Below are 53,204 nucleotides of genomic sequence, written 5' to 3' on the forward strand. Positions count from 1 at the left end.
CCGCGCGCTCCACGATCTGACTTGCCATGTCGCGATGCATCACGTAGAGCTGCATCCATTGCACGCTCTCGGGAGCTGCAGCACGCACGTCTTCCAGACGCATGTTGGACGCAGTCGAGAGCGCGAAGGAAATTCCGGTGCGCGAAGCGGCGGTGGCCAGCAGACCGTCGCCCCCTGGCCGAACCAGGCCGTTCAAGCCGGTCGGGGCAATGCCGAATGGCAGCGCCCACTTGCGCCCAAACACCTCGATCGAAGTTTCGACCGTCGTGGTGTCGCGCAACACGCGCGGCGTGAGTTCCACGGCCGCGAGATCGCTCAGGTTGCGACGAAGGCAATGGCCGTCGTCGGCGGCTCCTTCGATGTAGTCGAAGACGAAGCGCGGAAGGTCCCTTCGCGCCCGGCTGCGGAAATCTTCTGTATTGAGGAGCATGTGCCTGGTAGAAGGTGTGGTCAGGCCGTTGCCCGCGCTTCGACCAGGCGCACGAGCGACAGCAGCGTTTCGGTTGTGGGCAGCTTCATGTTGAAGCGCTCGGCCGCGGTGACCGCTGCTCCATTGATCGCTTCGATCTCGGTGCGACGTCCGGCCTGAACATCCTGCAACATCGATGGCTTGTGCCCCTTGTGCCGGGCAATGGCGCCAGCGACATTGGCCTTGCACTTGGCCGGATCCACTTCGATGCCGAGCCTCTGCGCGACCGACAGTACTTCAACGACGACTTGCTCTGCGAGGCGGCTGCCTTCAGGCGAAAGACCGAGCGGATCGACCGTGCACCCGGATACGGCGCAGATGCTGTTGAGAGCGGCGTTGAACGCGACCTTCGCCCAGATCGCTGTCGAGGCGAACTCGCTGATCTTCTCGACGTTGCCCAAGCCGTTCTGCAGAGACAACACATGGACGTCTGGGCTCATCAGGTGCTTGACGCCCTGGAGCGCGGCGCCGGTGTGCAGGGTCTTGGTAAAGATCACGATCAATTCGGGTTGTTCCCGAGCTTCCTCAGGGCGGTAGATCTTCAGCGTCCCGACGTGCCGATCGCCGTCGTCCGTGACCAATCGCAAGCCATTCGACTGGACTGCGCCGATGTGCGCATCGTTGATGTCAATCAAAGTGACGTCATTGCCGCATTCAGCCAGCAGGCCGCCAAACATGGAGCCCATGGCGCCCGCGCCGACGATCGCAATTTTCATGATTCGCCTCAGGAGATCAGCTGGTGACCGCCGCCACCGAACTCGGCTTCAGCAGAACCTCGCGCTTCGGGATGTGGCGCCTGACGACAAGAAGCGCGATCATCGCGAAGACCATCGCGGTGCCAAGCAGGGCGAGATAAGCCATCGCACCACCGGCCGTGATGACCGCTGCCCCAGCGAAAGCACTGAGAATCGCACCCAGTCGTCCGAAGGCCAGCGCGGACGCGGTGCCGGTCGCTCTGACACTGGTGGGGTACATGAACGCGCACAGCGCGTACATGGTGGACTGCACCGCATTCACGAACATGCCGTGCACGCCGAAACCGAAGATCAACAGGTTCGTGTCGCGCCCGACGTTCAGGGTCTGCATCGCGAATGCACTTGCGGCCGCGCCGGCGCAGCACAGCACCAGGGGCCAGCGAGACCCGAACCGCGTAATTGCGACAGCACAGACCAAGGCCCCGATCACGCCTCCGAGGTTGTAGGCGGTCAGGCCCGAGCCAGCGACGGCCATCGACAATCCTTCGGATGCCAGCATCGTCGGCAGCCAGCTGAAGGCGCTGTAGACGGCGGTAAGACACATGAAGAAGGCCGCCCAGGTGGCCAGCGTATCGCGCGCCAGACCGTCCGAGAAGAGCGCGCCAAAGCCGGCCCGTTTCTCCACGACCTGTTCCGCCATGTCGGTGTAAGTCACGTTGGCAGCCATCGGACGGCCCATGCGCCCCATCAGCTTGCCCAGTTCATCCCAGCGTGCCGGATGGCGTGCGAGGAATCGAGGCGACTCCGGCAAGGTGAACAGGAGAATGGTGGCCAGCACGATGGGGAAGGTGCCACCGATGAAGAACAGTCCGCGCCAACCGAATGCCGGCAGGATTTCGCCCGCGAAGAGGCCCGCCAGCATGCCGCCGAGCGGAACGCAGACGATCGTCGCGGTCACTGCGAGCGTCCTGCGGCGCGCCGGCGTGAATTCGGCTGTGACCGTGGTCGAACTCGGCAGGGCGCCACCGATGCCGAGGCCGGCGACGAACCGCAGTGCGGCCACGGTCAGGATGTCGGGCGCCAAGCCGATTGCGCAGGTCGCCGTGCCGAAGACAAAGACGCTGGAGATGACCGCCATCCGGCGGCCGAAGCGGTCTGCGAACAGGCCTGCGCAGGCGCTGCCGATCCCCATGCCGATGAGGCCGGCGGCGACGGCCGGTGCGAAGGCGCTTCGCGTGATGTTCCACTCCTTGATCATCAACGGAATCGCGAAGCCGATGAGTTGGCCATCGAAGCCGTCCATCACGATGGACAAGGCTGCCAGGAGGACCACCACCTTCTGCATGGTCGTGTAGGCGCCTTCGTCGAGCAAACGGCCGATGTCGGCATTGCCCTTGAATGGAATCGCTTGGGGGTTCATGCGTGTACTCCGGGATTGCCTCAGAAGGGGTAGTGACGCGGGCTCGTTTGAACGGTCACCCATCGCAGGTCGGTGAAGGCATCGACACCGGCTTTTCCACCGAAGTGCCCGATGCCGCTGCCCTTGACCCCGCCAAATGGCATCTGCGCTTCGTCGTGCACCGTGGGCCCATTCACGTGACAGATGCCGGACTCGATACGTCGCGCTACCAGGATGGCACGCGCCACGTCCCGGCCGAAGACCGCGGCTGCCAGCCCGTACTCGTTGTCGTTGGCGCAAGCGACCGCCTCTTCGACGCCACTGACACGGACGATGCCCTTCACGGGGCCGAAGGCCTCCTCGCGGAAAATGCGCATGTCGGAAGTCACGTGGTCGAGCAGGGTCGCGGGCATCAGCGTGTCCTGGGCCTTGCCGCCGGTCACGAGCTTCGCGCCCTTGGCGAGCGCATCGTCGATCAGTTCGTTGCAGCGCCTTGCCGTGCTCATGCCCACGACGGAGCCGAGGACCACCGGGCCAAGGCGCGGATCCCCGAGCGGAAGACTCGCTGCACGTGCGCTCAATCTGGCAACGAATTCATCGGCGATGGCCGAATCGACGACGATCCGCTCTGTCGACATGCAGATCTGTCCCGAATTGGCGAAAGCACCGAACACGGCCGCATCGACGGCGGCATCGACATCGGCATCGTCGAGGACGACGAGCGGCGCCTTGCCGCCGAGTTCGAGAACCACCGGCTTCAGGTACTTCGCACAGGTAGCGGCAATGAGCTTGCCCACGTGGGTGGAGCCCGTGAAGTTCACGCGTCGAACAGCCGGGTGCGAAATCATCGCTTCGACCACGGCAGCCGCATCGGCAGGCGCGTTGGTGACGAAATTCACCACGCCCTTGGGCAGGCCGGCCTCCTGCAGCGCTTCGATGATCAGGCCGTGCGTCGCCGGGCAGATTTCGCTGCCCTTGAGCACCACCGTATTGCCGCATGCCAACGGCGTCGCGAGGGCTCGCACGGCCAGGATCACCGGCGCATTCCAGGGTGCAATGCCCAGAACCACGCCTGCAGGCTGCCGCACCCCCATGGCGATGTTGCCGGGCACATCGGAGGGGATGATTTCGCCGCTGATCTGCGTCGTCAACGACGCGGCCTCGAGCAGCATGCCCGCCGCGAGGTGAACGTTGAAACCCGCCCAGATCGCCGACGCACCCGTTTCTGACGCGACGGCAGCCGCGAATGCCTCGCCTTTTGCTTCGAGCGCCTGGGACGCCTTCATCAGCATCGTGCGGCGCTCGCTTGGGCCGGTGCGCGACCATGTCTTGAACGCTTCCGCGGCAGCCTCGACCGCCGCGACGGCGTCTTCCGCGGTTGCCGCGGGTGCGACAGTGGCCACGCTGCCGTCGAGCGGATTGCGCCGCTCGAAGGTGGCGCCGTTGCGAGCCTGGGTTCGCTCGCCATTGATCAACATCGAAATCTTCATCTGATTTGTCTCCTTGGGGTTTGAATGGAAGCGGGAGTGCGAAGCGCGCGCTGTGAATCAGGCGACCTGAACCTCCACGACGCTGGGCGCCGTGCCGGCAAGAGCACGATCGAGCACAGCCCTCAGGTCGCCGGAATGGCGCACGAGGGTGGCGTCGCACCCCATGCCCCTGGCCAGCGACAGGAAGTCGATGCCGGGCAGTTCGGTTCCCTGCACGACATCGGTCGCAGAGAACCCGAACACGGGCGCGAAATCCTGCAGCGCGGCGTAGCGGCGGTTGTTCAGGATCACGAAGGTGATCGGCAGCTTCAGTTGTGCGGCACTCCAGAGCGCCTGGATCGAATACATGCTGGAGCCGTCCCCCATCAGGCAGATGACGCGTGTGCCCGCTTTGCCGAGCGCGACACCGACTGCCGCGGGCATGCCGTAGCCGAGTCCGCCGCTGTCCATGGTGTAGAAGGTCTCGCTGCGGGTGATCGGCAGATAGGCCTGCATCACTGGGCGCGCGCTTGGGGCTTCCTCGACCACGATGTCCCCGGGCGCTTTCACTTCGGCCAGCGTCTGAAGGACATAGGCGACTGACATCAAGGGTGAAGGCTCTGCCCGTGGTGCCTGGGTCCTGGCCGGCGGAACGGCCCGGGCTTTCGGCGCCGGCCGGGCGAGGAGATCGAGAACTCCCAGTCGAATGCTGCCGACCGCCGATATTCCGACCGGCGTCCAGGCCGCGGTGTCCGGGTCATCGGTGAGCTGGCACAAGGTGGCACCGGCCGGGATGTGGGGTCCTGCGCCTTCGACGTGGTAGGCGAACGCGGGCGCGCCGATCGCCAGGATCAGGTCATGACCAGCGAGCAGTTCGACGATCCGCTCGCGCGTCGCAGGCAGGAAGCCGGCGAACAACCGGTGATCTTCAGGGAAGCTGCAACGGCCCGACATCGGCGCTGCCCACACGCGGGCGTTATGCGCCTCGGCCAGCGCAACGACCTCGTTCCACGCGTTGTCGCGATCGATCGCGGCACCTGCGACGATCGCCGGTCGGTCGCCTGCATCCAGCGCTTCGCCGATCTGGGCCAGAACCGCGGGCTGCGGGCGAAGTTCCGTACTGACAATCCTTGCCGGCACGTACTCTGCGGGTTGGTCCCAGTCGTCCACCGGCACCGACACGAGCACGGGGCCACGCGGCGGCATCATCGCGATGTAGTATGCGCGCGCGATGGCCTGGGGCACGTCCTGGGCGCGTGCCGGCTCGATGCTCCATTTCACATAGGGCTTGGGAAGCTCGGTGGCCTGGGCGGAAGACAGGAACGGGTCGAAAGGCAGGATCGAGCGCGCCTGCTGGCCCGCGGTGATGACCATCGGCGTGCGATTCTTGTGCGCGGTAAAGATGTTGCCCATCGCATTGCCCACGCCTGCTGCCGAATGCAGGTTCACGAATGAAGCGTTGCGTGTCGCCTGCGCGAATCCATCCGCCATGCCGACCACGGTGGCCTCCTGCAAACCAAGCACGTAGCGGAAGTCGCTTGGAAAGTCCCGGAACATCGGCAGCTCCGTCGAGCCCGGATTCGCGAACACGGAGGTCATGCCGAAGCGGCGCATGAGGTCGACGACGGCGTCGCGAACGGTGACGGTGGAGGGTTGCTTGGCCGTCTCGATGGCGGCGCGCGGCACAGGTCCGGTCATTTCGTGCATTTCCTTGTGGTGCGCCGACTGAGTCGCGGCGCTTGTCTCGATGGCGCAAGTGTGGAAGTTCCCCGCCTTCATGAAAATTGCTTTTTTGAGAGAAAGTCATTAGCGTTGGGCATGACTTTCGATCTCCGGTCTCTCGTCGCGTTCAACACCATCGTTTCGTCGGGGAGCCTCGGGCGAGCGGCCGAGGCCTTGAACGTGACGCAACCGGCGCTCAGTCGCACGATTCGCAAGCTGGAGGACGAGGTGGGTGCCCCCTTGTTCGAGCGTCACTCCAAGGGAATGCAGTTGACGGATGTCGGGAGGGCGTTGCAACCGCACGCGCTCCTCCTGCAACGCGAGTCAGAGCACGCGAACGAGGACATCAAGGCGATACTCGGCCTGGCCAAGGGCACCATACGTGTCGGGGCAGTCGGCAGCATCGCCTGCCTGGTGCTTCCATTGGCGATTGGCCGCACGTGCAAGAAGTGGCCGAATCTTCAGGTCCAGGTCATCGAGGGAGTCTGGGATCGCCTTGCCGATGCGCTCGTCTCGCGCGAGATCGATCTGGCGCTGGGGGTCGACATCGAGGACACGGACGAGATCGTCGCCGTGAAGGATTGCCGTTGGGAGGACACCAGCTATGTGGTCGCGGGACGGCGCCATCCGCTGCGCAAGAAGGCAAGGCTCAAGCTCGCCGATACGCTGCAAGAGCGTTGGGCCCTCCTTCCGAAGGGAACCGGGCCTTTCGAGCACATGAGGAAGGTTTTTGCGCGACACAACCTGGCACTGCCCAACGTCGTGGTCGAGACACGCTCCGTGACCGCACTCAAGAGCTTGATCGGCCACTCGGGATTCCTTGGCTGGATGCCCGAGCCCATGTATGACGCCGAGCGAAAGGCAGGCCTCATCGACACCCTGGAGATCCCTGGCGCGAGCGACAAGAGAACGCTGACGGCCTTCCGCCGAAGGGCCGGCATGCTGCCCGGTCCTTCGATAAAGCTTCTCGAGGAATTGCGCGCCATGACGGGGCAGCAGTCTTGACCGTTCAGAAAACCTGGAGCAGAAGCGTCCAACGGTGCCTCCTCAACAGGCCTGCTACTGGCATGTGACGCTCGTTCATGCATTGCGGTGCGAGGTTTGCGCTGCCATGGTGCGGCCGTGTGCCCAGATGCGGCTCGAGATGACATTGCCTATGTCGGATCACGCCCGGATTGCTATCTTTCGCGCCGATCTGTTTTCCGACCGCAGCCGGGAAACGCCGTGTGGGCGAAGACCGAGTGAGAGGGGAACACGCCAATACAAGATGAGTAGGTCCGCTTCAATCGAGCTTGATGCCCGCGGCCTTGATCACGGCACCCAGCTTCGTGGCGTCGTCCTTGATGGTCTGCGTGAACTGCTCGGGGCTTCCGGCGACCACGTCCATGCCCATCGCCCCGAGCTTCTCCGAGGTTTCAGGCAGCTTGAGGATGCGCGTGATCTCGCCGTTGAGCTTGGCAATGATCGCGCGGTCGGTACCCGCAGGCGCGACGAAACCGATCCAGGTGACCAGGTCCATGCCAGGCAGTCCCGACTCCGCCAAGGTCGGGACATCCGGCAGCGACGGCGAGCGCTTGGCACTGGTGACCGCCAGGGGCCTGACCTTGCCGGATTTCACGAAGGCGATCGCCGGACCGAGCGCATCGAAGATGACCGGCACCTGTCCGCCCACCACATCCGTCATCGCCGGGCCGCTGCCCTTGTACGGCACAGCCACCATGTCGACCTTGGCCGCGGCCTTGAAAGCCTCGCCCGCAACCTGCGCCGGCAGCGCCCCGTGGGCGTAGGCGAGCTTGCCGTCGCTCGACTTGGCCAGGCCGATCAGATCCTTCACACTGCGCGCCTTCACCGAGGGATGCACCGCCAGCACCATGGGCATGGTGACCGCCAGCGAAACCGGCGCAAAGCCGTTGATCGGGTCGTACGGCAGTTTCGCGTAGAGACTCTGGTTCATCGCGAGCGTGGAGTCGATGGGCAGGAAGAGCGTGTAGCCGTCCGGCGCTGCGCGCGCCGCCATTTCGGCGCCGATCAATGTGTTGCCGCCGGGGCGGTTGTCCACCGTGACGGGCACATTCCAGCGCTCCGACAGCTTTGCTGCGACGGTGCGTGCCACCGTGTCAGTGCCTCCGCCCGGCGGGAACGGCACGATGATGCGAACAGGACGCTCGGGAAATGTGTCCGCGACGGTGCCGGCAACCCCTGCCAAGGGAAGGGTGAACAGGCAGAGCAAGAGCTTCTGGAGCAGCTTCATGGACGATTCCTTGTCGCTCAGTCTGGATCCACGCAGTTGAAGCTGCCTGCGAAATTGATGTCGCCAGCTGCGTTCAGCAACTGCGAAGGAGAAGATGGCAAGACTCTGCCCTCTCGATTCATGAGCATTTCGATTTCTCCGACGTCTATGGCTCAGTGGAGGCAAGCACCGATCGCGAACCGGCGAAGGGTGAGGGGTGTCGCGCCGGTCGAGCCTGGACCCGACGAGATGGCAATACATTACTTTTCAACTATTCAGATGTCAACCTTAGGAATTACCCTCGGCCCTACCCCGTGGTCTTCGCGCTGGCAAACCCGAATCGGAGATCTCACCCGAGGATGCCCGATCGGTCAGGAACGACATCATCATGGCCACCGGGCGTGCAGGACGTGCTTTGCTTTTCGTACATCTTCCGCGGCGCGCTGGATGCGGGAGCAACCACGATCACCGGTGTTCCTGGTCGACACGCACGTCAACCATGACCCGACACCCGAGGAGTTGGCGGAGATCACCGCGCTGGCTGCCGAAGAGATGCTGCGGTTCGGCCCGAAGCCGAAAGTGGCTCTGCTGTCGCATTCCAACTTCGGCAGCAGCAACTCGCCCACGGCCTCCTGAAGACGGCAGCCGGTGGAAACATGCGATGCGGCGAACCAAGGCAACGTTGATCGCGACCGGAGACGCGGACGCCATGCTGCGCGCTCCGCCGCCGCCAGTCCGTATCGACGACGCGTCAATCCAGCGCCATCTGGCGCGACTCTCTCGGTGCAAGCTCGGCCTGAGCTACAACTTGTCGCCAGCGAGCAAGATCGGCCTGCATCCTCTGCCCAAGCGCGTCGGCGCTTCCTGGCTCGGCGCGTGCACCATGCCTCTCGAAACGTTCGACAATCTCTGGATCGGCCAGGACCTCGTTAAGCGCCCGATTGAGGCGATCGATGGTCGCCGCGGGCGTACCGGACGGCGCAAACAGGCCGTACCACTGCACGACATCCACCCCCGGAACGCCCAACTCGGCCAGCGTCGGCACGCCGGGAAGGCCTTCCAGGCGGCTCGGTCCTGCCACCGCCAAGGCGCGCAACTGTCCCGCACGTATGAAAGGGCAGGCCGTGAACAAGCTGGGAAACATGATCTGCGATCGTCCGTTGACCGTGTCGCCAATCGCAGGTGCGGCGCCCTCATACGTCGCGCTGGCCATCGACGTTCCGCTGCTGAGCTGAAACAGCTCGGCCGCGAAGTGCGGCGGCGTCCCGTCGCCGGCGGATGCGTAGCTGAAAGACCGAGGCGCGCCCTTCAGCCGGGCGATGAGCGTGTGCAGGTCGGGGGCGCCCGTGTCCGGATGAGTGACCATCAACGTCGGCGAAGAGCCCACAAGTCCGACCGGCGCGAAGTCGTGAACCGGGTCATACCCCAGCTTTTGCAGCGCCGGATTCATCGCGTGCGTACCGACGTACCCGAACATCAGGGTGTGTCCGTCCGGCGCGGACCCCGCCACGTACTCGCTGGCAACGGCGCCGTTCGCGCCGGCGCGGTTGTCGACCAGCACTTCCTGGCCGAGCAGCGGGCCTAGCTTGGCGGCGATGATGCGAGCCATCGTGTCGTTGCCGCCACCGGCCCGCGTCGGCACGATGATGGTCAAGGCTCGTTGCAGGTCAGACGACCCGGCGTCCTGTGCTTCTGGACGCGAGAACACGTAGTCGGGCAGATGCAGGTCGCCCTGCATCATCTTTCGCGCAGTGCGAACGAGGGCAGCGCGTTCGACGGTCGCGGCGTCTGCACTGCCCTTCAGTTCAACTTCGACATCGATTTGCCCGGCGGGATGCAGCACCACCAGGCTATGACGTCCGGGTTCGCGCGCCAAGCCACTCGCTACCGTTCCCGGCAAGGCGAACGCGCTGGCGACGCCGATAGCTCCCGTCACGGCATGTGAAGCATGGCATTTGCGCGGCGTGAAGTAGCGCGAGGTGATGCTGCCACTCGCCTCTCCCTTGCTGACCAGCACAGGCTTTGGAATGACACTGTTCGATACGTCGCCGAGGCCCATCCTGCGTCCGGCCTCCAGGCGAAGGATTTCCAGCCGTTCAAGGAGCGCAGTGTTCGCATCGAGGGCTGCCGGCTTCTCCCGTCCCGTCACGCCGAGATCGCTTGCACGGACGATCATCAGCGGCATGGCGGCATCGATGCAGGTCACCTCGGTACCGTCGATCGTGTCGATGCGCTTGCCCGTCGGGAAGATATGACCGGTGACCGCACCCCACGCATCGAGGAAGTTGAGCAGGATGGGCGCCGCGGTGCCGGCCACGCCATCGATGCGCGCATCGCCTTCATAGGTCACGCGCCCGCCGGGCGTGCGCACCGTCACGTCGATTCGCGACCCGGTATTGACGTTGTAGACGCGAACGCTCGTGGTGCCGTCCTTTGCGGCGATCAAGCCCTGTTCGATCGCGAAGGGCGCAACCCCCGAGAGCATGTTCCCGCAGTTCGGCCGCGTGTCCACCGACCGATGGCCGACGCCGACCTGCGCGAAGAGATAGTCGATGTCACAGCCCGGCTGCGACGAGCGCGACACGATGGCGACCTTGCTGTTCAGCGTGCTGCCGCCGCCCACACCGTCGAGTTGGAGCGGGTCGGAGGCGCCGATGGCGCCGATCAGCGCCTGGTCACGGGCCTCGTCGCCGTCGGGCAGCCACTCGCGCAGGAAGAAAGGGCCGCGCGACGTGCCGGCGCGCATGAGCACACAGGGGATGGAACGGTTCATCTCAATCCGCGGTGATCTTGGCGGCCTGCACCACCCTCTTCCACTTAACCTGCTCCTGCGCTACATAGGTGCGCATCTGGTCGGTCGTCATCGTCGAGACTTCGGCGCCGTGGTCCTCGAGGCGCTTGACCACGCTCTTGTCGGCGAGCACCTCATTGAGCACCTTGTTGAGTTGCTCGATCACCGGCTTGGGCGTTTTCGCAGGTGCGAAGATCCCGTACCACTGCGAGACGTCGACGTCGGCGATGCCCTGCTCCTGGAGCGTGGGTACGTCGGGCATGAGCGCCGAGCGCTTGGGACCCGCAACGCCCACCGCTCTCAGCTTGCCGGCCTTGACATACGGCATGGCCGTGAAGAGGCTGGGAAACATCACTTGCGTCTGGCCGCCGAGGGTATCGGTGATGGCCGGCGCGGAACCCTTGTAGGGCACGTGCAGCATGCTGGTGCCCGTCGAAAGCTTGAACATCTCGGCCGCGAAGTGCGGCGCGGTGCCATTGCCGGCCGAGGCGTAGCTGGTCTTGTCCGGTGCGGCCTTGAGCATCGCCACGACCTCCTTGGCGCTGCTGGCTTTGACGGCCGGATTCACCACCATCAGCGTCGCCGACGATCCGACCATGCCGACCGGCTCGAAGTCCTTGACCGGGTCGTAGCGAAGCTTCTGCAATGCCGGGTTCATCGCATGAGTGGCGATGTAGCCCAGCATGAGCGTGTAGCCATCTGGCGCTGCGCGCATCACATACTCGCTGGCGATCGCGCCGTTGGCGCCGGCCTTGTTGTCGACGATGACGGGCTGCTTGACGATGGCCGACATGGCCTGGCCGATGACGCGCGCCATGGCGTCGTTGGCGCCCCCCGCCGCCGTCGGGACCACGAGGGTGATCGACTTTTCAGGAAAGGCGGCGACTGCGCTGCCGCAAGCCAAGGATGCCGCCAGCGCCACGGCGCCGAGGAGGCGAAATTTCTGGGTCTTCAATTTGTCTACTCCGGTGGATTGTCGAGAACTGGGAACCTGGAGGCTCTTGCTTGGCCTTGATCGAATGTTCCACTTTTGGAAGCCTTCTGTGAATTGCATGTTTATGATCTATTGATGCACACTGTGGATCAGTGACACTGCCTCAGGAGCCCATGCGCCATGGCCATCAACTTCAATCTGAACGATCTGCAGGCCTTCCGGGCGGTGGCCGAGCTCAACAGTTTTCGCAAGGCAGCCGAGGCGCTGCATGTGTCGCAGCCGGCCTTCAGCCGACGCATCGAGAAGCTCGAAGAGGCGCTGGGCGTGCGGCTGCTCGACCGCACCACCCGCCGTGTGAGCCTGACTTCGGTCGGCCGAGACTTCGATCGCAAGGTGCAGCAGCTCCTGGACGACCTCGATCACACGTTGCTGGGCATCCGCGGTGTGGCGGCAACGCGCATGGGCGAGGTGACGATCGCCTGCGTGCCGTCGACCGTCTACTACTTCCTGTCGCAGGTGATCTCGCGCTACCACGAGCGCTACCCGAAGATCCGGGTGAGGGTGTTCGACGCCAGCGCCAACGAGGTCCTGTCGGCTGTGTCACGCGGTGAGGCCGACTTCGGGCTCAACTTCGTCGGCGGGAAGGAGCCGGACATCGAATTCAAGCCCCTGCTGGAGGAGCGCTTCGTCGCGGCTTGCAGGCGTGACCATCCGCTCGCCAGGAAGCGGCGGGTGAGCTGGACCGAACTGGCGCAGTACGACTACATCTCGGTCAGCAAGGCCTCGGGCAACCGGCTGCTGCTGGACCAGGCGCTTTCGGGCCTGGCCGGGCGTCCGCAGAGCATCTACGAGACCCAGCACGTCACGACGATGCTCGGACTGGTGGAGGCGGGCCTGGGCGTGGCGGCGGTGCCGTCGATCGCGATGCCGGATGCGGACCATCCGCTGCTGGTGAGTGTTCCGCTCTACGACCCGGTGATCACCCGCAAGATTGGGCTTATCCGTCGCAAGGGGCGGACACTTTCGCCGGCCGCGCAGCAGCTCTACGCGTTTTTCTCCGAAATGAAAGCAAAGCGCGGCAAGCCGGATGGCCGCCGCGCGGTGGATTGAAAGCCTGAAGCGGGCGCAGCCCGAAGTCCGACGCCTCGGCTTCAGTGCGCCGGGCCGGTGTGGCCGAGCGGCAGCTGCAGGTCTCCGGACCCCTCCTCGAGCTCGTGCTCGGTGTTCGCATAGTTCGCCGCCAGTTCGCGCTTCAGGACGTCCCGGTCGCAAGCGTTTTCCCAGATGGAGACCACGATACAGGCCACGGCGTTGCTGATGGTGCTGGTGAGCGCCCGAGCCTCGGACATGAAGCGATCGATTCCGACAATCAGCGCCACGCCGGCCACTGGAAGATCAGGCATGACCGTGAGCGTGGCCACCAAGGCGACGAAGCCGCTGCCCGTCACCCCCGCAGCGCCCTTGGAAGTGAGCAGCATGATGCCCAGCATCGAGCCTATCTGGAGCCACGACAGATGGATGTCGCAGGCCTGAGCGATGAACATCGACGCCAGCGTGAGGTAGATGGCCGTGCCGTCGAGGTTGAACGAATAGCCTGTCGGAAGCACCAGCCCGACCACGCCCTTCTTGCAGCCCAGCCGTTCGAGCTTGAGCAGGAGACGGGGGAGGACGGGTTCGCTGGATGAGGTGCCGAGCACGACCAGCAACTCTTCCTTGATGTATCGCATCAGCTGCCACAGCTTGAAACCGTGAAGACGCGACAGCACCCCGAGCACCACGGCGACAAAGAAGATGCAGGCAATATAGAAAGTACCGATGAGCAGCCCGAGAGATCCGATCGACTTGATGCCGTAGCGCCCGACGGTGAACGCCATCGCGCCGAATGCACCGATCGGCGCCAGCCGCATGATGATGCCGAAGGCCGCGAAGAACATGTGCGAGAAGCCTTCGATGCCCTCGAGCACCGGCTTGGCGGCTGTCCCGATCTTGGTCAGGCCGAACCCGCAAAGCACCGCGAGCAGCAGCACCGGCAACACCTCGCCTTCAGCGAAGGCGCCCACGAACGCATTCGGGATGATGTGCATCACGAAGTCGGTGAAGCCGTGGATATGCACCTGATTCGCGAAGCGGGTCGCCACGGAGGCGTCGAGGTTCTTCGGATCGATGTGCATGCCGGCGCCCGGCTGAATCAGCAAGACGGTGACCAGGCCGGTGATGAGAGCCAGAATCGTCAGGGCATAGAAAAGTCCCATCGCCTTGAGCAGGGTCTTGCCGATCTCCTTGGAGTCGCCCAGGGAGGTGATGCCGCTCACGATGGTGCAGAACACCACCGGCGCGATCATCATCTTGACCAGCTTGACGAAACCGTCGCCGAGCGGCTTGAGGGCGGCGCCGAACTCGGGCCAGTAGTGGCCCACGGTGATGCCGAGGATCAGGCCGATCAGGACCTGCACGTAGAGCAGCTTCAATAGTCTTCGGATGTTCACGATGTTGTCTCCAGATTCAGGTCGCACAGATGCGTACCGGTCTGTGCCGGTTTGGTCGGTGGTGAATGGCGGGGTATGACTCAGCGGCGCGCCGCGAGCACGCGATCGACCATGACGCCGGCTTGGCCCAGGTTGTTGGCCGGGTCGCACATCGCATCGAGTTGGGCCCGCGTGACATGCTTGTTGACCTCCGGGTGGTCGACCAGGATCTCGACCAGCGGCCGGTTGTCGGCGAGCGCCTGGCGACACAGGTCATACACCAGGTCGTGGGCATATTCACGGCCGATGTACGGGCCCAGGCCCATCATGACCGCCTCGGACATCACCAGCCCGTTGGTGATGTCGATGTTGGCCCGCATGCGGGTGGCATCGACCTCCAGGCCCTTGAGGATGAACTTGGTCTGCTTCAGCGCACCCGACATCAGGCAGAAGATCTCGGGAAGCGACACCCACTCGATTTCCCAGGGCCCGGTCGAGCGCTCGTGGTCGGCCACCATCGCATCCATCAGCGCAGCGGCATGCTGGCGCGCCACGGAGATGTTGGCGTGGATGTAGAGGCAGGAGATCGGATTGCGCTTTTGCGGCATGGTCGACGACGAACCCCGGCCCGGCGCGAACGGCTCGAAGACCTCGGCGACTTCGGTCTGCATCATCAGCTTGACGTCCATTGCGATCTTGCCGAGCGAGCCCCCGACCAGCCCGAGGAAGGCACCGACCTCGGCGATGGTGTCGCGCACCGTGTGCCACGAGATCAGCGGCTGGACCAGGCCCAGTTCCTTCATCAGTCCGGCCTGGGTTTCCATCGCGCCCTTCTCCAACGAGGACAAGGTGCCCGAAGCGCCGCCGAACTCGCCCATCAGGACGCGCGGCTTGAGCTGCTGGAGGCGCTCACGGTGTCGGTCGATGCCGGCCAGGATGCTCGCCATCTTGTAGCCGAAGGTGATCGGCGTGGCCTGCTGCAGGTTGGAGCGGCCGATGACGGGCGTGTCTCGGTACTTCTTCGCCAGCGCGGCGAGCGCATCGCCGATCTCGTTCAGATCCTGCTCGACCAAGGCAAGACCTTCGCGCATCTGCAGCACGGCGGCCGTATCGGTAATGTCCTGTGTCGTCGCGCCCCAGTGGCAGTATTCGCCGAGCTTGTCCCGGCAGTTCGCATTGATCTGGTTGACCACGGCAATGATGGGATAGCCGATCTGCTCGGTCTTGGCCTTCAGCTTGGCCCAGTCGATCTGCGACAGATTGCAGTTGCGCACGATCTCGTCCGCCGCTTCCTTCGGGATGATGCCGAGTTCGCCCTGGACCTTCGCGAGGGCGCGCTCGATGTCCAGGTACTTGGCGGTGCGGTTCTCGTCAGACCAGACGTCGCGCATGCGCGCGTCGCTGAACATGTCGCCGAAGATGCGTGAATCGATGATGGTGGAGGCCATGATAGGTTGTCTCTTTCTGCGGTGGGAGTTGGTGAACGGGGTCAGTCAGTCGCGGGCCAGGGCCAGCGTGCGTTGCGCCTGCAGCACCACGGGCCGGTCGACCATGCGGCCGTCGAGCCGGGCGGCGCCAGGCGATGACGCATCGGCAACCAGGACACGCTGGGCCCAGTCCAGTGCCTCTGCGCTTGGACGCAGCGCGGCGTGGATCGGCTGTACCTGGCGTGGGTGGATACACAGCTTGGCGCCAAAGCCAAGCCTGCGCGCATCGGCAAGATCCGACAGCAGACGTGCTTCGTCGTCGAGTTGGGGCGTGACGCCTGCGACGGGTGCCGGCAGGCCCGCCAGGCGCGAAGCGATCGCGATGCGGCTGGCGGCATAGCCAAGGCCGGAGGCGTCCGTCGTGATGTCCATGTCGAGGTCGAGTGCGAAATCGAGCGTGCCGAACACCAGGCGTTGCGCACCGGCGGCCGCGATGCGGTTCGCTTCCGACACACCACGTGCGCTTTCAATGAGAGCGAGGATGCTGGCGCCGGGCAATGCGGCTTGCGTCTCGGCGATCTGCTCAGCGGACTCGGCCTTGGGCAAGAGCACGCCGATCCCATGCGCGTCGCCGAAGGCCGCAAGGTCTGCGGCAAACCAGGACGAGTTGGCATCATTGATGCGCACGACGATGCGCGATCGGCCTGCGGGCGTTGCGCTTTGCAGCCATCCCGTGACAACGCTGCGTGCAGTGGCCTTGTCGTCGGCAGCCACGGCGTCCTCGAGGTCGAGAACGACCTTGTCGGCGCCGCTGGCCAGCGCCTTGTCGAAACGTTCCGGGCGCGTTCCCGGCACGAACAGGTAGGTGCGTGCAGGCGGCAGCAGTTCGGCGGGCATGACGGCGACCTCAGACGGCTTTGGATGTGTGAAGCCCGGCGATCTCGGCCGCGCTGTAGCCGAGTTCGGCCAGGATCGCGTCCGTGTGTTCGCCGAGCGCAGGCACCGGGTCCATCCGGGGGCCGGTATCCCAGGTGCCGGGCGGCAGCATGGCGGGCACCGGCCCCACGGCGGTCCCGACTTCGGTCCAGCGCCCTCGCGCCTTGAGCTGCGGATGTGCCCAGACCTCCTTCATCGTGTTGACCTGGGCATTGGCGATCTGAGCGCGCTCGAGTCGCTCCACCACCTGCGTGCCAGTCAGCGGCTTAAAGGCATCCAAGATGATCTTGCGCAATGCTGTGCGCTCCGCCACGCGCTTGAAGTTGGCGGTGAAACGCGGATCCTTCGCGAGATCGGGCTGCTCCAGTACGTTGTCACAGAAGCTGACCCATTCGCGCTCGTTCTGCAGGCCCAGCATCACGGTGGTGCCGTCGCCGGCCGGGAACGGGCCGTAGGGATAGATCGTCGCGTGGCTGGCGCCGGTTCGCGGCGGCGGCTCGGCTCCCTCGAACGCGTAGTAGAGCGGGTAGCTGGTCCATTCGGCCAGCGACTCCAGCATCGAGATGTCGATGCGTTGCCCCTTGCCGGACTGGCCGCGCTGCAGCAGCGCCGCAAGGATGCTGCTGTACGCGTACATCCCGGCGGCGATGTCCGCGATCGAGGGGCCCGCCTTGCAGGGCTCTTCGGGCGTGCCTGTGACGGAGACAAAGCCGGCCTCGCTCTGGATCAGGAGGTCGTAGGCTTTCTTGTCGCGGTACGGACCCGGATGGTGCGGGTCGTCCCCGTAGCCAGAAATATCGCAGACGATCAAGCCTGGCTTGGCGCCGGACAGCTTGTCGTAGCCCAGGCCGAGGCGCGTTGCAGCGCCGGGTGCCAGATTCTGCACGACGACGTCGGCCTTCTCCATGACCAGGCGCTCGAGAATCGCCGCTGCCTCGGGGTGCTTCACGTCGAGCGTGAGGCTTTCCTTGGAACGGTTGGTCCAGACGAAGTGCGACGCCAGTCCGCGTACGCGTTCGTCGTAGCCGCGGGCGAAGTCGCCCGAGCCGGGGCGCTCGATCTTGATGACGCGGGCGCCCAGGTCGGCCAATTGGCGGGTGGCGAAGGGCGCGGCAATCGCGTGCTCCAGCGTGACGACGGTGATGCCCTTGAGTGGCTGCATGAGTTGTCTCTCTCGATGGTGTGGGTGGGGGTCAGCGCAATACTGCGGTCGCGTCCATCGTCAGCCAACCCTCGTGGTCCGAGGCCCAGAGACGGATCGTCTTGCCGTCGGCCTCAGGTCGGCCGTTGACATGGAAGGCGTTCAGGTCGAAGGTCGGGCGGACCGCCTTGAAGCGAAAGCTCGCCACCTCGGCTTCGGGCAACTGGCGCCGCAGGAGGTCCATCAGCAGTGTCGCGATCAGCGGACCGTGCACGACCAGCCCCGGATAGCCCTCGACCTGCGTCACGTACTGGCGGTCGTAGTGGATGCGGTGGCCATTGAAAGTGAGCGCCGAGTAGCGAAACAGCAGCACGTCGTCCGGCACGATCTCGCGGCGCCAGGCGGCGTCGGATGGTGCGGATTGAGGTGGTGGCACGACATCGTCCGGGCCCTGTGCTTCGCGATAGACGATGTCGTGGAACTCGACCAGTGCCGGCTCAGCCGCCTCGTTGCAGCGCACCTCGTGACGCACCTTCACGAATACGAGCTTGCCGGTGCGGCCTTCCTTCGTCGTGACGTCATCGATGGTCGAGGTGCGCACAACACGGTCCCCCACGCGGATCGGGGAGCGGAACTCGAACTGGCTGCCGGCCCACATGCGCCGAGGCAGGGGTACCGGCGGAAGGAAGCCGCCACGCTTGGCATGGCCGTCGGCGCCGATTTCGCTCTGCCGATGCATCGGCAGGAAGTACAACCAATGCCAAAGTGGGGGAAGCGTGGTGCCCGCAACCACCGGCGCCGCGGGATGGTCCAGGGTCGCGGTCAGTGCGACCACCGGGGTGGGGTTGATGGTGTCTTCGATTCTCTCGCTGCGCCCTACCCACGATTGCAGCTGATCTTTCTGTGCGTCCAATCTTGTCTCCTTTGCTGACTGCACCAAGCGGCAGCAGTTCTGGGGAGCAAGTGTGCGACGCAGGCTACGTTAGCGGAATTGCAATGTTTGTTCCTATTGATGCACGCGGCGCAATAAACGGCTCGCCCCCGATGAACCAGCAGGCAAGACGAACTTATCCAACGCGAACTTCAGGACCGAAAGCAGAGTCCTCGACGGGGTTGCTTGCACCCAACGAGGAGGTCGACTCGAAGGCGGCGCCGGAACCCGATCGATCTCGCCCTTGATCGAGGGGTCGAACACCTTGATCGAGTGCGTATCGTCCCTGTCCGCGAGCAAGGTGCTTTCCGCGTCCAGTACGAAGCCGGCCGCCTCCACCTCCTCGCGAACGGATACCGGCTCAATCCGATGCAGCGACTGAGCGTCGCTCGTGCCTGCGCCGACGGCGGCGGCGTGGTCTACGATCACGTAGAACCCCCCGGGCTTCAGCCGCTCAAAGCAGGGCGTATGGCGCTGCTCGCGGCCTCGTGACTGCTCGACAGTGGAATGTTAGGTAGCGGGCGCTCAATCTCGAGATGTCTACTACCGCTTCGGGCCGAAGAGCCGCAACCAGTCTGAAGCACGCGTTCGGGTTTGGACCTCGAACTGGAGTTGCCGGCCAGAAGCCGTCCTCCGCTAGTGACCGCTTTCAGCGCACGAACAGGTTCACCCGCAAATCCGGGCGGCGCCGGATGGCGCACGGAGCGTTTGGCCAAAAAGGCGCGCAACTTTTGCTCGTCGAGCCCTCAACCTTCGAAGGGTTCGTTGGTTTCAACACCATTTTGACTGGTAACGGCTCCGGTATGCGCCGGGACTGAGGCCCATGCGCGCACGAAACAATCGTGAAAAGGAGCTCCCATCGTTGTACCCCACCTGCAGGGCGATCTGATCGACCCCCTGATCACTGGCTTCCAGGAGCGCGCGTGCCGCCTCGATCCTCAGATGCTGCAGATAGGTCAGGGGCGATTGATCGAGCACCGCGTTGAAGCGCCGTATCAACGTCCTTTCGCTCACAGCCAACTCGGCAGCGAGTTCGGACATGCGGACGGACCCGGACATGTTCCTTTGCAACCAGTGCTGTGCTCGGTGAACCACTGCGTCGGTGTGGGCGATGTCCGCCAGCAACGGCACGTACGGCGTCTGGGTCGTCTGGCTAACGTCGATCAGCATGCTCTTGGCGCATTGCGACGCAATCGGCGGTCCGCAGAATCTCTCGACGACCCGAATCGCCTGTAGAAGATAGGACGCCGAAGCGCCCGCGCAGAGCAAACGGTCGACTTCCGTCAGCACCGGCTGCATCTGCAACTCAACGCGTGGGAAGCGTGTGCGGAACTGCCGCTCGAGCCACCAGGTCGTGGTGGCGATGCGGTCGTCCAGGAGACCGGTCTGGGCGAGGATGAACGTACCGGTGCAGTTGGCGGCCAGCCACGCGCCGCGACTCCACTGCGACGTGAGCCATGCACAGGTGGCGGGCTGGGCCTTCAACAACAGATCAAACTTCCGGTGGCCCGCGTAATGCAGGCTCGGGATGAAGACGAGGTCGTAGTGTTCGCGCGCGCCGATCTTGTGGGTCTGCAGTTGCAGGCCGTTGCTCGCCGCGATGGGCTCGCCTCTGAGCGACACGAAACGCCATTCGAACAGAGCGGCAGAGGCACCCTGCTGTCTGCGCAGATGCGAGTTCGCCACTTGCAGGATGTCGGCGAAGCCGCCCAGGCTGGAGGCGTAGCAGCCATCGAAAGCAAGGATTGCGGCGCGCGGCATGGTCTGTCGTATTTCGCACAGAAAGCGTCAGTTTCGCCAATGTACCCCGAATGCACCGAAACCTAGACTGGGACTCGCATCAACGGGGCAAGCACGCTCCACCAGCCAAAGGAAATACGAGACATGAACGCCAGAGACAACACCATTGCAACGAGCCCCCAGGCGCCCGAGCGCCACCAGCCGAAGCTGTATCACGACCTGCTCACGCCCGAGGAGACCAAGGCCGTTCGCGACGAGGTCCGCCGTTTCGCCGACGAACACGTGGCACCGGCGGCTTGGGAGATCGGGCATCGCGAAGAGTCGGTGGAGAATTTTCCGCGCGCCCTTTTCCGCAAAATGGCCGATGCCGGACTCTTTCGCATCCCCTTCGGCGCCGAAGTCGGCGGACGCGGACTGAAGTACCCGGCCTGCGCGACCGCGGCGCTCATCGAAGAGCTGGCCTACCACTCGAACTCTGTCGCGGCCATCGTAGACGTACATTGCATCCTGGCCGGGCACGCGTTGGAGCATGCGTCGCCGGCTCTGCAGCAGCGCTACCTTGCCCCACTTCTGGCTGGCGAGAAGATCGGAAGCTTTGCAACCACCGAGCCGGACGCCAGCACGGATCTCAGCATCAAGACGATGCAGACCTTCGCGAAGCGCGAGGGCAGGGACTACGTGGTCAACGGCCGCAAGCGTTTCATCACGAATGCGCCGGTCGCCGACTTCGTCGTCCTGTTGTGCGCCGAGGAAGGACGCATGACAGAGATCATCATCGACCTGGACGCACCGGGCGTGCACGTAGGCAAGCCGGACCGGAAGATGGGCAACCACGGCCAGCTCACCGCGGACATCTTTTTCGACAATGTCCATGTTCCCGCGGAAAACGTCGTCGGCGCAGTGGGCGGCGGCCTGAAGATCGCACTGCAGACATTGACCTACGGCCGCATCGGCATCGCGGCCAGCGGCGTCGGCATGGCGCAGGCAACCTTCGATCACTGCGTCGAGCGGCTGAAAACGCGTCGGGCATTCGGCAAGGCGATCGCACAGTTCCAGCACTGGCAATTCAAGCTGGCCGAGCGCGCCACGGAGATCGAGAACGCGCGCAACCTCTACTTGAAGGCGGCGCTGCGCATGGATGCCGGCGAGGCCTTTCCGGAACCCGAGGCGGCCATGGCGAAGTGGTACGCCACCAACCTCGCGGCCGAATTCGCTCGCGACGGAGTCCAGATTTTCGGCGGCTACGGATTCATGTCGGAGCTGGCCGCCGATGGCTCGCACTATCGGGTGGAGGAAATCTACCGCGATTGCAAGATCGCCGAGATCTATGAAGGCACCAACGAAATACAGAAGCTGGTGATCGCGCGCGCCATCTTCGGCAAGGACATCACGGGCTAGACATGAAGGCGCTCATCATTCATGCCCATCCCGAGCCTCGGTCCTTCAGCGCAGCTCTGAAGTCGGCGGCCATCCGGGCCTGGGTGTGCTGGAGCCCTTCGTAGGCTGGCATATCCCCTACGTCTCCGATGATCAACGAAGGTTGGTACTGGAGTCTCGGCGCACCCGCTTGCAGTCCCCGAGACGCCCTTTTTGCATCCGCGAGCTGCCGCTCTGATCACGCCTGACCAACACAAGCAGCCTCATGGCCAGCACCAGCTGTCCTCATCGGTTAAATGCGTGTCATCTTCGGTCAATCGACGAATCCTCGACTCGGAACAATGAGGCCTCGACCAGGTGCAGAGGTGAACGTAGCTTCTCCGCCTCACACATCTGAGCGACTCACCCCCACATCAACCTCCGGAGACACACAATGAAGCAACCAATCAACCCCCTGCGTCGTGCGCTGCTCGGCGCTCTCGCAAGCGCTTCCCTGCTGGCCGCAATGCCTGCGGCGCTTGCCCAGGCCTGGCCCAGCAAGCCGGTCCGACTGGTCGTCGGAGCGCCAGCGGGCGGCACTGCCGACATGGTCGCGCGCACATTGGCAGAAGGTCTGACGCCGCTACTGGGGCAGCCCGTGATCGTCGACAACAAGGCCGGGGCCATGGGCGCCATCGGCACCCAAGACCTGCTGCAATCACCGCACGACGGCCACACCTTCATGGTCGGCGTCAATGGCTTGGTCAGCGAAATTCCGCATGTCGCGAAATCTCGCGTCGACATGTTCAAAGAAGTCAAACCCTTGGCTCAGCTTTCGCGGACGGGCCTAGTGCTTGTCGGCAGCCCGGCGCTCGCGGCATCGAACCTGAAGGAACTCATCGCCTACGTGAAGGCCAATCCGGGCAAGGTGAGCTATGCCTCTTACAGTTCTGGCTCTATGTCCCACACCATGGGGCAGGAGCTGAACAAGCTGGCCGGCCTGGACATGACCCATGTCGGCTACAAGGGCTCACCGCCTGCGCTCCAGGATGTGATGGGCGGCCATGTGGCGTTGATGTTCGACGGTCCTGCGACCTCGATCCCGCTGATCAAGGCGGGCAAGCTGAAGGCCTTCGCTGTCGGTGCGCCCAAGCGTTTGGCTGCGCTGCCTGACGTGCCTACGTTCGCGGAACTCGGCTACCCGAAGATTGGCGACATCGCCTGGATGGGCCTGTGGACCACGCCAGACGTGCCGGCCGAAGTGCAAGTCAAGGTCCGCGAGGCCACGCTGAAGGTCCTGCAGCAACCGAAGGTGATCGAGCGCTTCAACGAACTCGGCCAGGAGATGGGTCAGCCGCTCAGCACGGACGAGTTGTCGAAGTCGCTTCGCGTGGCCTCCGACAAGCACGCGGCCAATCTCAAGGACATCGGCTTCCAGCCTGAATGAGCACGGATCAAGGAACACACATCATGAACGGACTGATGATGCAGCAAACGCTGCTGATCTCGACCCTGCTGACGCATGCCGAACGCCATCACGGCGAACAGGAGATCGTCTCGCGCCGTGTCGAAGGCGACATCCATCGCACCACTTACCGTGAACTGGCGGGGCGCGCGCGCCGCGTGGCCAATGCACTGGCGCAGCGCGGCGTCGAGTTCGGAGACCGCGTCGCTACGATGGCATGGAACGGCTACCGCCACATGGAACTCTACTACGGCGTCTCAGGCTCCGGTGCGGTTCTGCACACGCTCAATCCGCGCCTGCACCCCGACCAGGTGGTCTGGATCGCCGACCATGCCGAAGACCAGGTGCTGTTCTTCGACCTCACCTTTCTGCCAATCGTCGAGGCGATCGCCTCGCGCGTGAAGACGATCAAGGCCTTTGTTGCCTTGACTGACCGCGCGCATATGCCGTCGTCCACCAAAGTGCCCAACCTGCTGTGCTACGAGGAACTGCTGGCCGACGCGAGCGACCGCTTCGAGTGGCCGGTCTTCGACGAGAACAGCGCCAGTTCGCTGTGCTACACCTCGGGCACCACCGGCAATCCCAAGGGCGTGCTCTACAGCCATCGCTCGACATTGCTGCATACCTACGCGGCGGCGCTGCCCGATGCGCTGAACTGCTCGGCGCGCGACTCCATCCTGCCCGTGGTGCCGATGTTCCACGTCAACGCCTGGGGCTTGCCGTATGTCGGTTGCGCGGTCGGCGCCAAGCTCGTTTACCCGGGACCGTATCTCGACGGCAAGAGTCTGTATGAACTGTTCGAGGCGGAGAAAGTGACGATGTCTGCCGGCGTACCCACCGTCTGGCAGGGCCTGCTCGCGCACGTCGAGTCCAACGACCTGGCGTTCAGCACCATGCGCCGCACCGTGATCGGCGGCTCGGCCTGCCCCCCGGCGATGATGCGCGCCTTCCAGGAACGCTACGACGTGCAGGTGTTGCACGCCTGGGGCATGACCGAGGTGAGTCCGCTGGGCACTGTCTGCACGCTCAAGCCGGCGCAACAGGCGCTGGGCAGTGAGGAACGGCTCGCCGTCCAGTCCAAGCAAGGTCGCGCGGTGTTTGGCGTGGACCTCAAGATCGTCGATGCCGACGTCAACGAGCTGCCCTGGGACGGCAAGACCTCGGGCGAGCTGCTGGTGCGCGGCCCTTGGATCATCGCCAGCTATTTCAAGGGTGCCGGCGGCAATCCGTTGGTGGACGGCTGGTTCCCGACTGGCGATGTAGCGGTCATTGATGCCGACGGCTTCATGCAGATCACGGACCGCGCCAAGGACGTCATCAAGTCGGGCGGCGAATGGATCGGTTCGATCGACCTGGAGAACATCGCGATGGCGCATCCTGCCGTGGGCATGGCCGCGTGCATTGCTGCATTCCATCCGAAGTGGGACGAGCGGCCGTTGCTGGTGGTGGTGAAGAAGCCCGGTGTCGAAGTCACGCGCGAGGAACTGATCGCCTTCTATGACGGCAAGATCGCCAAGTGGTGGACCCCCGACGACGTGGTCTTCAGCGACACGATTCCGCTCGGCGCGACCGGAAAGATGCTCAAGCACCGCCTTCGCGAGCAGTTCAAAGATCACAAGCTGCCGACCGCCTGAACGCCATGACCACACTCACCATCGGGGCGGTTCCCGGACAGGTGCGCCTCCTGTTTCCCGGCGTGCTGGCCTGCGGCGTAGTGGCTGCGGCCTCCACCTTTCTTTCGGAGCACTATGGTGCCCCGGTGATGCTGTTCGCGCTGCTCCTGGGCATTGCGATGAACTTCCTCTCCGGCGAGGGCGCATGCAGGCCGGGGATTGAATTCGCGGGTCGGATGCTGCTGCGAATCGGCGTCGCGCTGCTCGGGCTGCGAATTACGGTCGGCCAGGTCGCCGAGCTCGGATGGCAGCCGGTGGCGATCGTCGTGGTTTGTGTCGGGGCGACGATCCTGTTGTCAATGCTGGCGGCGCGCCTGATGGGTTTTCAGACCCTGTTTGGCCTACTCAGCGGTGGCGCCACCGCGATCTGCGGCGCTTCTGCGGCGATGGCGCTGGCGGCAGCGCTGCCGAACCACCCACTGAAGGAGCGCGCGACGCTGTTTACCGTGGTCGGTGTGTCGGCGTTGTCGACGCTGGCGATGATCGTCTATCCGATGATCGCGCAGGCGGCGGGGCTGGACCCGCGTGCGGCCGGGGTGTTTCTCGGCGCGACGATCCACGACGTGGCACAGGTCGTTGGGGCCGGCTACAGCATGTCGCAGCAGACGGGCGACGTGGCCACCCTGGTCAAGCTGATGCGCGTTGCGATGTTGTTGCCGGTGATCGTGTTCGCTGTCATGCTCTCACGCCGCCAAGCCGGTGAGGCCGGTGGCCCGCGCCCTCCGCTGCTCCCAGGCTTCGTTATCGCCTTCGCGCTCCTGGTGGCAATCAACAGCACCGGGTGGTTGCCCAGCTTCGTCCCCAAAAGCGGCAGCGACCTGTCGCGCTGGTGCCTGGTGGCGGCCATTGCGGGCATCGGCATGAAGACGCAGTTGAAGGACCTGGTCACCGTAGGCCTCAAGCCGGTGATGCTGATGATTGGCGAGACGGTCTTCCTGGTCCTGCTGGCGCTTGCGTTGATGCATTGGCTGGCCTGAGCCCGACACGCTGTCGCTCGAGGAGCCATGGCCGCCAAGGAAGCCGCCGACGCCGGATGCGCTCAAGGTTCTACCGGCAGTAGCGACGCCAAGGACGAAGGGATCACTGGGCGCGACCACGGTTTGGCTGACCAGGACTGCCACAGGTATCGTGCATCAATGATGCATGACGCTTTCACTGCCGACGGCGTCCTGAGCAAGGGGACAAAACCCAGGTCGTGACGTCGACACAGAAGCTGCGTGCGCGCCCGCCCCTCTCAGCTATTCGAGCGTGACGTGAGCCGTCGTGGCAATTTCCTTCCACTGCTCGAGGTCTTCGCGTATCGTCTGCGCGAATTCGGCGGGTGTCTTGATCGGAAATCTGCTCAAGTTCCAGGCCTCGAGAACGGGTCGCATGTCCGGCGCCGCCAGAATCCGATTGACTTCCGAGTTGAGACGCTGAACCACCGCCTGCGGCGTTCCGACGGGCGCGAACAGGCCATACCAGCCATCGGCGCCGAGGCGATAGCCTTGTTCCTGCATGGTCGGCACGCCGGCAAGCGCGGGGAGGCGCTGGGAGCCTGTGACCCCTAGCGGCACCAGCTTTCCGGCCTTGATCAGCGCCAATGGCGAGGACGCATCGACGAAGGCGATTTGCAGCGTGCCGCCTTGCAAATCAGTCAGGACCTGCCCCATGGTCTTGTAAGGGACATGGGAAATATTCAAGCCTTCCTTCGCCTTCAACGCTTCCATCGACAGATGTCCCGTGGAGCCCATGCCCCATGTCCCATAGCCGAGTTTTCCGGGGTTCGATTTCAGGTACCTGACAAGTCCCTTCATGTCGCCGACGCCGACGTCCGGTGTCGTGACGAGCAGAACGCCACCTGCGCCAATCTGAGCGATCGGAACCAGGTCCTTGAGCGTTTGGTATGGCAGCTTCGGCTGAATGGCCGGGTTCACGGCGACCGCCGATGCATTGCTGAACAAGAGCGTGTAGCCGTCCGCCGCCGCCTTGGCGACGCTGTCATTGCCGATGATGCCATTGGCACCGGGCTTGTTGTCGTAGACGATGGTCTGCTTGAGAGCCTGTCCCAGACGTGTTCCGATCAGGCGGGCGAAGATGTCGGTGCCGGCGCCGGCACCTGCGGGTATCACCATGCGAATCGGGTGGGCGGCGGGCCAGCTCTCCTCGGCCGCGGTGGCGTGAGTGAACTGCAGGAGCGCGGCGGCTGAGAACAACCAGCCCGCAATGCCAAGTTTCGAGTTTCTGATCATTTTGTTTCCTTCGCACCCGCGCAATGCGGGGCCATGGCAAGTGCTTTCAATGAACAATCTGGCGGCGCACTCAGTCCGGAACCAGATTGGCCTTGAGTTCCACCCCGGGCAGGTGGATTCCATCCGGGCGACCGCTGGCGGTGCGACCTTGGAACTCCGTCGTCATGTAGTCGGGCAACGGCGGGCCATCCGGGCATGCCAGCCATAGGCGCAGCAGATGGCGCCGCTTGTCGGGTTCGGGAAAGTCTTCGTACGCAGTCCGTGCATGGAGGATCCCATGGTTGAGCAGGAATTGCATGTCGCCCGGCCGGAACTCCATGTCCAGACGGATCTCGTCGTCGCAGGCCAACTCATTGACAAGCGCGATGGCTTCGCGCTGCTGCCGCGTCAGCAGAGCGACGCCGGGTAGCGCTTGCGCTTTCTCGATCGCGCCCGCGATGAAGACCGCAATCATTCGCTCGCCATGTTGGCGAAACAGCGGGATCTGAAAGTATGGGCTCTGCCCAGGCCGCTCCTCGCCCCACCGGGTGAAGCAATAGGCCTTGGTCAGCTCTGCCGCCAAGTCGGGACGGCGCCGGACCGCCTCATTCCAGACGGTGGTGGAGCTCGCAATGCGTGACAGTCCGCCCGAGCGGGCCCGCTGTATGCACATCAGGCCCACGATGTCTGCTGCATCGGTATGGAAACGCAGTTCCGCCGGTGTCTGGTAGCCGCGCGTGGTGGGGTCGGAATAATCAAGTCCGAGATTGGCCACATGGCCGAGCACATGACCCTTGGCATTCTGCGAGACAGCCTCCCCGAAGTGCGCGCCGATCCCGCGAAATGCATAGGCTTGCTCCTGCAACGTCAAGCCCAGGGTATTCAGCCCCCGGATGAGCGCAAAGCCTCGTCCGTGCTTTATCTCACGCCCGATTTCCACCAGTCTCACACCGAACGAGCCCAGGGCGAAATCCGCGGCTGTCATTGACACCAGATCGACGTTGCCCGCGATCGCCTTCGCCACGGCGTCCCGGACTTCCAGCTGTTCCCGGCCCGATAGCTCGTAAACCCACTCCGGGTTGCTCTGATCCCTTCCGTACCAGGATTGCTCGTTCTGGAAGACGGGCAGGTCCGTCTCTTGGTCGCATGCGAATTCTGTGCTCATGGTCGGTCCTTTTGATGGCGGCATTCACTCAGTGAGCCAGTTCGGCCTGTACGGCCGAGGGCTCGAAAATGGGGGGGCGGGGGTGGCGCTGCCACTCCCGCATATCCGAGTAGCGCTCCTCGTACGACGGCGGAAGCTTCGCGAGCACGCCGCTGTCCAGCCATAGACGAAGCAGGTATCGCCGAGAAGCGGCGTCGGGTCCGTCCTCATATTCCGTTCTGGAATGCAGCGTCGTGTAGTTGCAGATGAACTGAAGATCCCCGCGTTTCAATTCCATCGACAGATGCAGTTCGGGGTCATTGCAAAGGGAGTCGATCAGATCCATGAGTTCGATCTGCGCGGCAGTCAGGCGAGGCACTTCGGAGAAACGCTGAGCCGATTCGATGTATTCGCGGTTGTATCGACCAAACAATCGCCCGTCGATGCGACTGAACAAGGGCCCGCTGTAGTAGCCTCGCTTGCCCTCGGGAGCCTCGCCCCGACGATCGATGTCGAAATCGGCCCAGGCCACGGGCATCAAGTCGGGGCGAAGGCGCAGCACTTCGTTATATATGGTGACCGAACTGACGATACGCGACAGACCGCCCCTCCGGGCCGGATGGACGCACATCAGACCCACGATGTCCATTGCGTCGTTGTGAAACGGGAGGTTCAGTCGAGTCTGGTAGCCGCGAGCCCTCGCGTCGGACCGGTAGTCGACGCCGAGATTTGTAACGTGCCCAAGCAGATCGCCTTGCGCGTTTTGCGCCGCGCCGCAACCCAGATGCATGCCAATGCCCCAGTACGCGAGGGCGGCATCCTCCAGCGCATAGCGGTCGATGTCGAAGCCCTCGACCAGAACAAATCCGCGCCCGATCATCACTTCTGACTGGATGCGCTTGAGTTTCTCGCCAAGCGAACCGAGCGCGAGATCCGGCGCCCGCATGTGAGGAATTCCGAGCCCCTGCAGACGTGCGCGTATCACCGCCTGATGCAGGATCTCGTTGTCCTCGTCGTCCAGCTTGACGATCCATTCAGTCGTGCCGCTCATGGCCCCGCCCTTCCAGGCGCTGGGGTGCTGATAGGGAAGGTAGTCATCGATCATCGCCTGCATGCTCCATTGGCCAACGTGTGGAGAGAGCATAGATTTGCAGCGTCTTCCGAGTTGACTATTTCGGACATTCGCTTAGCATTAACGGACACCGAGGGTAAACAATGACTCCTCTTGTTCGCAGCGCTTGTCTGACCAACTATGCATCGGTCGCGCGCGAAGCCGGCCTTGATCCCATTGGCATGCTGAAAAGCGTCGGTCTGGAACCGGCCTGTCTGGAGAATCCGGATCTCAAGATTTCCTTGATTGCGACGGGACAGCTTCTCGAGGAATCTGCGAAGCGCTCAGGATGGGAGGATTTCGGCTTGCGACTGGCTGCGACTCGCCAGTTCTCTATTCTGGGACCGCTCGCATTGGTCGTGCGCGAGCAGGCTACCCTGCGCCCGGCGGTGGACATGCTGATGCGCTATATGCGCGTGCACAACGAGGCCCTGCATCTCTGGCTCGAAGAGGATGACGAGACGGCCTCCATTCAGTTCGAATTCCTCGGGCGCGGCTCTTCGGTGCGTCAGCCGATGGAGCTGTCGGTGGGCATGGTCTATCGTTTTTTTCGGCATGCTTTGCCAGAGACCTGGCGTGCCCAGAACGTCTGCTTCGTGCACGCGGCACCCAAAGATACGCGCACGGCAACCCGCTTCTTTGCTCGCAGGGTTGAATATGGCGCCTCCTTCAATGGCATCACGTGTTTGGCTGGTGACTTGGAGATGCCGCTTTCCACGTACTCACGGCTGGATCGGTACGCGCAGCAGTACGTGGAGTCGGTTGCTGCTGGACAAAATCAATCAGCAGCAGAGAGGGTGCGCCAGTTGGCACTGACGCTGCTGCCCTCCGGGAAATGTACGCTTGGGCATATTGCGCGGTATCTATGTGTGGACGAACGCACCGTACGACGTCACCTCTTGCGCGAAGGCTTGTCGTACAACGAACTGCTGAACCAGGTGCGACGCGAGCTTGTCCAGCGATATTTGAGCGGACCCCCGCGCAAGCATGTGGAAATTGCTCTGCTGCTTGGATTCAATGGCCCCAGCGCGTTTTCTCGTTGGTTCCGCCAGCAGTTTGGCTGCAGTGCCTCGGCGTGGTCATCCGTACCCTCCGCAACTTGAAGGAGCTGGACGCTCAAGGCAATGGACTCGCAGGTTGCACAGGGTCTCCTGGCGCTTCGCGTCGCCGCAGGAGACCGCGATGAACTCGGTGGCCGCGCCCTTCTCCTTCAGGCGCACCGCCTCTTCGACGGCGATCTCGTCGAAGGAGTTCATGCTCATCTTCACATTGGCAATGCCGACACCGGTGCCGTCGCTCGGCGGAAATCGACGACGCGCTTCACCGCCGCGACCAGAATTCTCAAGATTGCATGTCCTTTTTTGAACTAGGCCGGGACCACGTGCGCGGCCATGAAACGCTCTACGCGCCGTGCCGTCTCGGCCGGCTTCGTCAGCACGAACAGGTGGCCGCAGTCGACCGTCTGCAGCGTCGCGTGGGGCACGCGGGACGCGATGATCCTTCCATTGACCAACGGCACGATTGGGTCGTCGGCGCCCATCAGCACCAGCGTCGGCAGCCTGACGCGGTGCAGCCGGTGCCAGCTGGTCCATCCCCACACCGCGAGCAACTGGTATAGATAGCCGCGATGGCTGGGGCCGCGCATTGCGGCCGCGTGCACCTGCAGCAGGTCGTGGTCCAGCCGCAGAACGCCTCCGTAGAGCCTCCCACCGATCTGCATCAGATAGCCCGGGTCGAGGTAGCGCCGCGGACTGAGCAGTTTCAGCAGCACACCCGGTTGGCCGGGCACCATCACGAAGCCTGCCGTCGTGGCCGCGAGCGTCAGCGTCCTGCAGCGCTTCGAGTGCCGCAGCGCGAACTCCTGCGCCGCCGCGCCACCCCACGAGACGCCAAACACATCGACAGAACTCAGCCCGAGGTGGTCCAGCAGTGCCACCGCGAGATCGGCCACCCTGCGCAGCCGGTACGGCAACAGGGGTGCAGGCGACGCGCCGACGCCCGGGACGTCGAACGCGATGACGCGCGTGTTCTCAAACGCATCGGCAAATTCCGCGGCAGTCTCGACGCTAGCGCCGATGCCGTTGAACAACAACAGCACGCGCGAAGCCCCAAGTGAGCCACCCTCGCTGTAGCGGATGACCTGCCCGTCCAGGGTGACGCAGTGGGTGCGCTCAGGAGTGACAGCGTTGTCTGTGGCCACGCGATCAGCCCTCCTGCATCACATAGGTGCCGGGCGCGTCGCACAGGGCCGGATGGCGCTTCGATCCAGGCTGGCGCGCAGCGCGCTTCTCGGCCTCCGATCGCGCTGCCAGCCACGCAGACAAGTGCGGCCACCAGGTGCCTTCATGGGTCGTCCCGCCCTGTTCGAAGGACGCCGGTGTGTCATGCGAGCCACCATTCGTGACGAAAGACGACTTCTTGTTGCGCTGCGGATTGACGATCGACTGCACGTGGCCGCTCGAGCTGAGCACGAAGTCGCTCTTACCGCCGAGCATTTCGCGCGTGCGGTAACAGCCCTGCCAGGGCGTGATGTGATCGGTGCTGCCGCCGACGATATAGGCATCACAGGTCACGTCGCGAAGGTCCAGCTTCTGCCCGGCGATCGTCAGGGCACCGGGTCGCGCGAGCGCGTTGGATTCGAGCAGCGCCAGAAAATCGGCATGCAGCCGCGCCGGCAGGCCCGTGGTGTCCGAGTTCCAGTAGAGCACATCGAACGCCGGAGCCTTCTCGCCGAGCAGGTAGTTGTTGACCCAGTAGTTGAAGATCAGTTCGTTGGGCCGCAGCCACGCGAACACCTTGGCCAAGTCCTTGCCCTTGAGCACGCCGCGCGCACCGCTCAGGGTACGCGCAATGTTCAGCGTCTCCAGGTTTACGAACAGGCCCATCGAGCTGTCGGAGATGGTGTCGATGTCCAGGACCGACATCAGCAGCGTCAGGCTGCGCGCCCAGTCGCTGCCTTTGGTGGCCAGGTAGGCCAGCAGTGCGGCCGAAGTGATGCCGCCCGAGCAGGCGCCGAGCAAGTGCACCTGTGGCGACCGCGCGATGTCGCGCGTCACCCGCATCGCATCCTCGAGCGAAAGCACATAGGACTGCAGCCCCCAGTCGGCCTGCTCGGCGGTCGGGTTGCGCCAACTGACCATGAAGACCTGGAAACCCTGCTGCACGAGGAACTCGACCAGACTGCGTCCGGGTGCGAGGTCCCAGACGTAGTACTTGTTGATCTGCGGAGGCACGATGAAGAGCGGCGTGCCGCGCACATTTCGCGTCTGCGGCCGGTACTGGATGAGTTCGAGCTGTTCGCTGCGGAACACGACGTCGCCGGGCGTTGTCGCCAGGTTCTCGCCAACCTTGAACTTCGAGACATCCACCGACGCCGGCAGCCCGCCGTTGTGGCGCCAATCCTCGAGCAGCTGCGCCGCTCCGCGCATCAAGCTGGCGCCCCCGGTATCGAGCGTACGCCTGAGCGCGGCTGGATTGCCGAGCAGCGTGTTGGTCGGCGCCAGCGTGTCTGCCACCATGCCAAGCACCATCCTCGCCCGCGCCTCGTCGGATGCGGAAAGGCCGAGCTCGCCGACCAGGCGTTGCGTCTCGCGGCAGAGCGCGAGATGCCCCTGCATCAGGTGCCTGTAGTAGCCGTTGTCGCGCCAGGCTGGATCGTCGAAGCGGCGGTCGCGCGCCGAAGGTTCGACCGACGAGCGGCCGAACGCCACCTGCGCCAGTTCGCTGGCCGCGCGGCCGACGGCACCAACGGTCTTGGCGGGCTGCATGATCGCCGCAGTGACCATCGCCCGCAGCGATTCGCTCAGCCGCGCGGGCGTGCGCCCGAGTTCGACGTTGACCAACGGCGCTTGGGCGTCCGTTGTCTTGGAGGCGAAGGCGATGTTGTTCATGCCATCACCATGCCCATCGACTCGGCCAGCAGCACCGGTCGCCCGGGTGTGCCCTCGACGAAGGCGGTATTGCGGCAACGCACCAGTGTGCGGCCCCTGCCCTTCGACTCGACTTCGACCAGCGCGACTTGCACGACAACGCGCGAGCCCGCCGGCACGGGCGCCAGGAATCGAACCTTGTCGAAGCCGTAGTTCAGCACGTTGGCGGCGTCATGGGGGTATACGCCGAGCTCGAACTGGGCGGCGGGGATAAGCGACAGCAACAGCATTCCATGTGCGATCGTGCCGCCGAATGGTGCTTGCGCCCGAGCGCGCTCCACATCGACGTGGATCCACTGGTCGTCGCCCGTGCATAGGGCGAAGTGGTCGATGCGATGCTGGTTGAGCAGCGCAGGGGTCGAACAGCCGAAGTCATGACCGACATGGTCATGCAAGGTGTCGACACGATGATTGGAAGGAATAGCCATCCGAGGCTCCAGGTAGATGAGGTTGAGAGAGGTGTCAGCAAGCAGTTACGCCAAGGTCGACCTCGACGCGGCCGTCGTGCACGCGGACCGGGTAGATGCGCATGGCGAAGCCTCCGCCGCGGGCGTAGCCGGTAGCGAGGTCGAAACGCAAGCCGTGCGCCGGACACCTGATCGTGGCGCCTTCGAGCTCCCCGCTCGCGAGCGATGCGCCAGCATGCGGGCAGCTGTCGGCGATTGCGTACACGGCGCCCTGGATACGGAACAGGGCAATCTCATGCCCGCCGTGGCGTGCGAAGCAGCGGCCGCCAGCGGCCAGGTCACTGTCGCCAAGCACATCGGTCCACCGTGGGCGACCGTCAGCGGAGGGCGATGGGTCTGCGGCGCTGCGATGATCTGAAATCAGCATGCAGGTGTCCTCGTTGCGCTATTGCGCGCCACATCCCGCTCATAGCTGCGCGAGGCCAAAACGAAGAGAACAGCCGATGCCAGCGCCAGCATGGGCGTCAGCGTCAGCGCAATCTTCAGGCCGAAGAGATCGGAAAGCACCCCGACGATGATCGGGCCCGGTGCCAGGCCGAGCAGGTTGTTGGCCAGGGTCACCGTCGCCGTGACCGTCGCACGCACGCCAGGATGGGTGACATCGCAGGCAAGGGCGACGGAGCAGCCGCCCTGCGCGGCCGCGAACAAGGCGCCCAGGAAGATCAAGCCCAGACTCAGAGGACCGGTCGGGAGCGCAAACGCGGCGATAAGGACCACAGCCGTGAGCACTGAATAGAGCGCCGGCACAAGGGCCCGACGCCGCGGTTGAAGGGCGCACAACCGGTCCGCCATGCCACCGCCGAGGATCATGCCGAGGCCTGACACCAGCACTGCGATCCCAGTCATCAGGGCGGCCTTCTTCACGTCCATCCCATGGAAGCGAACGAAGTAGGTCGGCAGCCAAGCAATCAGCATCGCGGGCATCGCCATCTGCAGGCCGCTCGCGAGGTAGGCGAAGTTTCCGGAGCGAGCAGCGAACACTTCGCGCGCGATGCGTGCGATCTGGAGTCGGCCGGGGGCGGCGTCACCCCGGCCCTCAGGCGGCAGTGCAACTGTCTTGTAGTCGCGTACGACGAAGGGGTAGATCAGGGCGAGCAGCAAGCCCGGCGCACCCACGACGAAGAAGGCTGTGCGCCACCCCGATTGGGCGACGACAGCGCCCCCGAGGACCACGCCGAGCACCGAACCGAACAAGCCCGCGGACAGGAAGGCGCCCATCACTGCGGCACGCTGCCTGGCGGGAAACACATGCGCCAGCAGAGCGGCCCCTGCGGCCCCGTACGCCGCCTCGCCAAGACCCACGAAGGCCCGCGCCCAGAGCAACTGACCGTAGCTTTGCGCCAGGCCACAGGCGAGGGTCGCCAGGCACCAGACGAACGCCATCAGCGTGATGCTGTTGACGCGACCCCAGCGATCGGCGGCTAGGGAAATCGGCACTGCCAACAGGCCGACCACCAGCGAGACCACGCTCACGAGCATGCCGAGCTGCGAGTCCAGCAGACCCCACTCGGCCTTGAGGGCCGGCATCACTGCGCCGATGACCTGCCGCGACAGGTAGTCGGACAACATCAGGCCGAAAGTGAGCGCGAAGACCGACCACGCATGGATGCGCGATGCATTCGCGGGGTCTTTCGATGGCGCGGGGGCTGCGCCCACCGACAGGGAAGGATTCATGGCGTTTGTCTCTTGTCTCTTTTTGGTGTGCAACCGCTGCCGGCTGCAGCTTTTGCTTGCCGCGCAAAGCGAGTGTCCAGATGTGAGGTCACGGGCCCAACTGGTGCTTGCCGATGCCGCCGGCGCGGAAATAGCTGGCGCGCCGATCAGATCGACGCGCCGCAGGTCGGCTGCGCGTCGCCAGCGGACGGCAGCCGGAGCGCAGCTTCAGGCCGCGACGCGCAACGGCACGCCGCGCTGACCATGCGCGCGGTTTGGCGGCAGACCGAGCTTCGCCAGCGTTTCGTCAGTGTTGCGGTAGGTCTCGCCGAGCTTGTAGATGCGTCGTGCCTCGTCCCCGCTAGCGACATCGCGGTTCAGCTCGCGCGCGACTCGCACCATCATCTCGATCTGCTGCACGGAGGTCATGCGTTCTCCGCGCGGGCCGAACAACGTGTCCTCGATGCCGACGCGCACATGCATGCCGAGTGCAATGGCCATCGTGTTCATCGGATAGATGTGACGGTTCAGGGTCTCGAGCGTGAGCACCGCGCCGTCGGGCGTGCGGCGCACGAACTCGATCATGTCCGCCGGATTCAGCCCGGCGAAGCCACCGCCGATTGCCACGTAGTTGAGGATCAGCGGCCCGTTGTACGCGCCGCGGCGAATGAGTCGCTCCACCGTCTCGAGTTGGGTCACGTTGCCGAGCATGAAATGCGGCTGGATTCCGCTGGCGGCAAGACGCTTCAGGTGCTCGACATGCCACGACGGATTCGATGGCACGATCATGTCGGTGTACGCTGCCTGCACGGCCGGGTTGCTGAGCGAGGTGCCGGCGACGTCGGCCTCGGTCATCAGCTCCATCACGTTCATCTGGTTGGTGTTGATCGCGATCGTGACCTGGTCGGGGCGCGGGTTCAGTTCGGCGAGCATGTGGCGCGTGTCGTCCGTCATCCACTTGGCGGCTTGGCCGTCATCCTCGGGGGCGAAGGAAATGGAGCCGCCGACCTGCAGGATCATCTTCGGCACTGCTTCCCGCAGGCGCGCCAGCATCTCGTTGAACTTGGACAGGCGCTTGCTGCCCTTGCCGTCTTCTTCACGCACGTGCACGTGCAGCACGGTGGCGCCGGCGTTCCAGCAGTCAACTGCCTTTTGGATCTGATCGTCCATCGTGATGGCGATGTCGTCGGAATCGCCTGCGGCCCATTGGGGCCCATAGGGTGCGACCTGGATGACCAGGGGTTGCTGGTTTTCGGGGAGCAGAGAGTCGTCGAGGAATTGCATGGTGTGTCCTTGAGGTTCGGAAAATGGAGGGCTGGAGGGTGGCTCAGCGCGCCGAGGCTGACGCCAGTTCATCGAGCAGGATGGGGGCACCAATGCTCATGGAATGGATGCCGAGCACACTCACGCACTGCAGCACGGCGGTAATCTCTTCCTTGGTGGCGCCGAGTTCCAGGGCCTTGCGGACGTGGCGGCGTACGCCCGGCCCATACATATGGGTGCACGAGGCGTCGACGGCGATGGCAAGGAATTCGACTGTCTTCGGGTCGAGCACGCCCGACAGCATCGGCGCCATGGCCATCGACATGAATTTCTCGGTCCATGCAGGGTCAAGTTCGGCGAAGGGTTCCCAGTTGGGATTCCAGTTACCGGTGCTGCGCAAGCGGTCGCAGACCGGAGTCGATGAAGAGGATCGGGCGTTGTCGTGTTCCATGGTCGTGTCTCCTGAGGTGGTGCTGCAGAGGGCTTGCAAGCTGCGGCTGGTTCGAGGAGTGATTGTTCCGACTGGGGGATTTGCCGATTGACCAGCGGTGCCACGCATTTAACCTACGAGGACACTCAGGGCGAACCCTATGTCGAACCTCATTCGCAGCGCCAGCCTCACCAACTACCCCGAAGTGGCGCGAGCGGCCGGGCTTGATCCGCTGGTCCTGCTGGCCGGGGCGGGACTGAGTCCTGCCTGCCTGCATGATCCGGACCTGCGGATCCCGAGTGATGCAGTAAGGGCCCTGTTCGAGGCCTCGGCCACCGCCAGCGGACTGGACAATTTCGGCCTGCGTATGGCCGAAACGCGTCAGCTGTCGAATCTGGGCGCCGTGGCGCTGATGGCGCGCGAGGAGCCCACGGTTCGGCGATTCGTGCGGGCGATGACGCGCTACAGCCATGTACTCAACGAGTCACTGTTCCTGAAGCTCGAGGAGAGCAATGGCATTGCTGTGCTTCGCGAAGAGTTTCTCGTTCGCCATCACGGATCTTCACGGCAAGCGACGGAACTGCTGGTCGGCGTGACGTTTCGCAGCCTGAAGTTCTTCCTCGGGCCAACTTGGAACCCACTGCGGGTCTGCTTCGTGCACGCACCACCGCGCGATCCGAGTGTGCACCACCGTATCTTCGGCTATGCCGTCGAGTTCGGACAGGATTTCAACGGGCTTGTCTGCACCACACGGGACATGGACGCTCCAAATCCGATGGCCGACCCTGTGATGGCGCGCTATGCGCGATTGACGCTCGAGGCCGCTGCTGACTCGGGTCGCGTGAACGCGGTCGACAACGTGCGTCACATCCTGCTCGTGCTGCTGCCTTCGGGCCAGGGCTCGATCGAGCAAGTTGCCCAACACCTCGGCGTCCACAAGCGCACCGTTCATCGACTTTTGTTGCGCGAGGGCACAACTTTTTCCGACGTGGTGAACACCATCCGGCGCGAGCTCGCTGCGCAGTACGTCGACGACGGAACGCGGCCGCTGTCGCAGGTGGCCGAACTCCTGGGTTTCTCGGCGCTGAGCGCTTTCTCCCGTTGGTACAAGCAACAGTTTGGCGAGGTCGCGGGGCAGCGTCGGCGCGTAGCCCGCGGTACAGAACGACCGGCACGAGGTCGATGGAACAGTATCTGACCGCTGGCTTGCTTCGCGTCGTGTAAAGGGATCGTCCCGCCCCCTATCAGCGAGCGTCAGCTTTCGGGCCACCAGACCAGGCGAATTTCGAAGCCCGATCGAACGACCGCTGTTCACGTCGCCGAAGTGGTCGTCCGGGCCCAAACTAATGGGATGGACGCCCCCGCCCGAACCGGCATCGATGTGCCAAAGTGGAAGTGTCACCGACCACTTGAACCGAGAGGGGCGTCCACCATGAAGATTACGACTGTTGGCATCGACCTGGCAAAGAACGTGTTCCAGGTTCACGCAGTGGATGAGCATGGCAAGGTCGCGCTGCGCAAGCAGCTGCGACGCGACCAGATGACCGTGTTCTTCGTGAACCTCCCGCCGTGCCTCATCGGCATGGAGGCCTGCGGCAGCGCCCACCACTGGGCGCGCACCCTGCAGGGCTTCGGCCACACGGTTCGCTTGATGTCACCCCAGTTCGTCAAGCCCTACGTGAAGAGCAACAAGAACGATGTGGCCGATGCCGAGGCCATCTGCGAGGCCGTCACCAGACCCAACATGCGATTCGTGCCGGCGAAGAGCGTCGAGCAGCAGGCTGTGCTGTCGTTGCATCGAGCGCGCCAGGGCTTCGTCATCGCCCGGACGGCGCAGGCCAACCAGATTCGCAGCCTGCTCGGCGAGTTCGGCCTGGTCATCCCGAGGGGCATATGCCACATCGCCAAGCAAGTTCCCCGTTTGCTCGAAGACGCGAGCAACGAACTACCCGGCGCTTTTCGCCGCCTCATTGCGCGCCTGACCGAGCACCTCAAGGAACTGGACAAGCTAGTCGACGAATTCGAGGACCAAATCAAAGCCTGGCACCGCAGCTGCGAGCTCAGCATCAGGCTGGAGAAGATTCCAGGCATCGGGCCACTGGGCGCCACCGCTCTTGTCGCCTCCATCGCCGATGCGAACAGCTTCGACAACGGGCGGCAGCTCTCGGCGTGGCTCGGCCTCGTGCCACGGCAGCATTCGAGCGGCGGCAAGCCCACGCTGTTGGGCATCAGCAAGCGCGGAGATGTGTATCTGCGCACGTTGCTGATTCATGGCGCGCGCTCCGCTATCGTGGCCGCCCAGAATAAAGCGGTGAACACCAACGTATGGCTGGCGAGCCTGCTGAACCGACGACATCCGAACGTGGCCGCAGTCGCGCTGGCCAACAAGAACGTGCGAACCGTCTGGGCATTGCTAGCCCACGGGCAAGAGTTCCGACCCAGCTACGTACCGCCTAAGCTCGCTGCGTAGCAGCCACGGCCCAGCAACACAGACTACAGGAGTACCGAACCACCGATTGCTCAGGCAATCACGCAGTGATGGCAAGACAGGTTAGACCGTGGTTGGCGAAGCCCAGTACAGCCGGAGCACTCCGAGTGCGACAAACCGATTGAGGAGCCGACCAGCAGACCCCATCAGGGACAGCGGCAAGTCGCCGCAGCGAAAGTCCGAATGTACGGGTGCAATCGAACCTTCAAGACATCATCAACTGAAAGCTTGGCAAACCGGGGGCGTCCATGTACGGCTGTACGCCGCGCTCCAAAGCCGCCGTTCGCGTGTGCTATCTTGCTGCGCATCTTCGAGGAGTGGCATTCGGATGACCGACACGTTGAAGGCGCTTACAGAAGCGCAGATTGACGACGCAATGGGGCCTGTCCGAATGGCCTTCCCAAGGGCATCGTTCGCTCTTGACGACGTGCCCGCGCCCCTCCATCAACTCGCCCCCTATGCCGCACGCTGGGGCGTCGCCGATGATTCGGTCAGGGACAGCGTCATCAGAGGGACGCCCTTGAAGCTCAAGCGGAACTTGAAGTGGATGGTCACCGTCCTCGACTACGCTTTGACGGAATGGCTGGCCGGTCCCGAATCTTGGAGCACCGAGCCAACGGACGCCTACGTTGCCTACTCGGCGATGCGGATGGCGGCCGACGGCATCAGCAGCAAGGACCTTCACGACTGACCGGTTCTGGCCGCAGTCCTGCCCGTCAAGCTCGCTTCGCAGTGAGCTCTTCGCCCGGACGGCAGAGCTTAAAAGTTCGCCGTCGTGGTGGTGTGGTACCCGGTGAGCCTGCCGCCTTGCGTCGCCTCATCGCCGCGAGCCTTCCTGGTTGACAAGAGCAGTGTCGCGGCCGCCGTTCCGAAGAGCGCCAACAGGCTCCATGCGCCGAACGCGTAGACCAAGCCAATCGGCATAAGGACAGCAAGAATGAGAAAAAGTACCCTGAGCATGGGTCTCAGTTTGCCTGCCTAAGGCCGTCTTGCGTCGTGAAGAAGTGGACGCGCGGCACAGAAAGTGGCCGAACGGATGGAGGAGCGGGCCGGAGGTCCGCTTGTGGCCGACTAAAGCCTGCTGCCGCATTCGCGGCCTCGGCGGCGTACCGGCATACGGGCCGTGCAGTGTTCCGATTGATGGAGTAAGCCACCGCGGTGGCCGGGGAAGCAAGTTGTCGAGTCATCATTGCTTGATGAAGTTCTGAAGAATCAGCGGCCCGCCCATGCCAATCAGCGCGCCGCCTTCGTTGATTTTCCCGAGCGACACGGGGGCGAAGCCCAACTCGCCGACCAGTTCGGCAATCGACGCCTCGGCGCCCTGGTCATTGCTCGACACGAACATGACGCGCCGACCGCCGCTCTCAGCGGGGTCCTTCGCAAGTAACTTCGCCGGCAATTGGTTGAGCGTCTTGACCAACTTCGCACCAGGGAACGCAGACGCGACGACGTCTGTGGAGGCTTGCCCCTTCAGCTCCTCCGGCGAGACGCCGTAGGTGTTCATCGCGTCGACCACGACTTTGCCGGACCAGTTCGTCAGGCCACCGGCGACGGCAGTGTGCGCACGGAACGGGACTGCCAGGATGACCACGTCGGCCTTGAGCGCGTCTTGCAGCGTGACAGGAAAGACCTTGCTGCCGAGCTCCTCGGCCAGCGCCGTGATGGATTCGGGGCCACGCGTGTTGGCAATGTTGACGGCGATGCCACTGCGGGCAAATTGCTTGGCGAGAGAGGCACCGACATTGCCCGAACCGATGATGGAGTAAGTCATGAGAAATCCTTGAAAAAGATGAATCTTTGAGAGATGGGATAGATGACTCAGGCCACCATGCCGGCGATGTCTTCGAGTGCTCTTGCCACGGCGGCCTCTTTGGCCTCCGGACTGAACGCGAGGCCTTCCGCTCGCACCACCGTCACGTCGGTCACCCCCAGGAACGCCAACAGACCCAGGAGGTAGCTTTCTTGGTGTTCGAACGCGGCACCGGGGCTCCCCGCCGAATACACACCGCCGCGCGACGATGCAATGAAAGCCTTCTTGTTCTTCAGCAGGCCTTCGGGGCCAGTGGCCGTGTAGCGAAAGGTCTTGCCTGCCACGGCGATGCGGTCAATCCAGGCCTTCAGCGACGTTGGAATCGACAGGTTGTACATGGGCGCACCGATGACCAGGATGTCCGATGCGAAAAGCTCGTCCATGTACGCGTTGCCTTTGAGCAGGTCGGCGGTGATGGTTGCGTCATCCGTGGCAGTGCCCTGGAAGGTGGCCATGTGTACACCCGACAGGTGCAAAGCCGGGTCGGCGGACAGGTCGCGAGAGACTACGCGGATGCCTGGGTGCAAGGCGCGTTGGCGCGCGACGAGTTCGGCGGAGAGCTGGCGACTGACGGACGCCGTGCCGAGGACACTGGAATCGAGATGAAGGAGTTGCATGGGGTGCCTCTATGGGAAGGGTTGAACTGCTTGGCTACTTTCGAACTCACCCTCACGCGTCGGAAACCGGCTGGACGGCGTCGATGAATCGATGGACCAGACTGTGCCGGGCATCTCCCATCCTGAATAGACGGTATATTGAGATGCGAACCATCTGTTTTTGGGATGGAAGGAGCGCTCGATGCTTGACGGTGTTTCCCTGGACCAGCTCAGGACTTTCATCGCGGCCGCGGACGAAGGCAGTTTTTCCGCGGCGGCGAGGAAGCTCAACCGCGTTCAATCCGCTGTGAGTGGGTGGGTTGGTGGGCTGGAAGAGCAAATCGGCGTCGTGCTCTTTGACCGTTCGGGTCGCTTTCCGAAGCTCACCGCGGAGGGCGTGCTGCTGCTGGCAGACGCTCGCAATGTCATTTCTGGGGTGGACACCCTCAAGGCCCGTGCCAAGCTCATGACGTCAGGGCTCGAAGCGGAACTTTCGGTAGTGGTCGATGTTTTCTTCCCGACCGATATCGTCTCCGCAGCAGCCAAAGCATTCGCAAGCCAGTTTCCGTTGACACCGCTACGGCTCTTCGTGGAGGGACTGGGCGCAGGGTATGAACCGGTGCTCGATGAGCGTTGCAGCCTTGGAATTCTGGCGGCGCTGCCTGTCGCATTTCCATCGCTCGTGAGCGAGCGCATCGGTGAGCTGGTGCTGGTCACAGTGGCCGCGGCGAGCCATCCTCTGGCGAATGTGGGACATCGAATTCCCAAGCGGACTTTGGCCAGACACGTGCAACTCGTGCTGACGGACCGGTCGAGCTTGATGGAGGGCCAAGATTATGGAGTTATGTCCCCCTCGACCTGGCGTCTCGCTGACCTCTCAACCAAACACGCATTCCTCAAGGACGGTGTCGGGTGGGGAAGCATGCCCCTTCACATGGTCGAGAGCGACATCGCTGCCGGCAGGTTGGTTGTTCTGGATGTCGAGGGCATGCCGCCGAGCGGCTTCATGTTGACCATATCCGCAGTCCACCAGGCTTCAACGTCCCCTGGGCCCGCTGGCAGATGGTTCATCGACCACTTGAAGGCAAGCACGGCCAGTGGTGGTCTGCTTGAACACGAACTCACCTGACAGCGTGCATGTCCGACAGAGTACGCGGCGCCTTGAGTCCTGCATCGCCAGGCGCTCGCCTTTGCGCAGTGCCGAAGCTGAAGTGCTGACATAGCTATTCCAGGTCTGAATCTGGCTGAGGCAGGGAGAGCGGTCGTAGGTTGACCTGGCCGTTTGCTGCCGGTCCAAGGGTCTGTGCCGTCCATGCATTTCTGAGGCGAGGTTGGCGGACCGCTTTTGGCCGCAACCTGAACTACGCGATTGCGTCCAGGTAGTCGGTCATCGTGGCGGCCCAAAGTTGGGGTCGATAAATCAACGCATGCCCGCCGCGCAGCGCGTGGAATGCACCCCTGCCCCCGGCCGCGCGAAATGCATCGAAGTTCTCACGACAATGCGCGATGCGATAGTACTGGTCGTGGCTTCCGTGAAGCCAAAGGGTCTCCCGAGGGAACGCCGAGCCGCGTAGGAACGTCTTCCTATTCACCTCCAGGTGCGTTGGGCAAGCTCTCCCCAGCCAACCGCCATTGAAGTTGATAGCGGCTTTGAAAATGGACGGTCGCTCGCCCGCATAGGCAATCGCCAGAATCCCGCCACGCGATGTTCCACCAATCACCAGATGTTCCTGCTTGACATCCGGACGCGCGCAGATGTGCTCCATCACCGCGTCCAGGTCCTCGATGGCCCGGTCGACGCCTGGCAGGGACAACTGCGGGTCCCAGGAATAGCCACTTCGGTCTAGCTTGAACCCTTCGTCATAGAGTCCCCCTGACTTCCCGCGGCCTCGACGTTGAGGAAAGATGACCTGCCAACCTCGTTCAGCGAAAAAGTCCGCGAGCGGAGCGCAGGCCATCGTCCGCCGGAAGACCGCCGGGTTCGTTCCGAAACCAGTAGACCCGTGGTTGAAGACCAAAGTAGGAAAGGGGCCTGGCCCAGAAGGCCTGCGAGCAACGAGTTCCAAGGCCACGGGTCGACCGCCCTCTTCGAGGCGCGTTGGAATGATCTCGGAGGTGAGATTGCTTCGACTTGGCATGCTGAGTAGACCGCTGCTGCCCAATTCTGGTGCCCGCAACTGTTAGCGCGCACGCACCGATGTCCGCTTAGTTGCGAGCCGACAACGAACGTCCCCTGTCGGCGGATGCTGTCCTAGACTGAGAGTTCGTGCACGAGAGCCGGCTTCTCGCTTTGGTCTGCGAAGAGCGGCAGTTGGGGGGTGGTCGCGCAATCCACGCGGGCTGATGCGTGCATCATGGTCCAGCACCCTTCGACTCGTCGGCGTGGTGCAGGCTTCGGAAAGCAGTCCATGCAGACCTTATCGACGACGGCAAATACATGGCCTCGCAGCTTGAATATGTAGCTGCCAGCAGGCAGCCTGCTGGCCAGTTGGGCTACCGTGGGTCGATGAATCGCGGGCCGGTCGAGGAAAGAGACCCAGGGGGCCACCTCATGGTTGGCGAACACGGCGCTCACGGCCTTGGGGCGCATGACGCCACGAGGACGCCGACCAGCGTCCGCACAAATCTTGTGAGCGCGAGCGTACGGCATACCAGTGCTCAACGCGAGCGAACGGACTGCGCAGTCGGACCGCTCTGCAAAACCAGCAGCAGTGCGCCCACCGTCAGTCACTGTGTAGTTGATTTTCATTCCTTACTTGGCGTCCAAGGGACCGGTCCTGGCCGCATCCTGCCCCCGTTCCTGGATACGAGGGCAGCTCACTGTTCAGGGCTCTCTTGAAAGGGCGACTGGAGCGCCGGCACGAATGGTGTTATGTACTTCTGCGACCGAATCTGTTTGGCGTACCAAGTCCGTGATGTCCTCGGGCGTCGCTGGTGACGACACCTTGACCGCGTATTGAATGTTGGTAGCCACCAGACCGACGCCCGGAAAATCTGCTGTCGCCTCGACCACGACTCCTTCGACCGGGATATTCAGGCGTTCAGCCTCGCGGTAAAGGTCATTGCAGTAGCAGGTTGCGAGCGCGAGCATGAGGAACTCACCGCCATTGACCGCCGAGCCTTTGCCAGAGGGCTTAGAGGGCACGACAAGAACCTGCGTGCTTCCACCCGTGCGCACGGAGACTTCGTGCTGAGTCAAGGAGTTCCTGACAGTGGCAGATATCTGCATGGTGTGCTCCGTTTGGCCGATGTGGACAACGACGGCTTCAGCCGGAATTCTGCCACCCGCCGGAATGGCGGGTGCTGGCCGTCACTTGCCCTTGCCCTTTGGCTTCATCGTGGTGACCTTGTACAACGCCCCGTGCTTGTCGTAGGTCGTCCACGTACCGACTTGCACCCCAAGTTCGAAGTAGCCCGAGCGCATTCGAACGCCATCCTTGCGGAACCATTCCCAGTAGCCGTTTAACAAGCCGTCGAGCATCGGACCACGAGCGCGGACCGTACCGCCCTTGAAGTATTCAACTCGCTCTTCCGGTACTGGCACCGGGTCTCCTACGTCCGTTGATGGTCGCATTCTGCCTTCCCCCGTGCGGCCGGGTGCTCTCGCGTTGGAGGGCAACGCTCGCTGTCCAGCAAAGACCCATCGTTCGCCTTGGCCCGTCACAGTGTGCTCTTGCTGGGTGAAACCGGCCTTCTGGAGGACGCGTCGGGAGCCGCCGTTGGCAGGATTGATATCGGCCACGACGTCCACGCCGGTCGCGGCGAGCGCAGATGCAACCGCCTTGACCGCCTCCGTGGCGACGCCTCTTCCTTCGCGTCCTCCGCGAACGGCATAGACAAGCTCGAGCTCATCGCCAGAGGTCTTAGCCGTCGCCTTGCACTCGATGTGCGCTACCAAGTCGTCGTCCGGTACCCCCGTCACAGCCCATACGTGCGCAAATGAGAGGACTTCGGAAGAGCGTCGAACCAAGGCATGAAAAAGACGCTGGCCTCTCGGCATATCAGGGAACGACCGGCTCAAGAAGGTCTCGATGAAGTCATCCCCCATCCACGCGAGAAATTCGCGGCGCAAGGCCGGCTCGTAGGGTCGAAGAACATGTCGTTCCGTTCGGAGAACTCGCATTGGTGGGCCGTTCGGGAAGTTCTGCTCGTGGCTGCATCCTGCCTCAGCAACGGCCCCAGCCTCGTGGGTGAGGCGGACCGGCGCACGAGCGCCGATGAAAACATCGAAACTGCAGAGGTGGCGGGTAAAGGTCGGCTATCGGGCGACATGAGCGTGGGCGGTGAATGACTGGTTCTGACCGCATTCTGCGGCACGGGCATCGGCTTCCGCGGGTCCAAAGGCAGACTTCGTTGCGGCGCGCCAGACGGACGGAAAGCCGGTATACACGCGCGAACCCCCACCACTAGCCGAGCTGCTCGGCAAGCCCGACGATGATGCCCTCAGGCCCACGAATATAGGCGAGCCGGTACGCTTTCTCATACTGCATCTGGCCAATAAGTTCTGCGCCACGGGCCTGCATCCTCGCAACGACAGCATCAATACCATCGACTGCAAACATGATGCGACGAAGACCCAAGGCGTTCACCGGGGCGTCAACGGGTCCAAACCTGACTGCATCTGGGGTGTGGAACTTGTCGAGTTCAATTCCCTGACCATCGGGAGTCCGTAGCATCGCGAGGGTGGCTCGGACGTCGCCAAGTCCTATGAGGCTTCCGACTGAAGGCCCTTCAACCGTGGTTTGGCCCTCAAGCTGCAGACCCAGCTCGATAAAGAACGCCTTCACCGCCTCGATATCGTCGACAACTATCAGGACGTTGTCCATTCGCTTGACTGTCATGCCTTCGGTCCTCTTTCAACGGATGACTTTGCCGAGGAGACAGCCTACCCGAGAGCTGCCCTTGGCGACTGACTGCTTTTGGCCCCGATTCGAACGTCATCTACCTGAAAGACTGCGGCGCCTAAGCGGCCCCCACAGTCGTCCTCGTTCAAGCCACACCTCACGCTGTGGCTGTTTCATCTCCGTTCACTAGTTTTGCCGCGGGGGGCGGTGGCGCTCCGCCGGCAATTAGACATGAACCGTCGCTCGCGATTCGCGCGCGTGGTCTACCTAGGCCAATCAATCTTTCTTGAGGAACATATGAAGATTTCGACTCGCATGTTTATCGCAGGTTTCGCTCTGGCGCTCGGTGCCTGCGCACTGCCTCCGAGCAACTCAACGCAAAGCTCGAACGCCCCCAGCACGGCCCAAGTGGCGCAGGCGCCTCCCAAGCAGGAACCGCTCAACCGTACAGAAGTGGAAGACATCGCCAAGTCGAAGTCGGCCGCGGCGGTCGAGAAGTCCCTTGCGGGCAAGCCGGTATCGCTCGTGGTGCTCAGAGTCATCGGAAGCGAGAAGAACTCGTTTTGGAGCACCCAAAGACACGACCCTTTCACCAGCTACGTCTGCGATGCGTGGAGCAAGTCTATTGAACAGGGGGGATGGGTCGACGGCACGATTTCGCGCATCGGCATGACTAAAGATAAATCTTTCCAGGTGTGCTTGACTGGCTGCAGGGCGGGTAGCACCCCGGCATCGGAAGCGAGCGTCGTTCCCATGAAGGCTTCGGAAGTCGAAGGCCTTATCAAGGCGAACGCCTTGGCGGCAAGAAAGAACGGCTATTTCCAAGGCGGCGATGGAGGGACAATCAAGTCAACGCGTCAATTGCAGGACAAGCTGGTTGGGCTCAAGGTGGTGAAGCACAGCAAGCAGGCGCTTCCCCAGCAGTGGATGTTTGATGCCATCAAAGCCCGAAAAGACTTCTCCGTCTCTTACAGCTGCTATTCGTGCGACAAGAGCTTCAAAGTCGGAGCGACGATTTACGGCAACGTCGAAGACGTCACCGCGCCCATGGACGACGAAGGCATTGATGTCACCCTGAGCAGGTGCCGTACTAAGCGATAACGCACGGTTCGCGTCGTCGCGCGAACTCCTGCGCACTGGTTTTGCGGACCACGGGGAATGTCCGGTCCTGGCCGACTGTCGCCTGTAAATCGCTACGCAGATTCATCCGCGGAGCCGAAGGCAACCAGCAAACCCTATCGGCTTGGCTCGCGGAATGCGGCGCCAACGGCGAGTCAGACTCTGACAGCAATGACCCGGCCAAACCTCCTACACCAGAAGGATTCGCGTTTCGCCAAGATGGTGTCCCGGTTTCGAGGCAGACGCAAATGCGAACCGATGTATTTCGAGCAGTTGGGACAGACGGGCAGTGGCACCTCGTCTTACGACGCACGCAATCGTACTGTGTTCAGACGGCGTACGGCCCTGAGGAGAAGCAGCGTGAGCCCAAGTTCTACTTGGATAACGGCGACGCGCTGGAATGTGCTGGGCGATACGATACGTTCAGAACGCCGACAGGCAGCCTAGTGGTCAAGCTCATCATTCCCGAAATGCGAAAACGAACACGGGCACGATGGTAGCAAATCCACCTCGAAAATGGCGGCCACTGCCCAAGCCCACGGTAGAACTCCGGATACCTTGCATGGCCGCAGAGGGTTGACAGAGCCACCTTCCGGGGGCTGAGCGACGTTTTGCCGTTCGTTCAGCCAATAGCTTGCGGCGGACCTCAGATGCTCAACGGATTGCTGAATGGTTCCGCAAGGATGGCGTTCGAATGCGCTCGGGCTACTTCGAACTTGGGGTGCAAGTCGGTACGTGGTCGACCTACGACAAGCACGGTGCGGTGTACAAGGTCACCACGATGAAGCCAAAGGGCATGTGACGGCCAAAAGCCCGTGGGACCGGGTTGCTCTCCGGCAGAATGCAGCCAGCCCCTGTCGCAGGAGCGGACACTCATGACCGCCGTCTGAATCGGATACAACATCCGTATGCATCAAGTCGCACAGCCAGACCACCGGTCGTCCGAGCATCATGGGCTCGTCATCATCGAGGGCATCATGGGCTCCGGCAAGTCGACAACCATGAGGCTCGTCGCGAAAGCACTGGAAGATGCAGGACGGCCGGCACTTGCTGTTCACGAGCGCGCCGACCCGCACCCCGTCCGAGCGACCGATGAACTCCAGCACTGGTTCGAGCCGTGGCGAGAATCCACGGCTGAACAGCTGGCGACCCGTGCACTTTCGAGGTGGCGCTCGTTTGCGCAAACGGTTCGAGTCGGCCCTGCTGTGCCCGTGCTAGACGGCCAGCTCTTTCACGGCGACCTTACCAATCTCTTCCTGATGGAGGCGAGCCTCGATGAAATCGCGGCGTACTGCGACAGCTTGGTTCAGCTCATCGAGCCATTGCGCCCGCTCGTCGTCTACCTGCGTCAGGAGAACGTGGAGCGCGCCGTTCGCACCGTCTGCGCGGAGCGAGGGGAGGCCTGGGTGAAGTATCAGGTCGATTGGAAGTTGAAGGGACCGTACGCGGTGCGCCGGAATTTGGTTGGTCTCGAAGGCCTCATCGCGCTGTACCAGGGCTACCGACTCATGACGGACGCGCTGTTCAACCGACTGCCGCTGGACAAGATGGCTATCGAGAACTCGGGGCGAGACTGGGCGCGGTACAACCGGCAGGTCCTGGAACGGCTCGGCCTGGACGGCGTGCCAAGCGCGAGTTGAGGTGCGTGCTCACAGGCAAAATTCGGCCAATAGCGGCTGCTCGGCTGCGCCTCGGAAATCCGGGCCGGAGCGGACATTCAATCTGCGAGAGGTCCGTTCTGTAGTCGCATTGGCAAGGTACGCCCTCGCGTTCTACGACGACCTCTTCGCGACATTGATGCGGCAGGAGGCGACTAGCGGCCATTGGCGGGCATTCGGGCGACGCTCGCGAACTATCGTTGCAAACTGATAGCAGACATCCGCACTGCGCTGCGGCCATGCCCAGCCGCTCCGGAGCAAAGTCTCGGCGTATCGCGGCATGACGCATTCCGCCGTTTGCTTGGTTCTTGATCTTTCGATCGATTATGGACATGCTCGCCCCATGATTGCCGAGCTCAAGACCCTCATCGCCGTTTGCAAGTATGGAACCTTCGCTTCCGCTGGCGAGCATATCGGCCTGACGCAATCGGCGGTGAGCAGCCAGATCCGGCGAATCGAGGAGACTTTGGGCTTCTCCTTGTTTGACAGGACTGGGCGATCCGCCACGTTGAACAGCGCCGGGCAGATCGTCCTCGAGCGCGCAGAAGCTCTCTGCGCGCTCTACGCGAAACTTGGCGATCCGCCCGACGAACAATCGACGCAAGGTGTCTTGCGCGTTGGCGCCATCGCCTCCGCGCAGTCGACGCTGGTCGCGCGTGCGCTCGAGAAACTTCGTCAAGCGCTGCCGTTGGTCCGCGTCCATGTTGCGCCTGGCGTGTCTCTGCGGCTGATGGACGATCTCGACGCCGGCAGGATCGATGCTGCAGTGATGATTCGACCGCCCTTCGGCATGCCACCCGACATGACGTGGCAGGCGCTTGCCCGCGAACCGTTCGTGCTCATCGTCCAGAAGGACGGTTCGAACCGCAAGGACTGGGGCGAGTTGCTGCAGTCGCGGCCCTTCCTCCGGTACGACCGCGTGTCCTTTGGCGGCCGCATGGTCGAAGGCTTTCTGCGGCGGCAAGGCATCACGGTGAACGAGGCCATCGAGCTGGACGAAATCTCCGGCCTCATTCAACTTGCCGCCAACGGGGTGGGCGTTGCGCTCGTGCCTCTTGTCGAAGCCCATCTGCCTCTGCCCGACAGCATCCGGGCGGTGCCGTTGGGGGAACAAACTTTCTACCGTGAGATCGGACTGCTTCAGCGACGCACCCGAACGAGCTCGCCGATCGTGACCCAGTTTTCGCGCTGCCTGGAAGAGGCTTCGGAGGCCCCCGTCGGGAATGCAGACGCCCGACGCGGCGCATCGCGCAAGGACCGTCGTCGCCCCCGGGCCTAGCGCGCCTCGTACTCTTCCATGGGTTTGTCGGTGGGATTCGCCCAAGCGGCCTTGGTCATCTCGGTCGCGGGCAGGCCCACGATCACGTTCTGCGGCGGGATCGGCTTCAGGAACCATTTGTCGTATATGCGCGCCGCATCCCCGCGCTTGGCCAGCGATACGACGCTCTGGTCGACAAGCTTCTTGAACGCCGCGTCGCCCTTCGGCAACATGATGGCAATGGGCTCTGTGCTCAGCACCTGGTCCAGCAGCTTGTACTGCGCGGGATCCTTGCTCTTCGAGATGAGCGTCGCCAGGATCTGCCCATCTGCCACGAACGCGTCAGCGCGGCCGTTCTCCAGGAGCAGAAAGCCTTCGCTGTTGTCCTTGGCGGTCAGCTCCGTCGCATCGCTCTTGAGCCTTCTCAGCAGTTGCACGGACGTGCTTCCGGTGGTCGCTGCCACCGTCTTGCCAGCCAACTGGGTGGTCGACTTGATGCCGGACGCCGATTTGACCGCGACGCGCACGCCTTCCACGTAGAGCGTGGGGGCGAAGGCGACGTCTTTCTGGCGTGCCGCGTTGTTGGTCGTCGTACCGCATTCGATGTCGACCGTGCCGTTCTGCACGAGCGGAATGCGGTTCTGCGGCGTGACCAGTTGGTATTTCACTTCCAGCTTCTCGAGCTGCGTCGCCTTCTTGATGTCGGCGATGATCCGCTCGCAAATTTCGACGTGGAAACCGGTGTATTGCCCGGGTCCGGTGGTGAACGACATCGCGCCCGAGGCGTCGCGCACGCCGACCGTGACAACGCCCGAGTCCTTGATCTTTTTCAGCGTGTCGGTCTGTGCACCCGCCGAACCCAGGAATGCCAGGAAGGCAGCGGCAACGCTGGTGGCGACCCATGATTGAAGTCCCATTGAAGCCTCCTTACTTCGCGAACAGCGAGCCGAGATCGGCGAACGATTTCATTTCGATGGCGTTGCCCGATGGGTCCAGGAAGAACATCGTTGCTTGCTCGCCAGGTTCACCTTTGAAGCGGATGTAGGGTTCGATCACAAACGCGGTCTTGTTCGCGACCAGCTTGTCGGCCATGGCTTGCCACTTGTCCATCGGCAGGACGGCGCCGAAATGCCTGACCGGCACATCGTGGCCGTCGACGGCGCTGCTCTGCTTGTGGCCGCACTCGTCGGGTGCCAGATGCGCCACGATCTGATGACCGTAGAAGTCGAAGTCAACCCACTCGGGCGCGCTCCGTCCTTCGGGGCAACCCAGTAGCTCTCCGTAGAAGGTGCGTGCTTCCGCGATGTTGCGCACAGGAAAAGCAAGGTGAAACGGGATGCGTTGGTGGGTTTCGCTCATGGTGTCCTCGTGGTGATGTAGTTCAGGGGTGAGGAAACTTTAATAAGCGATTCGCATAACCGAAAGCGATATAAATCGTCGCTAAGCATCGATTTGCTAGATGCTTCTTGTGTCGATTCACTTCGACTGGCGAGCTTTTCAGTCTTGCTGTCCAATCGCCAGCATGTCGAACACAACCAACTTCCAACCGGTGGCTCTCGAGCACGCCAGTCGCCTGATCAACCACGGCCCGACGGTGTTGGTCACCAGTTCTGACGGCACCCGCCGCAACGTCATGGCCGCGGCGTGGTCGATGCCGGTGGAGTTCACGCCCCCGCGCATCGCCGTGGTCATCGACAAGCACACTTTCACCCGCGAGTTGATTGCGGCCAGTGGCACCTTTGCCATCTGCTTGCCCGGAAGTGCGCTCGTCGACCTCACTCACGCGGTCGGCAGCACGAGCGGTCGAACCATGGACAAGTTCGAACACTTCGCCATCGGCACGGAGACCAGTTCAGTACTGAAACTGCCGGTCTTGTCTTCCGGTTGCTCGGCCTGGCTCGAATGCCGGTTGATTTCTGAACGGCACAGTGAAGAAGCCTACGACGCCTGCTTTGCCGAAGTGGTTGGCGCAGCAGCCGATGCGCGGATCTTCCGGAACGGCCATTGGTTGTTTGACGATAGCAACGCAGCGCTGCAGACGATCCATCACCTCGGGGGCGGCAACTTCATCTGTGCTGGCAGCGTCGTCCGTGCAACTGCGCCATGACTGCTGTGCAAAGATATGCACCAAGTACACGCTCGACAGCTTGGGTTCATGCGCACAGGCCGATGCCCGCTTTCGCCTGCGCCGCCGTCCTTGGCGGCATGATGCTCACCGACCGCCATGGGCCCTCCCTGCCCTCCACCAGCGCCCGTGGTGCGGCTGCCATGCAGATGCTATGGAGGGCTGGAGGAAAGCGTAAAACAGCGGCTCCAGTTCTCTTTTAAGGAGCATGGAGATGACTACCACTTGGACAGCGCTACGGCGCCAGGAGACGGCC

Annotated in this window: 49 protein-coding genes and 2 pseudogenes (1 of these 51 only partly in view); 17 read left to right on the forward strand and 34 right to left on the reverse strand. The window is 63.3% G+C overall.

Features of this window, described 5'->3' with window-relative positions:
* The 5 genes in view from QTI17_RS30920 to mdlC are tightly spaced (at most 57 nt apart) and all read right to left on the reverse strand, a layout consistent with a single transcriptional unit that may run on beyond the window.
* Positions 1 to 430, reverse strand: partial view of an alpha-hydroxy acid oxidase gene (locus QTI17_RS30920; RefSeq protein ID WP_286537666.1) — the beginning only. It extends 716 nt beyond the left edge of the window; only the first 430 of its 1,146 coding nucleotides appear in the window; its start codon is at positions 428 to 430; its stop codon lies off the left edge, out of view.
* 20 nt (positions 431 to 450) lie between these two features.
* Complete coding sequence (locus QTI17_RS30925) at positions 451 to 1,185, reverse strand: ketopantoate reductase family protein (protein WP_286537667.1); 735 nt, start codon at positions 1,183 to 1,185, stop codon at positions 451 to 453.
* Positions 1,186 to 1,201: 16 nt separating this feature from the next.
* Entirely contained in the window at positions 1,202 to 2,584 is a 1,383-nt protein-coding gene (locus QTI17_RS30930) for an MFS transporter (RefSeq protein WP_286537728.1), read from the reverse strand.
* A 20-nt stretch (positions 2,585 to 2,604) separates the two neighbouring features.
* Positions 2,605 to 4,053, reverse strand: coding sequence for an aldehyde dehydrogenase (locus tag QTI17_RS30935; protein WP_286537668.1), 1,449 nt, complete (start codon positions 4,051 to 4,053; stop codon positions 2,605 to 2,607).
* Positions 4,054 to 4,110: 57 nt separating this feature from the next.
* Positions 4,111 to 5,730 carry a benzoylformate decarboxylase gene (mdlC, locus tag QTI17_RS30940; protein WP_286537729.1) on the reverse strand — a complete coding sequence of 540 codons (1,620 nt, stop codon included), beginning with the start codon at positions 5,728 to 5,730 and terminating at the stop codon, positions 4,111 to 4,113.
* A 120-nt stretch (positions 5,731 to 5,850) separates the two neighbouring features.
* On the opposite strand from mdlC, the gene QTI17_RS30945 reads away from it, so the two are divergent.
* Positions 5,851 to 6,759 (forward strand): LysR family transcriptional regulator, encoded by a 909-nt coding sequence (locus tag QTI17_RS30945; RefSeq protein ID WP_286537669.1) that lies wholly within the window; start codon positions 5,851 to 5,853, stop codon positions 6,757 to 6,759.
* 277 nt (positions 6,760 to 7,036) lie between these two features.
* On the opposite strand, the gene QTI17_RS30950 is transcribed toward QTI17_RS30945, so the two are convergent.
* Positions 7,037 to 8,005, reverse strand: coding sequence for a Bug family tripartite tricarboxylate transporter substrate binding protein (locus QTI17_RS30950; RefSeq protein ID WP_286537670.1), 969 nt, complete (start codon positions 8,003 to 8,005; stop codon positions 7,037 to 7,039).
* A gap of 438 nt (positions 8,006 to 8,443) precedes the next feature.
* Here QTI17_RS30950 and QTI17_RS35265 point away from each other — a divergent pair.
* A pseudogene (locus QTI17_RS35265) lies at positions 8,444 to 8,614 on the forward strand (phosphate acyltransferase); the annotation flags it as partial.
* Between the two features lie 121 nt (positions 8,615 to 8,735).
* Here QTI17_RS35265 and QTI17_RS30960 read toward each other — a convergent pair.
* Both QTI17_RS30960 and QTI17_RS30965 read right to left on the reverse strand, forming a co-directional pair.
* On the reverse strand, positions 8,736 to 10,757 hold the full coding sequence (locus tag QTI17_RS30960; RefSeq protein WP_286537671.1) for a 4-oxalomesaconate tautomerase: 2,022 nt from the start codon (positions 10,755 to 10,757) through the stop codon (positions 8,736 to 8,738).
* 1 nt (position 10,758) lies between these two features.
* Entirely contained in the window at positions 10,759 to 11,730 is a 972-nt protein-coding gene (locus tag QTI17_RS30965) for a Bug family tripartite tricarboxylate transporter substrate binding protein (protein ID WP_286537672.1), read from the reverse strand.
* 159 nt (positions 11,731 to 11,889) lie between these two features.
* Here QTI17_RS30965 and QTI17_RS30970 point away from each other — a divergent pair, with 159 nt between their 5' ends.
* Complete coding sequence (locus QTI17_RS30970) at positions 11,890 to 12,819, forward strand: LysR family transcriptional regulator (RefSeq protein WP_286537673.1); 930 nt, start codon at positions 11,890 to 11,892, stop codon at positions 12,817 to 12,819.
* A gap of 41 nt (positions 12,820 to 12,860) precedes the next feature.
* On the opposite strand, the gene dctA is transcribed toward QTI17_RS30970, so the two are convergent.
* From dctA to QTI17_RS31005, 7 genes are all read right to left on the reverse strand, one after another.
* Positions 12,861 to 14,195 carry a C4-dicarboxylate transporter DctA gene (gene dctA / locus QTI17_RS30975; RefSeq protein ID WP_286537674.1) on the reverse strand — a complete coding sequence of 445 codons (1,335 nt, stop codon included), beginning with the start codon at positions 14,193 to 14,195 and terminating at the stop codon, positions 12,861 to 12,863.
* A gap of 80 nt (positions 14,196 to 14,275) precedes the next feature.
* A complete protein-coding gene (locus QTI17_RS30980) occupies positions 14,276 to 15,622 on the reverse strand; it encodes a class-II fumarase/aspartase family protein (RefSeq protein ID WP_286537675.1) in 1,347 nt (448 codons plus the stop codon).
* A 45-nt stretch (positions 15,623 to 15,667) separates the two neighbouring features.
* On the reverse strand, positions 15,668 to 16,498 hold the full coding sequence (locus QTI17_RS30985; protein ID WP_286537676.1) for an HpcH/HpaI aldolase/citrate lyase family protein: 831 nt from the start codon (positions 16,496 to 16,498) through the stop codon (positions 15,668 to 15,670).
* 10 nt (positions 16,499 to 16,508) lie between these two features.
* Positions 16,509 to 17,699 (reverse strand): CaiB/BaiF CoA transferase family protein, encoded by a 1,191-nt coding sequence (locus QTI17_RS30990; RefSeq protein WP_286537677.1) that lies wholly within the window; start codon positions 17,697 to 17,699, stop codon positions 16,509 to 16,511.
* 31 nt (positions 17,700 to 17,730) lie between these two features.
* Positions 17,731 to 18,591 (reverse strand): HTD2 family dehydratase, encoded by an 861-nt coding sequence (locus tag QTI17_RS30995; RefSeq protein ID WP_286537679.1) that lies wholly within the window; start codon positions 18,589 to 18,591, stop codon positions 17,731 to 17,733.
* A gap of 93 nt (positions 18,592 to 18,684) precedes the next feature.
* Complete coding sequence (locus QTI17_RS31000) at positions 18,685 to 19,038, reverse strand: class I SAM-dependent methyltransferase (RefSeq protein ID WP_286537680.1); 354 nt, start codon at positions 19,036 to 19,038, stop codon at positions 18,685 to 18,687.
* A gap of 342 nt (positions 19,039 to 19,380) precedes the next feature.
* Complete coding sequence (locus QTI17_RS31005; RefSeq protein ID WP_286537681.1) at positions 19,381 to 20,370, reverse strand: GlxA family transcriptional regulator; 990 nt, start codon at positions 20,368 to 20,370, stop codon at positions 19,381 to 19,383.
* 123 nt (positions 20,371 to 20,493) lie between these two features.
* Here QTI17_RS31005 and QTI17_RS31010 point away from each other — a divergent pair, with 123 nt between their 5' ends.
* From QTI17_RS31010 to QTI17_RS31025, 4 genes are all read left to right on the forward strand, one after another.
* A complete protein-coding gene (locus QTI17_RS31010; protein ID WP_286537682.1) occupies positions 20,494 to 21,747 on the forward strand; it encodes an acyl-CoA dehydrogenase family protein in 1,254 nt (417 codons plus the stop codon).
* Between the two features lie 412 nt (positions 21,748 to 22,159).
* Positions 22,160 to 23,152, forward strand: coding sequence for a tripartite tricarboxylate transporter substrate binding protein (locus QTI17_RS31015; protein ID WP_286537684.1), 993 nt, complete (start codon positions 22,160 to 22,162; stop codon positions 23,150 to 23,152).
* Between the two features lie 23 nt (positions 23,153 to 23,175).
* Positions 23,176 to 24,804 (forward strand): 3-(methylthio)propionyl-CoA ligase, encoded by a 1,629-nt coding sequence (locus tag QTI17_RS31020; RefSeq protein ID WP_286537687.1) that lies wholly within the window; start codon positions 23,176 to 23,178, stop codon positions 24,802 to 24,804.
* Positions 24,805 to 24,809: 5 nt separating this feature from the next.
* Positions 24,810 to 25,820: a YeiH family protein gene (locus QTI17_RS31025; protein WP_286537688.1), complete on the forward strand. Its 1,011-nt coding sequence runs from the start codon at positions 24,810 to 24,812 to the stop codon at positions 25,818 to 25,820.
* Between the two features lie 261 nt (positions 25,821 to 26,081).
* Here QTI17_RS31025 and QTI17_RS31030 read toward each other — a convergent pair whose 3' ends face one another.
* The 3 genes from QTI17_RS31030 to QTI17_RS31040 form a co-directional block, all read right to left on the reverse strand.
* Positions 26,082 to 27,074 carry a Bug family tripartite tricarboxylate transporter substrate binding protein gene (locus QTI17_RS31030; RefSeq protein ID WP_286537690.1) on the reverse strand — a complete coding sequence of 331 codons (993 nt, stop codon included), beginning with the start codon at positions 27,072 to 27,074 and terminating at the stop codon, positions 26,082 to 26,084.
* A 70-nt stretch (positions 27,075 to 27,144) separates the two neighbouring features.
* Positions 27,145 to 28,218 carry a TauD/TfdA family dioxygenase gene (locus tag QTI17_RS31035; protein ID WP_286537692.1) on the reverse strand — a complete coding sequence of 358 codons (1,074 nt, stop codon included), beginning with the start codon at positions 28,216 to 28,218 and terminating at the stop codon, positions 27,145 to 27,147.
* A gap of 28 nt (positions 28,219 to 28,246) precedes the next feature.
* Positions 28,247 to 29,302 (reverse strand): TauD/TfdA family dioxygenase, encoded by a 1,056-nt coding sequence (locus QTI17_RS31040; protein ID WP_286537693.1) that lies wholly within the window; start codon positions 29,300 to 29,302, stop codon positions 28,247 to 28,249.
* Positions 29,303 to 29,412: 110 nt separating this feature from the next.
* On the opposite strand from QTI17_RS31040, the gene QTI17_RS31045 reads away from it, so the two are divergent.
* Complete coding sequence (locus QTI17_RS31045) at positions 29,413 to 30,411, forward strand: AraC family transcriptional regulator (protein WP_286537694.1); 999 nt, start codon at positions 29,413 to 29,415, stop codon at positions 30,409 to 30,411.
* A 39-nt stretch (positions 30,412 to 30,450) separates the two neighbouring features.
* Here the strand turns inward: QTI17_RS31045 and QTI17_RS31050 are convergent.
* The 8 genes and pseudogenes from QTI17_RS31050 to QTI17_RS31085 all read right to left on the reverse strand — a co-directional run.
* Positions 30,451 to 30,653 (reverse strand): annotated as a pseudogene (locus QTI17_RS31050) (electron transfer flavoprotein subunit beta/FixA family protein); the annotation flags it as partial.
* 21 nt (positions 30,654 to 30,674) lie between these two features.
* Positions 30,675 to 31,508: a poly(3-hydroxyalkanoate) depolymerase gene (phaZ, locus tag QTI17_RS31055; RefSeq protein ID WP_286537695.1), complete on the reverse strand. Its 834-nt coding sequence runs from the start codon at positions 31,506 to 31,508 to the stop codon at positions 30,675 to 30,677.
* A 4-nt stretch (positions 31,509 to 31,512) separates the two neighbouring features.
* A complete protein-coding gene (locus QTI17_RS31060) occupies positions 31,513 to 33,198 on the reverse strand; it encodes an alpha/beta fold hydrolase (RefSeq protein WP_286537696.1) in 1,686 nt (561 codons plus the stop codon).
* The gene (locus tag QTI17_RS31065) at positions 33,195 to 33,665 is read right to left on the reverse strand and encodes a MaoC/PaaZ C-terminal domain-containing protein (RefSeq protein ID WP_286537698.1); all 471 of its coding nucleotides are present in this window, start codon (positions 33,663 to 33,665) and stop codon (positions 33,195 to 33,197) included. Before QTI17_RS31065 ends, QTI17_RS31060 begins: the two co-directional genes overlap by 4 nt.
* Positions 33,666 to 33,699: 34 nt before the next feature.
* Positions 33,700 to 34,071: a Rieske (2Fe-2S) protein gene (locus tag QTI17_RS31070; RefSeq protein WP_286537699.1), complete on the reverse strand. Its 372-nt coding sequence runs from the start codon at positions 34,069 to 34,071 to the stop codon at positions 33,700 to 33,702.
* Positions 34,065 to 35,378: an MFS transporter gene (locus QTI17_RS31075; protein ID WP_286537700.1), complete on the reverse strand. Its 1,314-nt coding sequence runs from the start codon at positions 35,376 to 35,378 to the stop codon at positions 34,065 to 34,067. Before QTI17_RS31075 ends, QTI17_RS31070 begins: the two co-directional genes overlap by 7 nt.
* A 207-nt stretch (positions 35,379 to 35,585) precedes the next feature.
* A complete protein-coding gene (locus tag QTI17_RS31080; protein ID WP_286537730.1) occupies positions 35,586 to 36,641 on the reverse strand; it encodes a beta-keto acid cleavage family enzyme in 1,056 nt (351 codons plus the stop codon).
* A 43-nt stretch (positions 36,642 to 36,684) separates the two neighbouring features.
* Entirely contained in the window at positions 36,685 to 37,071 is a 387-nt protein-coding gene (locus tag QTI17_RS31085; protein WP_286537701.1) for a carboxymuconolactone decarboxylase family protein, read from the reverse strand.
* A gap of 139 nt (positions 37,072 to 37,210) precedes the next feature.
* On the opposite strand from QTI17_RS31085, the gene QTI17_RS31090 reads away from it, so the two are divergent.
* The 3 genes from QTI17_RS31090 to QTI17_RS31100 all read left to right on the forward strand — a co-directional run bounded on the left by QTI17_RS31090 (position 37,211) and on the right by QTI17_RS31100 (position 40,229).
* Entirely contained in the window at positions 37,211 to 38,248 is a 1,038-nt protein-coding gene (locus QTI17_RS31090) for an AraC family transcriptional regulator (RefSeq protein WP_286537702.1), read from the forward strand.
* A 234-nt stretch (positions 38,249 to 38,482) separates the two neighbouring features.
* Entirely contained in the window at positions 38,483 to 39,520 is a 1,038-nt protein-coding gene (locus QTI17_RS31095; RefSeq protein WP_286537703.1) for an IS110 family RNA-guided transposase, read from the forward strand.
* 346 nt (positions 39,521 to 39,866) lie between these two features.
* Positions 39,867 to 40,229, forward strand: coding sequence for a hypothetical protein (locus tag QTI17_RS31100; RefSeq protein ID WP_286537704.1), 363 nt, complete (start codon positions 39,867 to 39,869; stop codon positions 40,227 to 40,229).
* 495 nt (positions 40,230 to 40,724) lie between these two features.
* Here QTI17_RS31100 and QTI17_RS31105 read toward each other — a convergent pair whose 3' ends face one another.
* Both QTI17_RS31105 and QTI17_RS31110 read right to left on the reverse strand, forming a co-directional pair.
* Positions 40,725 to 41,309 carry an NADPH-dependent F420 reductase gene (locus QTI17_RS31105; RefSeq protein WP_286537706.1) on the reverse strand — a complete coding sequence of 195 codons (585 nt, stop codon included), beginning with the start codon at positions 41,307 to 41,309 and terminating at the stop codon, positions 40,725 to 40,727.
* A gap of 47 nt (positions 41,310 to 41,356) precedes the next feature.
* Positions 41,357 to 41,965, reverse strand: coding sequence for an FMN-dependent NADH-azoreductase (locus QTI17_RS31110; protein ID WP_286537709.1), 609 nt, complete (start codon positions 41,963 to 41,965; stop codon positions 41,357 to 41,359).
* A 181-nt stretch (positions 41,966 to 42,146) separates the two neighbouring features.
* Between QTI17_RS31110 and QTI17_RS31115 the strand changes: the two genes are divergently transcribed.
* Positions 42,147 to 43,073 (forward strand): LysR family transcriptional regulator, encoded by a 927-nt coding sequence (locus QTI17_RS31115; protein ID WP_286537710.1) that lies wholly within the window; start codon positions 42,147 to 42,149, stop codon positions 43,071 to 43,073.
* 232 nt (positions 43,074 to 43,305) lie between these two features.
* Here the strand turns inward: QTI17_RS31115 and QTI17_RS31120 are convergent, their stop codons facing one another.
* From QTI17_RS31120 to QTI17_RS31130, 3 genes are all read right to left on the reverse strand, one after another.
* Positions 43,306 to 44,082, reverse strand: coding sequence for an alpha/beta hydrolase family protein (locus QTI17_RS31120; RefSeq protein ID WP_286537711.1), 777 nt, complete (start codon positions 44,080 to 44,082; stop codon positions 43,306 to 43,308).
* Between the two features lie 686 nt (positions 44,083 to 44,768).
* The gene (locus QTI17_RS31125; protein ID WP_286537712.1) at positions 44,769 to 45,173 is read right to left on the reverse strand and encodes an OsmC family protein; all 405 of its coding nucleotides are present in this window, start codon (positions 45,171 to 45,173) and stop codon (positions 44,769 to 44,771) included.
* An 81-nt stretch (positions 45,174 to 45,254) separates the two neighbouring features.
* Positions 45,255 to 45,992, reverse strand: a complete 738-nt coding sequence (locus tag QTI17_RS31130) for a GNAT family N-acetyltransferase (RefSeq protein ID WP_286537731.1) — start codon at positions 45,990 to 45,992, stop codon at positions 45,255 to 45,257.
* Between QTI17_RS31130 and QTI17_RS31135 the strand changes: the two genes are divergently transcribed.
* A complete protein-coding gene (locus QTI17_RS31135; RefSeq protein ID WP_286537734.1) occupies positions 45,918 to 46,235 on the forward strand; it encodes a hypothetical protein in 318 nt (105 codons plus the stop codon). The genes QTI17_RS31130 and QTI17_RS31135 overlap by 75 nt on opposite strands.
* A gap of 115 nt (positions 46,236 to 46,350) precedes the next feature.
* Here the strand turns inward: QTI17_RS31135 and QTI17_RS31140 are convergent, their stop codons facing one another.
* Positions 46,351 to 46,785, reverse strand: a complete 435-nt coding sequence (locus tag QTI17_RS31140) for a VOC family protein (RefSeq protein ID WP_286537714.1) — start codon at positions 46,783 to 46,785, stop codon at positions 46,351 to 46,353.
* A 234-nt stretch (positions 46,786 to 47,019) separates the two neighbouring features.
* Between QTI17_RS31140 and QTI17_RS31145 the strand changes: the two genes are divergently transcribed.
* The 3 genes from QTI17_RS31145 to QTI17_RS31155 all read left to right on the forward strand — a co-directional run bounded on the left by QTI17_RS31145 (position 47,020) and on the right by QTI17_RS31155 (position 50,844).
* On the forward strand, positions 47,020 to 47,889 hold the full coding sequence (locus QTI17_RS31145) for a hypothetical protein (protein ID WP_286537716.1): 870 nt from the start codon (positions 47,020 to 47,022) through the stop codon (positions 47,887 to 47,889).
* A gap of 926 nt (positions 47,890 to 48,815) precedes the next feature.
* Positions 48,816 to 49,547, forward strand: a complete 732-nt coding sequence (locus QTI17_RS31150) for a P-loop NTPase family protein (RefSeq protein ID WP_286537717.1) — start codon at positions 48,816 to 48,818, stop codon at positions 49,545 to 49,547.
* A gap of 361 nt (positions 49,548 to 49,908) precedes the next feature.
* The gene (locus tag QTI17_RS31155; RefSeq protein WP_286537719.1) at positions 49,909 to 50,844 is read left to right on the forward strand and encodes a LysR family transcriptional regulator; all 936 of its coding nucleotides are present in this window, start codon (positions 49,909 to 49,911) and stop codon (positions 50,842 to 50,844) included.
* Here QTI17_RS31155 and QTI17_RS31160 read toward each other — a convergent pair.
* Both QTI17_RS31160 and QTI17_RS31165 read right to left on the reverse strand, forming a co-directional pair.
* A complete protein-coding gene (locus QTI17_RS31160; RefSeq protein WP_286537721.1) occupies positions 50,841 to 51,740 on the reverse strand; it encodes an amino acid ABC transporter substrate-binding protein in 900 nt (299 codons plus the stop codon). The two genes, QTI17_RS31155 and QTI17_RS31160, sit on opposite strands and share 4 nt — an antisense overlap.
* A gap of 10 nt (positions 51,741 to 51,750) precedes the next feature.
* The gene (locus QTI17_RS31165) at positions 51,751 to 52,182 is read right to left on the reverse strand and encodes a VOC family protein (RefSeq protein ID WP_286537722.1); all 432 of its coding nucleotides are present in this window, start codon (positions 52,180 to 52,182) and stop codon (positions 51,751 to 51,753) included.
* Between the two features lie 163 nt (positions 52,183 to 52,345).
* Between QTI17_RS31165 and QTI17_RS31170 the strand changes: the two genes are divergently transcribed.
* Positions 52,346 to 52,930, forward strand: coding sequence for a flavin reductase family protein (locus QTI17_RS31170; RefSeq protein WP_286537723.1), 585 nt, complete (start codon positions 52,346 to 52,348; stop codon positions 52,928 to 52,930).
* Positions 52,931 to 53,204: the final 274 nt, after the last annotated feature.

Origin of the sequence: Variovorax sp. J31P179, from assembly GCF_030316985.1 — a bacterium.
GTDB lineage: Bacteria > Pseudomonadota > Gammaproteobacteria > Burkholderiales > Burkholderiaceae_C > Variovorax > Variovorax ginsengisoli_B.

Excerpts from the sequence above, each read along its gene's own strand:
- QTI17_RS31040 (WP_286537693.1), bottom strand. The coding sequence starts at position 29,302 with ATGATCGATGACTACCTTCCCTATCAGCACCCCAGCGCCTGGAAGGGC.
- QTI17_RS31035 (WP_286537692.1), bottom strand. The coding sequence starts at position 28,218 with ATGAGCACAGAATTCGCATGCGACCAAGAGACGGACCTGCCCGTCTTC.
- QTI17_RS31005 (WP_286537681.1), bottom strand. The coding sequence starts at position 20,370 with ATGCCGCGCGCCGCAATCCTTGCTTTCGATGGCTGCTACGCCTCCAGC.
- QTI17_RS31165 (WP_286537722.1), bottom strand. The coding sequence starts at position 52,182 with ATGAGCGAAACCCACCAACGCATCCCGTTTCACCTTGCTTTTCCTGTG.
- QTI17_RS31170 (WP_286537723.1), top strand. The coding sequence starts at position 52,346 with ATGTCGAACACAACCAACTTCCAACCGGTGGCTCTCGAGCACGCCAGT.
- QTI17_RS31015 (WP_286537684.1), top strand. The coding sequence starts at position 22,160 with ATGAAGCAACCAATCAACCCCCTGCGTCGTGCGCTGCTCGGCGCTCTC.
- QTI17_RS30935 (WP_286537668.1), bottom strand. The coding sequence starts at position 4,053 with ATGAAGATTTCGATGTTGATCAATGGCGAGCGAACCCAGGCTCGCAAC.
- QTI17_RS31030 (WP_286537690.1), bottom strand. The coding sequence starts at position 27,074 with ATGATCAGAAACTCGAAACTTGGCATTGCGGGCTGGTTGTTCTCAGCC.
- QTI17_RS30980 (WP_286537675.1), bottom strand. The coding sequence starts at position 15,622 with ATGGCCTCCACCATCATCGATTCACGCATCTTCGGCGACATGTTCAGC.
- QTI17_RS31085 (WP_286537701.1), bottom strand. The coding sequence starts at position 37,071 with ATGGAACACGACAACGCCCGATCCTCTTCATCGACTCCGGTCTGCGAC.
- QTI17_RS31140 (WP_286537714.1), bottom strand. The coding sequence starts at position 46,785 with ATGACAGTCAAGCGAATGGACAACGTCCTGATAGTTGTCGACGATATC.
- QTI17_RS30945 (WP_286537669.1), top strand. The coding sequence starts at position 5,851 with ATGACTTTCGATCTCCGGTCTCTCGTCGCGTTCAACACCATCGTTTCG.
- mdlC (WP_286537729.1), bottom strand. The coding sequence starts at position 5,730 with ATGACCGGACCTGTGCCGCGCGCCGCCATCGAGACGGCCAAGCAACCC.
- QTI17_RS30925 (WP_286537667.1), bottom strand. The coding sequence starts at position 1,185 with ATGAAAATTGCGATCGTCGGCGCGGGCGCCATGGGCTCCATGTTTGGC.
- QTI17_RS31135 (WP_286537734.1), top strand. The coding sequence starts at position 45,918 with ATGAAAAAGACGCTGGCCTCTCGGCATATCAGGGAACGACCGGCTCAA.
- QTI17_RS31095 (WP_286537703.1), top strand. The coding sequence starts at position 38,483 with ATGAAGATTACGACTGTTGGCATCGACCTGGCAAAGAACGTGTTCCAG.
- QTI17_RS31045 (WP_286537694.1), top strand. The coding sequence starts at position 29,413 with ATGACTCCTCTTGTTCGCAGCGCTTGTCTGACCAACTATGCATCGGTC.
- QTI17_RS31065 (WP_286537698.1), bottom strand. The coding sequence starts at position 33,665 with ATGGCTATTCCTTCCAATCATCGTGTCGACACCTTGCATGACCATGTC.
- QTI17_RS31130 (WP_286537731.1), bottom strand. The coding sequence starts at position 45,992 with ATGGGGGATGACTTCATCGAGACCTTCTTGAGCCGGTCGTTCCCTGAT.
- QTI17_RS31010 (WP_286537682.1), top strand. The coding sequence starts at position 20,494 with ATGAACGCCAGAGACAACACCATTGCAACGAGCCCCCAGGCGCCCGAG.
- QTI17_RS30985 (WP_286537676.1), bottom strand. The coding sequence starts at position 16,498 with ATGCCCGCCGAACTGCTGCCGCCTGCACGCACCTACCTGTTCGTGCCG.
- QTI17_RS31150 (WP_286537717.1), top strand. The coding sequence starts at position 48,816 with ATGCATCAAGTCGCACAGCCAGACCACCGGTCGTCCGAGCATCATGGG.
- QTI17_RS31160 (WP_286537721.1), bottom strand. The coding sequence starts at position 51,740 with ATGGGACTTCAATCATGGGTCGCCACCAGCGTTGCCGCTGCCTTCCTG.
- QTI17_RS30950 (WP_286537670.1), bottom strand. The coding sequence starts at position 8,005 with ATGAAGCTGCTCCAGAAGCTCTTGCTCTGCCTGTTCACCCTTCCCTTG.
- QTI17_RS31105 (WP_286537706.1), bottom strand. The coding sequence starts at position 41,309 with ATGACTTACTCCATCATCGGTTCGGGCAATGTCGGTGCCTCTCTCGCC.
- QTI17_RS31090 (WP_286537702.1), top strand. The coding sequence starts at position 37,211 with ATGTCGAACCTCATTCGCAGCGCCAGCCTCACCAACTACCCCGAAGTG.
- QTI17_RS31145 (WP_286537716.1), top strand. The coding sequence starts at position 47,020 with ATGAACCGTCGCTCGCGATTCGCGCGCGTGGTCTACCTAGGCCAATCA.
- QTI17_RS30930 (WP_286537728.1), bottom strand. The coding sequence starts at position 2,584 with ATGAACCCCCAAGCGATTCCATTCAAGGGCAATGCCGACATCGGCCGT.
- QTI17_RS31125 (WP_286537712.1), bottom strand. The coding sequence starts at position 45,173 with ATGCAGATATCTGCCACTGTCAGGAACTCCTTGACTCAGCACGAAGTC.
- QTI17_RS31100 (WP_286537704.1), top strand. The coding sequence starts at position 39,867 with ATGACCGACACGTTGAAGGCGCTTACAGAAGCGCAGATTGACGACGCA.
- QTI17_RS30970 (WP_286537673.1), top strand. The coding sequence starts at position 11,890 with ATGGCCATCAACTTCAATCTGAACGATCTGCAGGCCTTCCGGGCGGTG.
- QTI17_RS31025 (WP_286537688.1), top strand. The coding sequence starts at position 24,810 with ATGACCACACTCACCATCGGGGCGGTTCCCGGACAGGTGCGCCTCCTG.
- QTI17_RS31120 (WP_286537711.1), bottom strand. The coding sequence starts at position 44,082 with ATGCCAAGTCGAAGCAATCTCACCTCCGAGATCATTCCAACGCGCCTC.
- QTI17_RS31155 (WP_286537719.1), top strand. The coding sequence starts at position 49,909 with ATGATTGCCGAGCTCAAGACCCTCATCGCCGTTTGCAAGTATGGAACC.
- QTI17_RS31110 (WP_286537709.1), bottom strand. The coding sequence starts at position 41,965 with ATGCAACTCCTTCATCTCGATTCCAGTGTCCTCGGCACGGCGTCCGTC.
- QTI17_RS31115 (WP_286537710.1), top strand. The coding sequence starts at position 42,147 with ATGCTTGACGGTGTTTCCCTGGACCAGCTCAGGACTTTCATCGCGGCC.
- QTI17_RS31060 (WP_286537696.1), bottom strand. The coding sequence starts at position 33,198 with ATGAACAACATCGCCTTCGCCTCCAAGACAACGGACGCCCAAGCGCCG.
- QTI17_RS31020 (WP_286537687.1), top strand. The coding sequence starts at position 23,176 with ATGAACGGACTGATGATGCAGCAAACGCTGCTGATCTCGACCCTGCTG.
- QTI17_RS30990 (WP_286537677.1), bottom strand. The coding sequence starts at position 17,699 with ATGCAGCCACTCAAGGGCATCACCGTCGTCACGCTGGAGCACGCGATT.
- QTI17_RS31075 (WP_286537700.1), bottom strand. The coding sequence starts at position 35,378 with ATGAATCCTTCCCTGTCGGTGGGCGCAGCCCCCGCGCCATCGAAAGAC.
- QTI17_RS31070 (WP_286537699.1), bottom strand. The coding sequence starts at position 34,071 with ATGCTGATTTCAGATCATCGCAGCGCCGCAGACCCATCGCCCTCCGCT.
- QTI17_RS30960 (WP_286537671.1), bottom strand. The coding sequence starts at position 10,757 with ATGAACCGTTCCATCCCCTGTGTGCTCATGCGCGCCGGCACGTCGCGC.
- QTI17_RS31080 (WP_286537730.1), bottom strand. The coding sequence starts at position 36,641 with ATGCAATTCCTCGACGACTCTCTGCTCCCCGAAAACCAGCAACCCCTG.